Origin of the sequence: Mangrovibacterium diazotrophicum (genome assembly GCF_003610535.1) — a bacterium.
In the GTDB taxonomy this organism is placed as follows: domain Bacteria; phylum Bacteroidota; class Bacteroidia; order Bacteroidales; family Prolixibacteraceae; genus Mangrovibacterium; species Mangrovibacterium diazotrophicum.
On the sequence record NZ_RAPN01000001.1, the window covers coordinates 2,249,185 to 2,306,855 of the forward strand.

Annotated in this window: 51 protein-coding genes and 2 tRNA genes (1 of these 53 running past the window's edge); 24 read left to right on the forward strand and 29 right to left on the reverse strand. The window is 45.8% G+C overall.

The features are described from left to right. On the reverse strand, positions 1–1,184 hold the 5' portion of the coding sequence (locus BC643_RS08845; protein ID WP_120272743.1) for a lipopolysaccharide biosynthesis protein. The gene continues 118 nt to the left of window position 1, outside the view; 1,184 of the gene's 1,302 nt are visible here — the first part of the coding sequence; its start codon is at positions 1,182–1,184; its stop codon lies beyond the left edge, outside the window. A gap of 319 nt (positions 1,185–1,503) precedes the next feature. On the opposite strand from BC643_RS08845, the gene BC643_RS08850 reads away from it, so the two are divergent. Next, complete coding sequence (locus BC643_RS08850) at positions 1,504–2,658, forward strand: BamA/TamA family outer membrane protein (RefSeq protein WP_120272744.1); 1,155 nt, start codon at positions 1,504–1,506, stop codon at positions 2,656–2,658. 103 nt (positions 2,659–2,761) lie between these two features. Here BC643_RS08850 and BC643_RS08855 read toward each other — a convergent pair whose 3' ends face one another. Both BC643_RS08855 and BC643_RS08860 read right to left on the reverse strand, forming a co-directional pair. Then, the gene (locus BC643_RS08855; protein ID WP_120272745.1) at positions 2,762–3,784 is read right to left on the reverse strand and encodes a DUF481 domain-containing protein; all 1,023 of its coding nucleotides are present in this window, start codon (positions 3,782–3,784) and stop codon (positions 2,762–2,764) included. A 286-nt stretch (positions 3,785–4,070) separates the two neighbouring features. After that, positions 4,071–4,439, reverse strand: coding sequence for a DMT family protein (locus BC643_RS08860; RefSeq protein WP_120272746.1), 369 nt, complete (start codon positions 4,437–4,439; stop codon positions 4,071–4,073). Positions 4,440–4,631: 192 nt separating this feature from the next. On the opposite strand from BC643_RS08860, the gene BC643_RS08865 reads away from it, so the two are divergent. Further along, positions 4,632–4,703: transfer RNA gene (locus BC643_RS08865), tRNA-Glu, on the forward strand. Positions 4,704–4,850: 147 nt separating this feature from the next. Here BC643_RS08865 and BC643_RS08870 read toward each other — a convergent pair. After that, the gene (locus tag BC643_RS08870) at positions 4,851–6,140 is read right to left on the reverse strand and encodes an LVIVD repeat-containing protein (protein WP_120272747.1); all 1,290 of its coding nucleotides are present in this window, start codon (positions 6,138–6,140) and stop codon (positions 4,851–4,853) included. A 12-nt stretch (positions 6,141–6,152) separates the two neighbouring features. Next, entirely contained in the window at positions 6,153–6,896 is a 744-nt protein-coding gene (locus BC643_RS08875) for a hypothetical protein (protein WP_147377177.1), read from the reverse strand. 206 nt (positions 6,897–7,102) lie between these two features. Between BC643_RS08875 and BC643_RS08880 the strand changes: the two genes are divergently transcribed. Beyond that, the gene (locus tag BC643_RS08880; RefSeq protein ID WP_120272749.1) at positions 7,103–7,570 is read left to right on the forward strand and encodes a DUF6428 family protein; all 468 of its coding nucleotides are present in this window, start codon (positions 7,103–7,105) and stop codon (positions 7,568–7,570) included. A 123-nt stretch (positions 7,571–7,693) separates the two neighbouring features. Here BC643_RS08880 and BC643_RS08885 read toward each other — a convergent pair whose 3' ends face one another. From BC643_RS08885 to BC643_RS08915, 7 genes are all read right to left on the reverse strand, one after another. Then, positions 7,694–8,332: a rhodanese-like domain-containing protein gene (locus BC643_RS08885; protein ID WP_120272750.1), complete on the reverse strand. Its 639-nt coding sequence runs from the start codon at positions 8,330–8,332 to the stop codon at positions 7,694–7,696. Between the two features lie 25 nt (positions 8,333–8,357). Next, positions 8,358–8,969, reverse strand: coding sequence for a rhodanese-like domain-containing protein (locus tag BC643_RS08890; RefSeq protein WP_120272751.1), 612 nt, complete (start codon positions 8,967–8,969; stop codon positions 8,358–8,360). A gap of 3 nt (positions 8,970–8,972) precedes the next feature. Beyond that, on the reverse strand, positions 8,973–9,575 hold the full coding sequence (locus tag BC643_RS08895; protein ID WP_120272752.1) for a YeeE/YedE thiosulfate transporter family protein: 603 nt from the start codon (positions 9,573–9,575) through the stop codon (positions 8,973–8,975). Positions 9,576–9,671: 96 nt separating this feature from the next. Beyond that, entirely contained in the window at positions 9,672–10,208 is a 537-nt protein-coding gene (locus BC643_RS08900) for a YeeE/YedE thiosulfate transporter family protein (RefSeq protein WP_120272753.1), read from the reverse strand. 21 nt (positions 10,209–10,229) lie between these two features. Beyond that, the gene (gene nrfD / locus BC643_RS08905; RefSeq protein WP_120272754.1) at positions 10,230–11,171 is read right to left on the reverse strand and encodes an NrfD/PsrC family molybdoenzyme membrane anchor subunit; all 942 of its coding nucleotides are present in this window, start codon (positions 11,169–11,171) and stop codon (positions 10,230–10,232) included. Between the two features lie 19 nt (positions 11,172–11,190). Continuing rightward, the gene (locus BC643_RS08910) at positions 11,191–11,724 is read right to left on the reverse strand and encodes a 4Fe-4S dicluster domain-containing protein (protein ID WP_120272755.1); all 534 of its coding nucleotides are present in this window, start codon (positions 11,722–11,724) and stop codon (positions 11,191–11,193) included. Continuing rightward, the gene (locus BC643_RS08915) at positions 11,721–13,976 is read right to left on the reverse strand and encodes a molybdopterin-containing oxidoreductase family protein (protein ID WP_120272756.1); all 2,256 of its coding nucleotides are present in this window, start codon (positions 13,974–13,976) and stop codon (positions 11,721–11,723) included. The genes BC643_RS08910 and BC643_RS08915 overlap by 4 nt, the downstream gene beginning before the upstream one ends. Positions 13,977–14,531: 555 nt before the next feature. Between BC643_RS08915 and BC643_RS08920 the strand changes: the two genes are divergently transcribed. Beyond that, positions 14,532–14,885: a QcrA and Rieske domain-containing protein gene (locus BC643_RS08920; protein WP_170154504.1), complete on the forward strand. Its 354-nt coding sequence runs from the start codon at positions 14,532–14,534 to the stop codon at positions 14,883–14,885. Between the two features lies 1 nt (position 14,886). Further along, complete coding sequence (locus BC643_RS08925; protein WP_170154505.1) at positions 14,887–17,592, forward strand: cytochrome b N-terminal domain-containing protein; 2,706 nt, start codon at positions 14,887–14,889, stop codon at positions 17,590–17,592. Here BC643_RS08925 and BC643_RS08930 read toward each other — a convergent pair. The 5 genes from BC643_RS08930 to BC643_RS08950 all read right to left on the reverse strand — a co-directional run bounded on the left by BC643_RS08930 (position 17,589) and on the right by BC643_RS08950 (position 21,773). Beyond that, positions 17,589–18,155: a molybdenum cofactor guanylyltransferase gene (locus BC643_RS08930; RefSeq protein ID WP_147377178.1), complete on the reverse strand. Its 567-nt coding sequence runs from the start codon at positions 18,153–18,155 to the stop codon at positions 17,589–17,591. The two genes, BC643_RS08925 and BC643_RS08930, sit on opposite strands and share 4 nt — an antisense overlap. Positions 18,156–18,438: 283 nt before the next feature. Continuing rightward, the gene (locus tag BC643_RS08935; RefSeq protein ID WP_120272760.1) at positions 18,439–19,236 is read right to left on the reverse strand and encodes a hypothetical protein; all 798 of its coding nucleotides are present in this window, start codon (positions 19,234–19,236) and stop codon (positions 18,439–18,441) included. Position 19,237: 1 nt separating this feature from the next. Continuing rightward, the gene (locus BC643_RS08940) at positions 19,238–19,966 is read right to left on the reverse strand and encodes a L,D-transpeptidase (RefSeq protein WP_211338019.1); all 729 of its coding nucleotides are present in this window, start codon (positions 19,964–19,966) and stop codon (positions 19,238–19,240) included. A 15-nt stretch (positions 19,967–19,981) separates the two neighbouring features. Continuing rightward, a complete protein-coding gene (locus BC643_RS08945) occupies positions 19,982–21,091 on the reverse strand; it encodes a L,D-transpeptidase family protein (RefSeq protein ID WP_120272761.1) in 1,110 nt (369 codons plus the stop codon). Positions 21,092–21,170: 79 nt separating this feature from the next. Further along, complete coding sequence (locus BC643_RS08950) at positions 21,171–21,773, reverse strand: hypothetical protein (protein WP_120272762.1); 603 nt, start codon at positions 21,771–21,773, stop codon at positions 21,171–21,173. Positions 21,774–21,937: 164 nt separating this feature from the next. Here BC643_RS08950 and BC643_RS08955 point away from each other — a divergent pair, with 164 nt between their 5' ends. From BC643_RS08955 to BC643_RS08965, 3 genes are all read left to right on the forward strand, one after another. Then, a complete protein-coding gene (locus tag BC643_RS08955; protein ID WP_120272763.1) occupies positions 21,938–22,507 on the forward strand; it encodes an RNA polymerase sigma factor in 570 nt (189 codons plus the stop codon). A gap of 64 nt (positions 22,508–22,571) precedes the next feature. Beyond that, positions 22,572–22,979 (forward strand): hypothetical protein, encoded by a 408-nt coding sequence (locus BC643_RS08960; protein ID WP_120272764.1) that lies wholly within the window; start codon positions 22,572–22,574, stop codon positions 22,977–22,979. Between the two features lie 91 nt (positions 22,980–23,070). Next, positions 23,071–23,147: transfer RNA gene (locus tag BC643_RS08965), tRNA-His, on the forward strand. A 212-nt stretch (positions 23,148–23,359) separates the two neighbouring features. On the opposite strand, the gene BC643_RS23300 is transcribed toward BC643_RS08965, so the two are convergent. The 10 genes from BC643_RS23300 to BC643_RS09015 form a co-directional block, all read right to left on the reverse strand. Then, the gene (locus BC643_RS23300) at positions 23,360–25,123 is read right to left on the reverse strand and encodes a hypothetical protein (RefSeq protein ID WP_147377179.1); all 1,764 of its coding nucleotides are present in this window, start codon (positions 25,121–25,123) and stop codon (positions 23,360–23,362) included. 5 nt (positions 25,124–25,128) lie between these two features. Then, positions 25,129–25,587: a hypothetical protein gene (locus BC643_RS08975; protein ID WP_120272766.1), complete on the reverse strand. Its 459-nt coding sequence runs from the start codon at positions 25,585–25,587 to the stop codon at positions 25,129–25,131. 85 nt (positions 25,588–25,672) lie between these two features. Beyond that, positions 25,673–26,677 (reverse strand): carboxypeptidase-like regulatory domain-containing protein, encoded by a 1,005-nt coding sequence (locus BC643_RS08980; RefSeq protein WP_120272767.1) that lies wholly within the window; start codon positions 26,675–26,677, stop codon positions 25,673–25,675. 41 nt (positions 26,678–26,718) lie between these two features. Continuing rightward, positions 26,719–27,696, reverse strand: coding sequence for a nuclear transport factor 2 family protein (locus BC643_RS08985; protein WP_120272768.1), 978 nt, complete (start codon positions 27,694–27,696; stop codon positions 26,719–26,721). 29 nt (positions 27,697–27,725) lie between these two features. Then, positions 27,726–28,664, reverse strand: a complete 939-nt coding sequence (locus BC643_RS08990) for a hypothetical protein (RefSeq protein WP_147377180.1) — start codon at positions 28,662–28,664, stop codon at positions 27,726–27,728. Positions 28,665–28,666: 2 nt separating this feature from the next. Further along, positions 28,667–29,833 (reverse strand): hypothetical protein, encoded by a 1,167-nt coding sequence (locus BC643_RS08995; protein ID WP_120272770.1) that lies wholly within the window; start codon positions 29,831–29,833, stop codon positions 28,667–28,669. 6 nt (positions 29,834–29,839) lie between these two features. After that, positions 29,840–30,466, reverse strand: a complete 627-nt coding sequence (locus BC643_RS09000; RefSeq protein WP_147377181.1) for a hypothetical protein — start codon at positions 30,464–30,466, stop codon at positions 29,840–29,842. 11 nt (positions 30,467–30,477) lie between these two features. After that, positions 30,478–33,591 carry a tubulin-like doman-containing protein gene (locus BC643_RS09005; RefSeq protein WP_120272772.1) on the reverse strand — a complete coding sequence of 1,038 codons (3,114 nt, stop codon included), beginning with the start codon at positions 33,589–33,591 and terminating at the stop codon, positions 30,478–30,480. Then, on the reverse strand, positions 33,588–34,133 hold the full coding sequence (locus BC643_RS09010) for a hypothetical protein (RefSeq protein ID WP_120272773.1): 546 nt from the start codon (positions 34,131–34,133) through the stop codon (positions 33,588–33,590). The genes BC643_RS09005 and BC643_RS09010 overlap by 4 nt, the downstream gene beginning before the upstream one ends. Before the next feature lie 221 nt (positions 34,134–34,354). Continuing rightward, entirely contained in the window at positions 34,355–35,020 is a 666-nt protein-coding gene (locus BC643_RS09015; RefSeq protein WP_147377182.1) for a hypothetical protein, read from the reverse strand. A gap of 365 nt (positions 35,021–35,385) precedes the next feature. Between BC643_RS09015 and BC643_RS09020 the strand changes: the two genes are divergently transcribed. From BC643_RS09020 to BC643_RS09095, 16 genes are all read left to right on the forward strand, one after another. Continuing rightward, complete coding sequence (locus BC643_RS09020) at positions 35,386–36,312, forward strand: DMT family transporter (protein WP_147377183.1); 927 nt, start codon at positions 35,386–35,388, stop codon at positions 36,310–36,312. Between the two features lie 76 nt (positions 36,313–36,388). Beyond that, positions 36,389–36,718 carry a hypothetical protein gene (locus BC643_RS09025; protein WP_120272776.1) on the forward strand — a complete coding sequence of 110 codons (330 nt, stop codon included), beginning with the start codon at positions 36,389–36,391 and terminating at the stop codon, positions 36,716–36,718. A 224-nt stretch (positions 36,719–36,942) separates the two neighbouring features. Then, positions 36,943–39,342: a TonB-dependent receptor gene (locus tag BC643_RS09030; protein ID WP_120274215.1), complete on the forward strand. Its 2,400-nt coding sequence runs from the start codon at positions 36,943–36,945 to the stop codon at positions 39,340–39,342. Positions 39,343–39,454: 112 nt separating this feature from the next. Further along, complete coding sequence (locus tag BC643_RS09035) at positions 39,455–39,958, forward strand: YkgJ family cysteine cluster protein (protein WP_245994897.1); 504 nt, start codon at positions 39,455–39,457, stop codon at positions 39,956–39,958. Positions 39,959–40,050: 92 nt separating this feature from the next. Next, positions 40,051–41,073 carry a type IX secretion system protein PorQ gene (gene porQ, locus BC643_RS09040; protein WP_120272777.1) on the forward strand — a complete coding sequence of 341 codons (1,023 nt, stop codon included), beginning with the start codon at positions 40,051–40,053 and terminating at the stop codon, positions 41,071–41,073. After that, positions 41,070–41,873, forward strand: coding sequence for a (d)CMP kinase (gene cmk, locus BC643_RS09045; protein WP_262697249.1), 804 nt, complete (start codon positions 41,070–41,072; stop codon positions 41,871–41,873). Before porQ ends, cmk begins: the two co-directional genes overlap by 4 nt. 50 nt (positions 41,874–41,923) lie before the next feature. Then, positions 41,924–42,775: a 4-hydroxy-3-methylbut-2-enyl diphosphate reductase gene (locus BC643_RS09050; protein ID WP_120272778.1), complete on the forward strand. Its 852-nt coding sequence runs from the start codon at positions 41,924–41,926 to the stop codon at positions 42,773–42,775. Positions 42,776–43,042: 267 nt separating this feature from the next. After that, positions 43,043–44,032 (forward strand): 6-phosphofructokinase, encoded by a 990-nt coding sequence (gene pfkA, locus BC643_RS09055; RefSeq protein ID WP_120274218.1) that lies wholly within the window; start codon positions 43,043–43,045, stop codon positions 44,030–44,032. Between the two features lie 119 nt (positions 44,033–44,151). After that, positions 44,152–46,623 (forward strand): replication restart helicase PriA, encoded by a 2,472-nt coding sequence (gene priA / locus BC643_RS09060; protein ID WP_120272779.1) that lies wholly within the window; start codon positions 44,152–44,154, stop codon positions 46,621–46,623. 213 nt (positions 46,624–46,836) lie between these two features. After that, positions 46,837–47,637: a ParA family protein gene (locus tag BC643_RS09065; RefSeq protein WP_120272780.1), complete on the forward strand. Its 801-nt coding sequence runs from the start codon at positions 46,837–46,839 to the stop codon at positions 47,635–47,637. A gap of 23 nt (positions 47,638–47,660) precedes the next feature. Beyond that, positions 47,661–48,548 carry a ParB/RepB/Spo0J family partition protein gene (locus tag BC643_RS09070; RefSeq protein ID WP_120272781.1) on the forward strand — a complete coding sequence of 296 codons (888 nt, stop codon included), beginning with the start codon at positions 47,661–47,663 and terminating at the stop codon, positions 48,546–48,548. Between the two features lie 22 nt (positions 48,549–48,570). Further along, positions 48,571–49,173 carry a DUF5683 domain-containing protein gene (locus tag BC643_RS09075; RefSeq protein ID WP_147377184.1) on the forward strand — a complete coding sequence of 201 codons (603 nt, stop codon included), beginning with the start codon at positions 48,571–48,573 and terminating at the stop codon, positions 49,171–49,173. A 9-nt stretch (positions 49,174–49,182) separates the two neighbouring features. Then, positions 49,183–50,757 carry a lytic transglycosylase domain-containing protein gene (locus tag BC643_RS09080; RefSeq protein ID WP_211338020.1) on the forward strand — a complete coding sequence of 525 codons (1,575 nt, stop codon included), beginning with the start codon at positions 49,183–49,185 and terminating at the stop codon, positions 50,755–50,757. 74 nt (positions 50,758–50,831) lie between these two features. Then, entirely contained in the window at positions 50,832–52,229 is a 1,398-nt protein-coding gene (locus BC643_RS09085) for a GDSL-type esterase/lipase family protein (RefSeq protein ID WP_120272783.1), read from the forward strand. Next, a complete protein-coding gene (locus tag BC643_RS09090) occupies positions 52,214–53,740 on the forward strand; it encodes an MBOAT family O-acyltransferase (RefSeq protein WP_211338021.1) in 1,527 nt (508 codons plus the stop codon). Before BC643_RS09085 ends, BC643_RS09090 begins: the two co-directional genes overlap by 16 nt. Positions 53,741–54,052: 312 nt before the next feature. After that, a complete protein-coding gene (locus BC643_RS09095) occupies positions 54,053–54,625 on the forward strand; it encodes a YkgJ family cysteine cluster protein (RefSeq protein WP_120272784.1) in 573 nt (190 codons plus the stop codon). Between the two features lie 64 nt (positions 54,626–54,689). On the opposite strand, the gene BC643_RS09100 is transcribed toward BC643_RS09095, so the two are convergent. Both BC643_RS09100 and BC643_RS09105 read right to left on the reverse strand, forming a co-directional pair. Then, a complete protein-coding gene (locus tag BC643_RS09100; RefSeq protein WP_120272785.1) occupies positions 54,690–56,240 on the reverse strand; it encodes an alpha-L-fucosidase in 1,551 nt (516 codons plus the stop codon). Positions 56,241–56,349: 109 nt separating this feature from the next. Continuing rightward, positions 56,350–57,591 (reverse strand): MFS transporter, encoded by a 1,242-nt coding sequence (locus BC643_RS09105; protein WP_120272786.1) that lies wholly within the window; start codon positions 57,589–57,591, stop codon positions 56,350–56,352. Between the last annotated feature and the right edge of the window lie 80 nt (positions 57,592–57,671).

Consider the following 57,671-nt stretch of genomic DNA (forward strand, 5'->3'; position numbering starts at 1 on the left):
ATGGCCAGCAATCCCTTTTCGAAAAGATAGGCCAACACGGTCGCAAACGCAACGCCCTGAATTCCGGCAAACTGCACAAACCAAACGCTCAACGTGACATTCACCAAAAGTTCGCCAATGGAAGCCCAGGCAATCAGCGATGTTCGTTTCAAACCAATGAGGATGGTTTGCGGAAACAACATGCGGCTTGTTATCAGCAACAGATAAATATTGAAGACGCTTGCACTTTCGGCAAAGTTCTGGTTAAAAAGAAGTGGGAACAGCATATGGCTCGTCACCAAAAGCAAACCGGACAATGGGAACAAGTAGTGGCTCAAGCGCGTCGATTCCTTTTTTATTTTCTCCAAAACAGTCTCCAAACTGTCAGTCGACGCAAAAGTGGGCAACATGGCATTACTGAACGCATTAGCCAGCAAAAGCACAATCGGGAACTCGCGGGCACCAAAGCGGAAAATTGCGAAAACCGATTCGTCGTATTGCGAGCGCACAATGAAACCATCGACATACTGCGCCGAACCGCTCACCAAGGCCGACAAAATCAAAGGCACCGACACTCCAATGTGTTCTCGCTGGTACGCAGCCGAAAACTTAAGCCGAACATAGCGCAGCAAAATAAACCAAAGGACCAGGTAGCGAAAAATCGCCCAAACAACCAATCCTTTCAAACAGGAACCAATGCCCCAGCCCAACACCGCCGGAGTTAGCACAAGCCCCAACATCAACACGTAGCTCACTGCTCCGTATACCACAATGCGGGCCGACTTCTTTTTCAGCAGGAAATAATACTCCGTCAACCCGGCCGGGACAGTACAAAAAAGATAAATCGCCAGCATCCAGCGAACGGAGAATCCATCGCCAACCGCCTGTTGCGGAAACCACATCTCGGCCAAAAAGAAAATAACCAGCGAACTCAGCAAGGTAAGCACACTGATCAGCAGGAAGGCATTGAAAAAGCGAACATCATCGCTGTCGGTTTCACGGTAGAGCGGCAAAAGACCGCGAATCAGGCCGGTGAGCCAAAAGAAACTGACGCTGCCCGCCAGGAACATAAATTGTTCGTAAGCGCCAATCGCTTCCATACCAAGAGAGCTTTTGGCCATAAAAACACCAATCAAAATCATGGTGGCATATCGCATCAGCTGAAAAGCCTGCAGCGAATACACAGTCGTCAACTTCAGTTTCATAAATCAAAACTACGCTTTCGGTAGATTCCCTCCAACGGGATTCTGCCCGGCACTCTTGCATTTAACTTTAAAAGCCGAAAGCTCCTGCTTCCGACCTACGAATAAAATTCTTCGCGATTGGAACGATTCACCCCTGCATGATGTTCATTTGTTCTGCAAATGATTCGATATGCATCTACTAAAACCTTTAATTTTAAGCGACAGTGAAGCCCCAAAAGTCCGGTATTATCGTTCTCGTGTACCGCGATTCTTGAAATTTCGTCGGGTTTAACGCCGGAGATTATTGTAAATTTGTTAGAAACACAAACGAAATTTCATTTTGACTAGCTACAAAATACTACTGACTTCGACGCTGGTTTTGCTGATTAGCACAACGCTGCCAGCACAAAGTAAATTATCCACCTTTTTCGCTAAACGGGAAGCGCAAAAGCAACAAGCGTTCGACGAAGGCAAGCCCTGGCTGTCACCGATTATTGCTCCGGCATACACTGCCGATGCGGGTTTTCTGGTTTCGGGCGGGATGCTCTATTCCTTCAGGCTAAACAAAAACGACAGTATTTCGCAACGTTCTAGTTTGCCGGCAACCATCTTTTACAGCTCGAAAGGAAATTTTGGCATTCGGGCTTTTTTGAAGACATTTTGGCTGGAAGATAAATTGCGGATCAATACCGAACTGACCATTCGCGACAAAGACAACAACTACTACGGTAAAGGCTTCGACCAGATTGATAACAACTACCAGTCGGACAGCACGACATTATACCACGAAACGAACTCGAGCGTGCACATCGAGCTAATTTATAAAATCAAACCTTCCGTTTTTGTAGGGTTACTCATCAACCCCGCTTACGTGAACACCAAAAATTTCGCACCGCTGATTGAAAGCGATCCCTATAAATCGCAGTTCGACGACAGCTACTTCCTGAGCGGGATTGGCGCACAATTAACCTACGACAGCCGCGACCTGGTTGTGAACGCCTGGCGTGGCATGTATTTCAACCTGGCAACCTCCTTTTATGATGGGCTTTGGGGCAGCGAGTACGAGTTCCGCGAACTTCAATTCGACTCGCGTTATTACCGAACCATCAGCCGACCGGGCAATGTGCTGGCTTTTCGATTCTACACGCGCGCCACTTACGGCGATGTTCCAATCACGGAGCTATCCGATTTCTCGGGAGGCAAGAACCTTCGCGGATACCTGATGGGCCACTATCGCGATAAAACAACAGCATTTATGGTTACCGAATGGCGCCGGATGTTTCTAAAAAGCAACGGAAAACTCAGTAAAAGCGGGATGGTTCTCTGGCTAGGCTCCGGCAGTATTGGGGACAATGTCGCCGACTTAACCAAGTGGGTTCCCAATGGCGGTGTTGGTTACCGGTTCGAACTACAACCGCGCATGAACGTGTGTATCGACTTCGGAATGGGAAAAGACTCGCAAGGAGTTTACTTCAACTTTAACGAAGCTTTCTAGGGGGTTCCTGAAAAAGAAAGATCCGATGTGAATGATTTTCGTTCAGAATAACCTCAATAAAACTCACACACATCGGACTTCCCGCAATTAACTGTGTTATATCTTAATCCCATTCCCAGCCGATGCTGGTCTGGAACACGTAATCACCTTTATCGACATTATCAACTTGCGGCTTTGAATCGAAGTTGTGCACAAAGCTGGCTTTAATGTAAAAATCGAGCGGCAAATCCCACTTGGCCGAAACATCTGTATTGATCCGCCAGCGCCCTTTGTTTGAAAAGCTCGGATAAGCGGTTGACTTCAAGCGAAACGAGAAGTCCCCTGTATCATAAGCATCAAACTCAAAGCCCATTAAGCCTTCAAAGCTATTCTTCGAAATATTATCCGGCGATCCGTATTGTTCGTGGGCATTGGCCAAACCCAAACCACCTTGCAAATACATACCGTTCTCGCGAATAAAATAGTAACCAACCCCCAATTTAGAGGTAGTCCGGAGGTCGAGGTTTTGCTCACTACTCGACAGAAATTCCATACCGGCAAAAGCATAGGCATTACCATAAATATCGCGGTTAAAATCGATGTTCGCTTCGTCACGCTTGGTTGTTCCAACCTCGTCCTGCCTTGTTGCAACATTGTTGAAGCCCGCCGAAAGTTTCCAATTATCCTCCGTGTATTTCACCTGCCCGGTCATCGAGAACTGAGACAAATTATTTGCCTTGGTGTATGAATAACCCGCGTCTAGCGAAATATACACCTTATCCCAAAACTTATCATTCGTGGTGTTAATCTTGACCACATCATGCAAATCCACCGACATATCGATGTCATCGCCCGTGATTTTCACTTTCTGGTCACTGGCATCATACCTCATCCGCCCGGTGTATTTTTTACCTCCGGTAACATAAATCACCAACGGTTCGGCCGAAACCAAACCTTTCACTTCATTCCAATCAACCTGGAATTCCGAGTCTGCATAATCAGTATCAAACGACAGTACATTCCTGGAGAGTGACTTAATTTCCCCGATAATGACATCACCTGTCGACGAGATTAATGTGTCCTGCTGTGCCGACACAAAAATGGTTGAGCAACCGAATAAAAAAAGAAAGATAATTTTTTTCACCATCGCAATTTTCTTTAAAGTCCTATAAATATGATTGTCTGCTTGGACAGTTTCGGCATTTGCGAAGAAATGCGAGGGATGAGCTGCCAAGTCTAAAATAGTAGCGAACGCGCGAGGGGTTTGTGACTTAAACCGTTCGACATGCTACAAAATGAATCGCAATACAAATTACAACCTTAAAAATTTATAGTCAACAAGAAAACGAATGGTTAACAAATAAATAGGATGAATTCTCCCTATTTTATCCATCCAGCGGTAGTATCCCGAATGGTTTTGATACGGAGAAATCCTATTTTTTAAAAATGAAGTAGACTGCCAGCACCAGGAAAACAAAACCAACAAGGTGATTCCAGCGGAAACTTTCGGTGCGAAACAGCAGCAAGGTGAAAATTGAGAAAACAATCAGGGTGATGACTTCCTGCAACACCTTTAATTCGATCAGCGAAAACGGGCCGCCGTGCTCCTTGAAGCCAATTCGGTTGGCCGGAACCTGGAAGAAGTACTCAAACAATGCAATTCCCCAACTGATCAACACGATGGAAACCAGTCCCATCTTGTTGAACCATTTCAATTCGACAAACTTCAGGTGCCCGTACCAGGCAAAGGTCATGAAGGTATTCGACAACACCAGCAACCCCACAGTCATTAAAGCTTTCATCTTCGATAAAATTAGCAGGCGAAATTATCGAATTTCTTCATCCGCGAATTCGCCATGACTAACTTATTTTGAACAATTTAAAACGCTACCAAAAACGTCAATCAAAAAAATTTCAGATTTTTTTGCCTCGAAATGCGAAATAATTAAAAAAGCTATTATTTTTGCCGCTCCTAATTCAAGGGAAATAATGCTGGCCCGTTCGTCTAGCGGTTAGGACGCCAGGTTTTCATCCTGGTAGCAGGGGTTCGATTCCCCTACGGGCTACAAAAAAAGAAGGATCAATTTGATTCTTCTTTTTTGTTTCTAGGCGCTCCCATCCTGACAAACAGCAATCACCTCAACACAAAATAAAAGTCCGGCCAACTAAATGACCGGACTCTCGGGTATTGGGAAGAAGAACCAGATCGAAATCTAATCCTCAGAATTTACAACTGGAATTTGCGACAGTAACTGAATATTTTGCACATCGCTGTAATCGTACAGGTAAAAGCCACCGTCGCCAATCGCAAACAAGTAGTTACCAACCGGAATCACATCTACCGCCTGGATATCGCTGAAATGAGCCAACTGGTTGCTACTAATCGTTAGCGGATCAGCCGCGTTATATACTTTCAGCCCATCGTCGCCATCGCAGATAAACAACAGCTCATCATCGATTCCAAGCCCATGCGGGTTGTACATCGGGTAGCTGGCTAACGAGGTGAGGCTGCTGTAATCCGAACTCATTTGGATCACATCCAGCCGATTCACTGTTCGACCACAATCGTTTCCATCGCGCAAAGTCACATAAGCCAAATCATCCTGCACAACCACCGGATCGCAACTTCGAATGTGCGTGTACTGATTTAGATACGATGGCCGAGAAGGGACTTCCAGACTAAAAACCAACATGCCGCTCGTTGTTCCCAGAAACAGGTGAGCATCATAAATAAACATCGTTTCAATGCCCCAACCAGCTTGCTGTTCGTCCATTTTCGCCGGGTTCTCCAGATCATCAATTTTAAAGGTGTAAAGCGTGTAGTCGTTCACGGTGTACAGGTAGTTGTCGTAAAGGCCAAAGCGCGCCATTGATCCGCCAACCCCAAAAGTACTACCGCTGCTTCCACCCACTCCCTGGCTTACGCCGGCATCAGCATTTGAATACTCCATAACGACGTCGTAGTAATAGATGGGATAATCGACCTGTTCAATGCGCTCGCGCATTTCCTTCAACTCGTAACCGACCACAACACCTTTTTCCTCATCAATGTCGGCCAACCGGTATTCGGTATCATATTCCGGAATCGTGTATGGAAAAATATCTTCAACACGACCAACCTCCTGCATGTTATTGAGGTCGGAAACATCGATAGCTACCAAGTCCACGTAACTGTCCGCATACAATACATTCTCCTTGATGGCGATATCTACATTTCCGGGAATGCTGATAAAAGCCACCTCTGATGGACTCGAGGGGTTGCTCACGTCAATCACATGAACACCGTCCATCAATTCGTTGATGAAAATATAATTGTCTTTGAAATAGATTTTTCCGGGATGGACAATATCCCGGGCACTTTCGGTAGTTACCGCCGAACGCAAATCCTCGTAACTCATGTACACCGGCGAGTTGGCCGTGTAAGTTTCATAAATTTTATCCTCGCAGCTGTTTAGCGCAAACAAGCCAAACAAAACAAAAATAGCTGTATATGCAGTTTTCATTGTTTTCCGATTTTAATTAAACAGAATGCCCAGTTTGATTGAAAGGCGATTGTAATTTGTTTCGAGCTCGTAGTTATCATCGCCCTTAAACGTTACCTGGCTGTACCGGTAACCGAAAGCGAGCGAGAACCCCAAATGCTCGTTTACAAAGCTGATGATCCCAATAGACGGGTTCAGCATAAGACCGCCCTTGTTTTCGAGCGTTTGCGTATAATATGGATAATAGTCCCAGTAATAAATCCCGCCCTGTTGCCTGTTCTCGTGGCCATCGAGCGGCACCATGTAACCCGCTTTCATGCAGAGAAACGGGGTAACTCCAGAATTCCGGAAATGATATTCCAGGTTGCCGAATACTGGCAGGTAGGATTCTTCCAACAAATCGACACCGACTCCGGCACCGGCATACAAGTCGTTTACCAGTTTGAAATTTGCCGAGAAATCAGCGGAAAAAGGCGATTGTTTCACATTATCGGAATTTCCCACCAGAACGCCCATTGAACAGTGCGCAAACCAATTGGGTGAGTATTCCGAATTAGCGATCGGCAAAGGCTTTGTTGCAATTGTATCGATATCCGAACGATTGAAAACCCAGGTACTTCGGGACGTTTGCACCAACATTTTTTCATCGTCGACCTCAACCAAGCGGCCTTTGATTACCGAACCGTTTTTGAGGTACACCACATCCTTTTTAACTTTCTGCGCGGATGAAATCCCAACAAAAAGCAGGGCGACCATTAACAAGGTTAGTCTTTTCATAGTATGTAAAAGTTTCGGGGGTTATGTTTACGAATAAGATGGACGTACCTGTTCATGGTTGCGTGGAAAATACACTTTTTATGAAAAGAAAATTCAAAATGTCGCAGATCTGCGAACGACAAATAGCAGAATCGAACCCGCTCGAGTCTGCCGTGCCAAACAATTGAACAGGGAAACTGTTAAAAGCAGTATTGAAAATTATCAGCATGAAACTATCGGAAGTAAAAGCAGCATTACAACAAATCAAGACGATTGCCTTTCAATTGCCTAATGGCGAATATGTGCCCGGCCACTTTCACGTGACCGAAGTTGGGCAAATTACCAAACGCTTTATTGATTGTGGCGGAACGGTGCGCAACGAGCAAGTAGTCAACTTCCAGCTCTGGAATGCCAATGATTATGATCACCGGTTACATCCGGAAAAGCTTTTGAAAATTATTGAATTGTCAGAAAAGACATTAAATATTGAGGACTCGGAGATCGAAGTTGAATACCAGGGACAAACAATTCAAAAATTCGGTTTGGAGTTCGATGGAACCAACTTTTTGCTGAGCTCGAAACAGACCGATTGCCTGGCCAAAGATAAATGCGGCATCCCGGCTGCTGAGTCGCAGGTCGGTTTTACCTATGCACCACTCAATTCGCGCTGTACGCCGGGTAGCAGTTGTTGTTAACACATTTCACCGGGTGATTTACTTATCCCCGGTGAAGAAACGGACACTGCAAAAAAAAGGCCATCCAACGAACTGGACAGCCTGTAAAACTATTTGGTCTTTTTCCCCTTGAAAAATCGAAAACTAACATCCACCGGCTGCAGCGGCAGTCTTTTTACGACGAACCACCTCAACCGCTTTCTTTTCGTTCGATGTATTGACGACTGCTCCATCCTGCGGCGCAGCCATTTCAGCATAGTTAAACTGAGCAACTCCTTTTAGGAGCGTTGAATCATTTTGGGTTGCAAGCAAATCATTTTTATGCGCTTTGTAATATTGATAGCCGCCTACTAATACTTTCACATTATCGAAGCCAACCTGGCGGAACAACATAACCGGGCCATTGGCCTGTAATTGATCTTCGCCATAAAGTACCACCGTTGCTCCCATCCCTTTCAGTGTTTCAAGACGCTCAATACTTTCCTCGCGAGCCAGGTTCTGTGCCGACAGGTTTTCTGCACCGGGGATATGTCCCTGGCCAAACACAAAGTTGTCGCGAATATCAAACAACACCACACCACTGCTTTCCTTCGACAGTACAGCATTCAACTGCCAGGGATAAAAGCAGCAACCGTCCGATTGAGTCTCGGCAACACTTTGTTTCATGTCCAGCTGGTATGTCAGCAAAGGCTTTCGCATAGTGACAAAACCAATGATGATGATGACGACAAACAACGTTAAAACGATGCTGGTACGCCATGGATTTAATTCGTGTATATGCATGATTTTGGTTTTATTCGATTAAACATTAGCAACCTCCGGCGGCAACGGAAGTCTTTTTACGACGTTGCACCTCAACTTTAACCTTGGCTCCCTCGGGCGCTTCTGCTTGCGCTCCTGTAAAGTATTGCTGCGCTCCTTTGCGGAAGGTGTAGGTCTCGAAAGCCAGGCTCGGTTCGTTTTCACCCGGCTCCTGCGGATCAATAATCGTTTGCATCCAACAATTCAACCCACCCCGCATCACATAAGTACTTTTATAGCCCAGTCGTTTAGTCAGCACCCAAGCCTGGTCAGCAGCGATATCGTCGTTCGACACGAACACAACCCGTGTTCCGGGAATACCGAAATAGCTGAGGTTCGAAGGATTGATCAAACTATCGAGTGGAATATTGACTGCTTTGGGTAAAGCAAACTTTTCAAATTCGGCTGCTGACCGCACATCTACGATTTCCAGCGACGGGTCACCGTGAATCATCATTTCGGCCACTTGGTCTGTCGTTACGTAGCGGGTTGGCTGAACCATTTCAACCAACAATTGCTGCGGTTCAATTTGTTTCAACTTAGGTTCGTTGTTGACCAAAACCGTTCCGACGGCCAGCACCAACATCAGTATGGTGAGATAGATATAATTTCGGTTCATGTGCTAAAATTTATATTCGGACCTATTTTTGCGAACACGCTTTTCAATCAAACTCGTTCCCCAGAACGCAGCCAGCGCCACCACCGTGAAAGCCATAGCTACCCACGATGCAGGAATACCAAATGCATCCGTGATGGTCACGTTTCCCAAGTCGCCACTATTGTAAAAATCACCAAACAACGGGTAAGCTTCCGTGAAGACAAAAATACCCAGGTAAAGGCCGATGGTGAATACAATACCGTCGAGCTTACCAATAGCCACTGCGGTGAAACTGGTTCCCGGACAGAAACCGCCCATAATGAAACCAATTCCCATGATGACACCACCGACAATCATCGGTATCAGGTAAGTTGGGAGGATGAATATTTTGGAGAGGTCGAGCCAACCGAAATAACTGAAGTACAGCAAACCAACCATGGCGACGATCAGCGCAGTGAAGAACACACGCAAAACCACAAAGTTGTAGCCATAAAAAACGCCGACGATGTTTCGTGAGGAAGAGAAACCGGAAGCTTCGAGAATAAAGCCGAAGGCGATCCCCAAAATCAGGGCAATGACGAAGTCCCAGCCAGTTCCGATTATACCGTTAGGAATTAATGGACACATATTTTAATTTTTTAATGATTAATGTTGAATGATTATTGACTGTCTGCATTTGACCAGTTCGTTCAATAACGATTAATCAATAATCAATAATAATTTTCAAATCCACAGTTTGCGGAAGAAATAAGCAGCTGCATAGCCGGTGCCGAAAATGGCAAACATAACAACCGCTCCCCCCAGAGCGAATGTTGCCGTACCACTCAGGGCAGCACCACTGGTGCACCCCCGGCCAAACTGGCTGCCAATTCCAAACAGCATACCTCCGATCAATGCGAAAATCAGACGGGTTTTGCTCGTAATTTTCGGACTGTGCTCTGTGCGCAATTTCTTTACGCGGCCAAATACAATTCCGGAAAGCAAACCACCCAGGAAAATCCCCAGCGTTTCGAATACCAGCCAAGTGTACATCGGCGAGTGATCGTCGCTGATAAACTTATTCATGTAAGCATTCGACTTGGCCTGCTCCGGCGTAAAAACATGCGCCGTTGTTACAACAGTACTTTTGATTGCGCCACTGGCCCCCAGTCCACGCCCCGTTATCAGAACTGTAACCAGCACCAGCAGTCCCAGCAATACACCGCCCAGGTAGGGATTGATGTATTTGGGTTCGCTATTTTTTGAATGATGTTTATTCATAGTCGGTCTTCTTTTGAATGGTTAGTATAAATAGCGGGTGATTTGTCCGGCCTCAACCATAATGAAACGGAACATTAAACCACCGAACAGGATGAGCACAGCCGGCAACCACTTCGGAACATGGAAACCCAATAACTCCAGGGTTTCGAGAACCGCCGGAAAAACAAGCCCCAGCATTACCACAAACACCCAGAAAGTAACGGTAAATGGTCCGCCCAGGAATAGGTGAGCTGCTTCAATCGCTGTTTGCGATCCGGCCAGGAATCCCATAAACAGGTGTACGATCAGGAACAGCTCGATCACAATAAAAATGAGGTCGATCTGACTCAGACGTTTCCGCTCCTTCGGATCCTTGCTCAGCAAAATGGTCGCCGCCAAGCCGGTTGAGAAACCGGAAACCAGGAACAGCGGCCCGAGAATCGAAGTATTCCACAGCGGACGAGCGTTGAATGCGGATAACAGAATACCGGTGTAAACCCCAAGGATGACCGCATAAACCATCATCACCCAGGCAATCCCAACCCGATTTTTAATCACCCATGCTTCAGCTTTGTTCAGGAAATCAAATTTCCAATCCCACCAGGGGAACATTTCTTTCATGTAACTGGCCACCCAAATCAGGGATATCGGTGTAATAATCATCAACGTCCAGGCACCCCACGACATCGGAGAATCTAAACGAACAGTGGTGTACAATTGCCAGAAAAAGAGTTTGTGTTTCAGATCCCAGAACAAAGCGCCAAGGCCAAGAACCAATGCGATTGGAGCTAAAAGAGGAGCCCATTTCACAGTAGCCTGCATTTTATCAGCTTTGCCACGCACTGTATAAAAACCGGCAAAGAACAAAATCCCCGCAGCCAAACCGCCCAAGAAAAGATAAAGCGGAATTTGCCAATGCCATATATTCAGGTACGGATCAATATTGGGAATATCGCGTCCGCTGACAAATAATTCTTCTTTCATAGGTATTTCGTTTTAGCTGTTAGGTTAGAAAATACAATTGAGGTTTTGTTCCGGCTTCGGGCGCCAGTACTTTCCACTTGCGGTCCTTCAAAGCCAGCGAAACATCACTGTTCGGATCGTCGAGATCGCCGAAGTACAAACAATGCGTTGGACACACGTCAACACATGCCGGGTTCTGTCCCTTTTCCACACGGTGAATGCAGAACGTACATTTATCCACATAGCCTTCCGGATGCGGGTAACGTGCATCATACGGACACGACTGAATACAGGCACCACAACCGATACATTTATGATGCGTTACCAACACGATTCCACCTTCTGCTTTGTGGCTGGCCCCGGTTGGGCAGCAGCGCACACAAGGTGAATTATCGCAATGGTTGCAGCGTTCCGACCGGAACTCGAGGCTGAGGCTCGGATAGGTTCCGTCAACGCTCTCCACAATCCAGTCGCGGCAGTAGCCGTGCGGTACATTATTTTCAGTTTGACAGGCTACGACACAATCGCCGCAGCCGACACACTTCTTGGTGTCTATCGCCATCGCATATCTCATGCTTTATCCTCCTTTACTTCAGTTGCAGGATTGTCTTTCAGGAATGTTATAAAGTTTCCGCGCATACCGGTTCCTCCCATAATGGGGTCAACGGCAATGTTGGTAATCAACTCTTCATCACTGGCTCCACGACCATATGCGCGCGACAGTTTTTTATCGGAATGCCCGAAACCATGCACCATGTAAACCGAATCCCAACGGATTCGTTCCGTCACCCGGACTTTCACCGGGAAACTGGTAACGGCACCATCCTGATTTTTCAACCAAACTTCCTGGTCCTTTTTCAAGGCCCACAGGTCGGCGACTTTCGGGTTCACCCAAACTGCATTTTCACTCATCAAATCCCACAGGTTGGGGTTGTTAGAGGTACGGCTAAAGGTGTGCATCGGCGCACGTCCATAAATCAGGCGGTAGAAATTTTGCGGTGGTTCCGGATGCGCTTTGTAAACCGGCATGGCCTCAAATCCTTCATCGGCAAAATCAACCGAGTACAATTCGACCTTACCGGTACTTGTATTGAATTTGAATTCTTCACCGTCGCCCAGGTACAAGGGGCCACTTTTGCGCGGATATTCCTTCACGCCTATTTTCTTCATTTCTTCGAGCGAGGTGCCCAGCTGTTTCAACTGCCAGTCGACCACTTCCGAGAAATCATCGTAGTTGAAATAGTCATGCAAGCCCAGGCGTTCGCCAATTTGCTTGGCAATCCACCAACCCGGTTTCGAATCGTATTTAGGCTCTGCAGCCGGTACGTGCACCGCAATATTCGGCACGCGGTTCGGTGACGAGCGAATAAAATCGTAGCGTTCCAGATAAGTCGCTTCCGGAAGAATCACATCAGCATAACCGGTAATTTCCATCGGCATCGTATCCATTACAGCAATGAATTCAACGGCCTCTGCAGCTTCCTTGAACAGTTTTTTGTCCGGCATCGCCAACGGCAGGTTTGTTCCACCCACGAACCAGGCTTTTACCTGGTGTTTATAATTCAAACGGGGCACCGACGCTTTCAGCAGCTCGGTTGTAATTCCCATTGTTGCCAACGGGTATTTGCCTTCGTTGATATCTTTCCATGTCCATTCGGGTTCAGGGTAATGTGGCTGCGGGTATTTCGGAACACTCACTCCTTCAGGGATGTATAAACCGCCGCGTTTCCCCCAGGCACCAAGCAGCGCCGTCAAAATAGCCATGGCACGTTCGCGCTGGGTGTCGTCGCCATACCAAACCACATGGCGTCCCGGGTGGATCACAACTGCCGGGGCAGCACCTGCCATCGCACGCGCTGTTTTCCGGATCACATCCGGTTTAATATCCGTAATTCCGTAGGCCCACTCAGGCGTCATGTTTTTCACATGTTCCTTCAGGTGATCCAAACCGAATGTGTATTGATCGACAAATGCTTTGTTGTATAGATTTTCGTAAATCAGCACATGAATCCAGGCCATCAGCAAGGCAATGTCCGTTGCCGGCTTGATGGGCAACCAATGCGTTGAGTGTGCAGCAGCTGTCGAGAAACGTGGATCAACGGTAATGATCGTCGCTCCGTTATCGATGGCTTGCGACATTTCCTGAACCTGCGAGTTATGCATGTTTTCTCCCAGGTGAGAGCCAATCAGCACCAAACACCCGGTGTCGCGAATATCGGTACACTCGGGAGAGCCGATGTAAGCACCAAAAGTGGCAAAATAGGCTGAAGAACGAGGGCCGCGACAATTGGCAAAGGCCGGTTCAGCATTTGATTCAGAACCATAAGCCCGCATAAGGTGTTCGAGGTGCCCACCGGGGTTTCCATGATTAAACAAGCCGAAAGCTTCCGGACCATATTTCTCTTTCACTTCCTTCATTTTGGAAGCAACCAAATCCAGTGCTTCTTCCCAAGAAGCTTCCCTGAATTCCTGCGAACCATCGGCTTTCTTTTCCCGGATCAGCGGTGTTTTCAACCGGTCCTCATCGTAATACATACCTACACCGCCAGTTCCCCGGGGGCAAAGGCGTCCGTTACAATGCGGATCATTTTGGTTACCAACGATTTTTCGGATCCGGCCCTGCTTGTCAACATAAGCCCAGGCGCCACATTTCCAAAAACAAACTTCGCAGTAAGTCGCATAGGGGGTCAGATCTTCATCACTGACAGGTCCTTCTATTTTGGGTTCGAACCATTTGAACTTTTTGGCCCCGAAGGCACTCAATCCCAAAACTGTTGCTCCGGTACCGACTGCTGAAATCTTGATAAAATCCCTTCTGGTTTTCATGCGCGATTAATTTCAATCAGTTTAGTTAATTATTGATTTGCAAAGCTGCAGTTGGAATCGATAATAGTCATTATACTTTATCCAAAAGTTAGGCTATACAAATATTTATACGTTTAGATATGATGACAAATATAGAAGTAAAATTGGAACAGCCTACGACTAAAATCTAATTTGAAAACATTAAAAATAACAACCGGAAACCTTCGGATTTTAAGGTATTTTTATCCAATTAACCAAGAGGACTACATGCATATAAACTACTCTATTACTACATATTAGATTAACACAAACAAGAATAATCTGTAAAAATCTGCTCCAATATCCATCTGCTAATATTTCGGATACTCAAATCCTATTTAAAGTAATTCCAAATAAACTTTTGGTCATATGCAAATTAACAAAACAATGCTTCTTTTTCAATGTGTTATAGAATAGCCTCCAACCGGGAACCATTACATCTAACATTACAGATATTTTCATTTATCATTTTACTACTTTTGAATCTCAAAATGAAGGATGATGAGAGTGAACCGACGAACATTTCTAAACCAGGGCATGACGATCACGATCGGACTGTTTGTTGCACTGTGGAATAAAATCACCCTCAACCAGATCAAGCTCGGAAAACAGCGCAAGCACATTTTTCCTTTCGATAAAAACAAGTCCATCACTTTCATCGATGATTTTATCATTATTAATCGCGATAATCAAACTCAGGTTTTTCGGGCGCACTGCACCCATCTGGGGTGTAAAATCAACCAGGCAACGACTGACAAACTGGTCTGTCCCTGCCATGGGTCGGAATACGATTTGAACGGTCAGGTGCTGAAGGGACCTGCCTATAAGAATCTGAATATCATGAAATCGAGCATTTCTGAAGATGGCTCACAAATTGAAATTGAAGCGTAGGATGGCCGGTAAAAAACATAAAACAACCTTTGGAACAGTCGCTTTGAGCCTGTTTTGGCTTATCCTGCTCTCAGGCGTTTTACTGGCTGTCCCGTTCGATGTGGACTCGCCCTATTTAAGCGTGAGCGGAATGATGGTTGGCAATCCATGGGCTTCCTTCATCCGGAACCTGCATTACTGGAGCTCACAGTTCTTTCTTATTTGCAGTTTGCTTCATATGTACGATCATTTTCACAACAAAGAACGAATTGGCTTGAAGCCAGGCATGGCATTGCGGCTGAGCGTCGGCGTACTCATCATTTTCCTGGCCATGCTGACCGGTTTTTTGCTGAAAGGTGATGCAGATAGCCTGCAGGCCCGACAGATTCTGGAAACACTTGCTCAACGCATCCCCATTATCGGCGAATCGCTGGCCTTTTCGCTACTGGGCAAACCGGATAGTTTCCAATTAATTTATGTCCATCATATTGCCACTTTTACGATTTTCATCGCCATCATTATGGTGGAACACAGCCGTCGATTTTGGCCATCAGCATTGGAATTTCTCATGACTTCTGTCGGAACACTTCTGGCGAGCTACCTTTTCAGCGCCCCCTTGCACGACAACCTGAATCCAACCGTGAAAGGGCCTTGGTACTTTGTCGGGTTCCAGGAAATCCTGCACTGGTTCAGTCGTCCGGAGTGGACTTTATTGATTCTTTTGGCACTGCTGGCGTTGGTCTACTTTGTCAATACTTACAACGGGAAACTTGTACTGGTTAGTAAACGAAGTTTGCTTGTTTTTACGACGTTCTACTTCGTGCTTACCATCATTGGCCTTTTCTTCCGCGGCGAGCATTGGAGCTGGACTTATCCAGGCGCTCCAAGCTACAACTATAGTGTGTTGCACAATTTCAAGTCGCCAATGGTGAAGTTTTCGCCTGAATTCGGAGCGGATGCAGCCAACAACTCGCCAACTGTTTTGGGGCGAAAAGAAAGTTGCCTGGCCTGCCACAACCAGCCACACGGTTTTGTTGATGCGCATAAACCCGACGTTATCGGCTGTTTTTCATGCCACGGAGGCGATCCGTTTGCAACCGGCAAGCAGCAGTCGCACCGCAACATGATTTTGATTCCCGGAAATCTTGCCACAGCATCGCAGTCCTGCGGCACCATGCAGTGCCACCCCAATATTGTTGAACGCGTTCCGACCGGTTTGATGTCGACCCTCAGCGGAATGATCAGCGTTGATCGATTCGTTTTTAATGAGCAGGACAATCCAGATCAACTGACCGATGTGCATCAACTGGGCAATTCCGCTGCCGACGAGCATCTAAAAAACCTGTGCGTCCGATGTCATCTTGGAAATCCCAAAACCGAGATTGGTCCAATTACAGAAATGAGCCGCGGCGGAGGATGTCTGGCCTGTCACCTTAATTACAGCCAAGAAGCCAAGGATGAAATAGCAGATAGTTCCCTTGAAGTCCGAAAGTTTCACCCGGCAGTGAGTTTGCAGGTAACGAACAACCATTGTTTTGGATGCCACAGCCGCTCAGGTCGAATTTCGACCAATTACGAAGGATGGCACGAGACCACACTGGAAGCCAGCCAAATGACGAACGATTCCAACTACCGATTGGTGGAGGAAAGCCGCGTCTTTACGAAAGAGCCCGAAGATGTCCACCACAAAGCCGGTATGGAATGTATCGATTGTCATCATTCGTACGAGCTGATGGGCGACGGTAAACATTATGCCCACGAGGAAGATCAGCAAGATGTGCAATGCAGCGATTGTCATTTTTCGGGAAAAGCCAACACGCTTGCAGCAACCGATCTGGATAACGAATCAGCACTCATAGCCGCTCTGCGCTTCGGGAATATCAATAACCGGATGATCTTAAAAACTGCCAAACACCAGCATGCACTGATCAACACTTCTGTAGAAAACGACTCTGTGTTCCTATACGGAAAGAACACAGGCAAAAAAATGCCGGTGAAAGCGCCGGCGGCGGTTTGTACCCGAAACAACGCCCACCAAAACCTGGCCTGCTCCAGCTGCCACAGCTCGTGGGCACCAAGCTGTGTTGGCTGCCACAACAGCTACGATCCGAACGAACCGGGCTACGACATGACGCGCAACGAAGAAAAACGAGGTAGCTGGGTTGAATACATTGGAACCTACACCGCCAAAGAACCAGCTTTGGGCGTTCGCGTTTCGGATGAAAAAACAGAAGTTATTCCGGTAACACCCGGCATGGTGCTCACCATAGACAAGAAATCGTACCCGAACTCAAAAGGCGACTCCGTAATTTTTCACCGACTGTTTGCTCCCACCGCACCGCATACAACTTCTGCAAAAGGGAGAGATTGCAAAAGCTGCCACAATAACCCGGTTGCCCTGGGATTTGGCGAGGGCGAATTAACCTACAAAATAGAAAACGGAAAAGGCCAGTGGGTATTCAATGCTACTTATGAAGATGATCCGAACGACGGGCTTCCGGCAGACGCGTGGACCGGATTTCTGCAAACCCGGGAAGGAACGGTTTCAACCCGAACAAACGTCAAACCGTTCAATGTAAAACAACAGCAAGAGATACTGATCGTGGGTGCTTGCCTCAATTGTCATGATGAAAATTCGGGAGTGATGAAAAGAAGTCTGGAAAATTTCGAGGAATTACTGCAACAACGGAGCAGTCAATGTATCCTTCCGAATTGGCCCCAACCTTAGAACTTGTTCAGTTCTTCCATGCTATTCATATTATCGAAAAGGCGTGGATATTTTGCCACCAAATGGTCAACTTCCAGCAAATTCAATTTCGAAGAATGAATAACCTGCTGCAGTTTATAATTCCGCTCAATCAACTGCGTTTCAAAAAATGAAGCCATTTCTTTCCTGTAGACAGCAATCAGCGGCTCGACTCCACATTTATGAGTGGGAACAACGGCGTTGAAACCGCTTGTATTGGCCAGCAACAACTCGATCAACTCGGGCTGCACAAACGGAACATCGCAACTGATAACAATATTGTGATCGAAATTGGTCTCCGCAAGCGCAGCGTGCAAACCGCCAATCGGCCCACATTTTTGATACACATCAGCAACCGTGCGCAATCCCAGTTTTTCATGTGCGCGAATATTGGTGCTGATAATTATTTCGGAGCAAAAAGGTTTCAATAAATCGATCGCATAATCAATGAGGCGTTTCCCTTCAAAAGTCACGAGCGCTTTATCGGTTCCCATGCGAGAACTCATACCACCGGCCATAATTATCCCGCCAATTTCTTCCTTCATCAGATTGCTGATTTTTGTTTTACCCGAAGTTCGGAAAATTCGACCAAACACGAAAAGAAAAATTTCCGTTTGCAGCCCGTTACCTCTAATCCATTCTCCGTCTAAATAGAAAAGAAATTAATTATGAAAGCGGGTAATTCGAAAAGTCAGGGGAACTTGATCGCGTTTTCAATTGGATTGGCGCTGATTGTGATTCTGGTCATCATATATCTGACATAAGCGCAACCCAAAGAGGGAAAGGGAACACCGGGACACACAGAGATCCCGGTGTTTTATATTTTTGTCAATACCGAATACAAACCAACGGATGGACGGGTAAAGCCCGGTAAATTGCTTTGGCATCCGCTTCGGAAATCACCATACCAATTTGCGGCACATATTCCGGAACTTTAAAGGCAAGCGTTTGCTCCATATCTTTCTTCAACCCTGCAAAATCCTGCTGCCACCAAAAACGTTGCCCCATCCACCAATCCGATTTCGAATCGGCATCCGAACCTTCAATCTTCACAACAATTCCATTATCGAGTTTTAGCAACCAGTGGACTGCTTCGGCTTTCACGCTGTCGGCAATATGTGTTTGGTTCGCAAACTCAATCGTATCTTTCGGCGCTTTCTTGATTTTTAATGGTTCTTTTTCGATCGTCGACAAGGCACTCTCGCCCACTGCCTGCACGCCGAAATAATGGTAGTAGGCACCGGTGTTCAGGTACTTAAAAAATGGATCGTAGCGAAACTCCTGAATTTTGACACTTTTCAAAACAACACCTTTCAACTCGAGCTGCAACAGGCTGTCCTTCAAATCCACGCTCAAACTAATGGAGTCGGTTTTTGAAATCTGAAACCGGGTTTCGAGCCAAATCTTTTCTTTATATAGTTTGAAATAAGTAGAATCCACATCGTGCCCAACTGAAAGCAGTTGAACATCCTCTAGTTCATACAAAGCTTTCAGATGTTTGCGAACGGCGATCACCGACAAAACGGCATACTGAACTGCCACAAACAACAGGATGAGCGGCACCACCACCGCAAAAAATTTCCGGACCGGATGAGACGGTTTCCGGCTATGCTTTTGAATATTCATATCAGTAAATAAATACTTTGGCCCCTGTTGGCAGGGTTTTGTAAACTGCTTCCAAATCATCGTCGTTCATCCGGATACAACCATGCGTAACAGGCTGCCCTAAAAAACGTTTATACAGCGTACCGTGAATCAGGTATCCATCGCCCAGGCTCAGCGCATAATCGCCCAACACGCCGTACTCGTAACGCGAAGGATCGTTAGCCGGCGGAATGGGCAAGCCTTCTTCAACAAATGCCCAGTCGGGTCTGCGCCAAACCGGGTTGGTAATTTTTCCCTTGATGGTAAATACGCCTTTGGGCGTCTCGAATACCCAGTTTTTTTCATTCTCCGCCTCCAGCTTTGTGTAGCTTCCGGTCGAGCAGAGTCCTTCACGAATCAGCTGTTTATTTTGATACAAAAAGAAGGTATTATCTGTTGTGTTGACAATCAGGTAGACACCACCAGGGGTAAGGCGTTCAATCTTTTTTTGCAGCCGACCGATATCAGCCATCACATCTTTCTCGGAAGGCAACTCTGCCAAAGCAGTTTCTGTGCTATCTTGCTTAATCGCGTAGAACAAGCTCCGTCCCTTCAACCAAGGGGTAGTCGAAAACAAGATCAGCAGAGCCACAACCACAGAAGCAATCAGGATCGCAATGAACCCAATCCATCCCCATACAGGCATGCAAGCTTTCACGATCTCCTGCTCTTTTTTCGAATTGATCGTTTCCTCATTTATTTCATTCTCCATCGAAGAAATCAGTTATTAGTTTCCCAAAATTTCACTCAGGGGCTTTAGCGAGCCCACAATAACAACCGGAGTCCCTACGGCAACCATCCGGTACAACGAGTCCATGTCATCGTTTTTCAGCGCCACGCAACCATCGGTCCAGTCCACCCCTTTGCCGCCCAGCCCGTGCAGTTCAATCAAACCACCAATATCCGCTTTTGCGGGAAGGCTGCCATTTCGTTTGGCCGCTGCAAACCGGCTACGGTCATCGTCATTCGGATAATTAATCAGCAAAGCTTTATAGAATGTGGTACGTGAACCGTCTTTTTTCTGCGTAATCTGGTAAATCCCTTCGGGCGTGGCCTTGTCTCCTTTTCGCTGCTTATCGCCCATCCAGTTCATACCAAGTTCAATTTCGTAAGTGCGAAGAACTTTTCCGCTTTGATAAACCATGCAACGGTGCGCCAGCTTATCTACCAGAATGACTTTCTTGCCACCCTTCGACATTTTTACGGCCTTTTCGGCCTGTTTCTGCCATTGGCCATGCCCACCAAACCAATTTCGCACAAGCTTTTCTGCCTTATCATTAGAACTCTCAATCAGTTCTTTGGCTTGCACAAAATGCTTATCGGCTTCGGTAAACCGCTTGTTCTGCCAGGCAAACTTAGCTTCCGAAAGTTTCAGCACGCCTTTATTATGCGCTTTGGTAACACTGCCCGGCAAAGGCATTCGCTTGTAATAGCGATTGTAAAGCGAAACTTGCTTTTCCAGCTCAGTCACCCCTTTTTTCACGCGGGTGTCGGCCGATTTGGAACGATTTCCGGAAAGCTGCTGTGCTTCTGTGGCTTTGTCGATCGCTTCCGCAATCCAGCCATCCAGCCGCGAATAATTGCGAAACAAAAAGAACCGTTCGTTTTCCTGCGCCCAGCACTGCATAGCTGAGTCGTAAGCCTGGCTGGCCTGCCGATAAACCTCTTCGGCGTAAACTTCAGCCTCCGACTTTTGCGCCAGGTGCAAGGCTTCCCGCGCCATTCTCATGGCAGCAACCGGCGGCTTCGGAGTTCGATAGACGACATATCCTGCGCAACACCCCAAGACCACAAAAATCCAAAATCCCCAAACAACTCCCCTTTTCAGTTTACGCATAGAACCAATTCTTAAAAAAATCCCCGGGAGAAAAATCCCGGGGAAAATTCTTGGTAATTACCGTTAAAAAATACGGTTCTTATCTTTTTTTGTTTTTGGCATATTTTGCGATCACTTCGCTCAGCTCGGTGTTGATAGCCACTGCTTTTTCTTTTGATGCTTTTGATTTTTCCAATGCACCCATCAAGTTATCAGCAGCAACCAGATCAGTTACTTCAGTTTGTGAAGCTTCGATCAGGGCGATGTCGCCTTTGATAGCTTCCAAAGCAGCAGCACCTTCTTTACCTTTAGGAGCCTGAGCTACCAGCTCGTTGTTTTGAGCAACCAGGTCAGCGATTTCAGTTTGAAGTGCAGCAACTTCTTGTTTCACTTCTTCTTTGCGAACTTCAGTTTTTGTTTTGGTATCAGCAGCCAACTGTGTTACAACAACCAATTGTTCTTTTACCTTGTCGAAGTTCTTGAAAAGCTTACCATTTTGAGCTTCTACATTTTCGTTTACAGCGCGCATCGAATCTTGCAAAGCAGCAAAATCTTCAGCTACGTAAACATCTGCACCGGCAGTTTTTGCAGCTTCAATTGCAACGTTAGCTGCATCAATTTCAGCTTGAGGAATTTTACCACAGCTACTAAACAAGACAGCGATACTTACTGCTGTCAACGCGATCATCAACTTTTTTTTCATCGTAAATAAGTAAAATTTATTTTTTCAAGTGAATTCCAAACCCAATGCTTATTTTCGTTTTAGTTTATCCCAATCAGGATTGAAATCTCCATTTAGACGGAGGTAAATTCTGAAGTAACGCAACGGATGAAAAAAATTTTAAAATTCTATTTTGAACCTGGTTTATGACCAAAGCTCAATACAAAGATCTGCCTGACGAAGAGCTTGTTCGACTGATTGCTCAGGAAAATAAAACCGAGCTTTTCGAACTTCTTTATAAAAGGTATTTTCTGAAAGTTGTCGACAAATGCTACAGTTTTATCAAAAACCGAAGCATGGCGGAGGATTTTGCCAACGATATTTTCTCGAAAGCCTTCGAAAAACTTCCCGGCTTTAAGGGTAACGCTCATTTTTCGTCGTGGCTGTACGCCATTACCTATAATTACTCGATTGACTACCTGCGACTGAAAAAGAAGCTGCACTACCCGAACTGGAACACGGAAAACGAGATCCAGGACATCCCGGACGAATCGGAAGCCGATCTGCAGGATTTGAGCTACGACAACCTGCTGCAGATTCTGGAAATGATTCACCCCGAGGAAAAAGCCTTGTTACTGATGAAATACCAGGACAACCTGCCGGGAAAAAGCATTGCCCAAACGCTGCGCATTAGTGAAGACGCGGTGAAAATGCGATTGAAACGAGCGAGGACTCGGGTCATTTACCTGTACCAAACCAAATTCGAAAAAGATTAATCGGACTAACCAACGTTACTTTCAGAAAAAAGAACGTCAAAAGCTAAGCAGAAAACAGACAAACATGGATGTAAAAAATTTCTTTCAAAAAATACTTTCCGGCAACAAATCCATACAGGTTCCGGCAGCAGTGAAAACCAGCTTTACCAAACAATTTGCTGATCCGTTGAATCTGGAGTGGCACAAAGCCGCCGAGCAATTCGAGGCCGTCTTTTATAAAGAAGACCTGGAACACATTGCCCGTTACAAAGTCGATGGCGAGATCACCTGCCTTAAAGTTAATCTACCACTGGACGGACTTCCGGAAGCAGTCAGCACAGCGGCGCAGTCTCATGGTGAATTGATGAATGCCATCTCAATTTTGTGCGATGAAACGCAGAAATACGAGGTTATTGTTCGCGACGCGGAGCTAAATCGCTATTTCCTGCTGATTAGCCCAAACGGCGAAGTATCTGAAAAAGAAAAACTTTAAGAACGAACAAAAAAAAATTCTGTTACAAGTACAGAAAACGCTTGCAGGGATCAGAAATAAAATACTATATTTGCACCCGCAAGCAAAAATGGTGGTTGTAGCTCAGTTGGTTAGAGCGTCGGATTGTGGTTCCGAAGGTCGCCGGTTCGAGACCGGTCTCCCACCCCAAACAAAAGGATGTCAGAAACGACATCCTTTTTGTTTTATGACTCTCACTGCGGCCTTGCACTTCTTTTTCACACAGACAGAAAACGATACCGATCACACGCCGGCAAAGTTCATGATATGAAATCAAAACATGAAAGAATTAGCCAGCTAGGCTCATCTACAAGGAAAGAGAAAGAGAGGAAATTGTTGCAACTCCCTCTCCTCTATTCTATCTAAAATATCAAGTTCCAAACCCACGAGACTACGTTCCAGGCTAACACAACTATGATCAGGATTACCATGATAATTTTCCAAACAATCCACACAAATAGGGTAGCCAGAAAAGTGACTCCGATTGCGTTTGCAATCCACCAGATCCCCAAAAACAATCCTGTAAATAGCACTGCAGAAATCAGCCCAACCATAAAACGCGGAATATGCCCCGGAATTCGCCAACGAAATCCAGTTCCGACTGCGGCACCTGATGCGTAGCCCAAAAATACGGGAACAACAGCCAACAACATTTGCGTACCCGTATGGTAATCGTGAAACCAATTCGAAGTTCGATTGATAAAACTCATATAACTGAATACGTGATTGTAATTGTTGCAATAAGAATAAACCGCAAACAAAGCAATAACGCCAAAAACAAGACTTCCGGTTAAAGCTCCAGTATGATAAGCAGCTTGCAACTTCTCATCAACATCATTTTTTAGTTTTTCAACGTTATCTCTCAACTCATACGTATCAATTTTCGCTACCCGATCACAAATTCTTCCTGCTGCGGTGTAGTTTCCATTGTCGTATTTACCCCAAGCACTGTCAATCAAATCGCTAGAATAATCAAAAATCGGACTCTTCCCTGGAATCACCTCCAAGTCATCTCCATGAAAAAGCATACGGTATTTCTTACCGTTAAATGTATATTCAAGTTCCCAAGTATCAATTCGCTGAATTTTCAATTCCTGGAAAAGCACCCGCCTGATAGAATTCTCTTCGCTTTTCGATTTACGAATGATATCGCCGACTGATTTGTAAAGATCATGAGTTGCCTCGACTGGATTTCGCATAATTCCGTTGGATGAAAAACCAAAAATCGGCTTCCCTTCTATTTCCGACCAGTTTTCAGCAAACTCCTGAAAATCGTCTTCAAAATTTTCGTTGATATAGATAATCGAATGCGTATCGTTGCTCAATTCCTGATCGATTGCCAGATAGTGATACAGGCGTTTTCTACCCTCGCAGGTAGGACAAACAATTTCACCATGCCCGTGACAACGCGAACAGGTTACTTTCCCCGTCCCTCCACAATTCGAACAAGATGTCTGTCCCGTCCCCCTACATCTGGTGCATCGTTCCGTAACATACCTATAACCAGTAGCATTACAAGCATCGCAAACATTGTGAATCGGCGTTGAGATGTGTCTCTGCAAATCACTATTCCACCGGTCCTCATAGGTCGTCCATCTTCCCCGCCCTCCGCAATTACTACAAGATCTAGAATTACTGACGTTTCCTTTTCCGTTGCAAGAAGAACATTGCTGTTTACCAGCCCCTTTACAACTGGAACAAGTTACCTGACCTTCGCCCGAACAACTAGGACATGTTATCTTACCATGTCCTGAGCAATGATGACAAGTTTTGACAAACTGAGAACCAGGCACAATAAAACTTTTAGTCTGCTCGATAAACTTCTTGGGAAGCGGTAAATCCGGATCCCAAATATTGAGTTGAGACAGGCTGAAATAGATCCGATCGGGCACAGATTGATTCGTGTAAGGCCGATTGTCCTCTTTCTTTTTACGCTGCTCAAGCTGACTTCTCAAATATGCGGGATACTCTGGCTTATACGTAATTTTACCAAACTCAATTTTATTGGCCAAATATTTAAACTCGTCTATTTTATAAGTTGCCGCCCATTGATTGATCTGGCGCTTCATCCGCAGAATCAAATCCTTATCTCCGCGAATGGTTTCGTCTAAAAAATATCCTTCCATAGCGTTCAATCTTCGCGGATTACAAATAATTTAATCAATGAGTAGGCGGAATAGACCAAAGTCAACAAAAGAACAAGAGGCGCCAAAAAAGAGGCCCACACGTTACTGTCAGCTTCATCTTCAACCAGAGCAAGCGCCTTGTATTTTGCCTTATTTCCCCAACTTGCCTGCACCGAATCCTTTACCATCAACTCCATACTGACAGAATCCACTAAAAGATAATTCCGTTTCAGTCGCCCCGGCAAAACCGCCTCCGATTTGTTAATAAGCTCCGTTGCGAATGCCTCCAAAACAGAGACACTATCTTCTACCATTGCTTTTGAATTCAACTGATACCACTTCTTCGAGCCTACCTTTCCGGCAGACACCGTTGTTTTATTCTCATCGGATTGAGCAAAAGCGAAACTAACAGCCACTATAAAAACAGTTAGCAACACAGCCGATTTATATCGAATTCCATTCATCTCTTTTTTTTTTTGTCTAAGTAGAGAAAGCATTGTTTACAGCGATCCCCAAGATTCATAAACCAAATAACAACTGGCTGTTTCGTCACTCCAGTGTTTCTAATAGCTTCAAGCCTACCCCGAGACCAATCGCTCCTTTGCTTAATTTCAGCGCAACGTTTAACTCAACAATTGAATCGTTTGAAACATGATGATAAACCGGCCGATAAGTTAATTTTGAGAATTCAAGAACCTCATTCTCCTGCCGAACCAGTAATTCATACCTACCATTATCGTCGGTATATCCGAGCGACTTTTCGCCCTCATATTTATTCTTTTTAACCTCGACAGCACTTTTTATTTCAGCGTGAGCTATAGGATCTCCGTCATCATCGGTGACACGACCGTAGACTTTCCGACAGATATTACCATACGCTTCTTCGCAGTCGTCAATGCGCCCCTGACAATAGGCATCATTAGCATTAATAGCCAGCACTTCCTTGTAGAACTCCTCTGCCTGTTGGTATTTTGATTCTCCAAATGCCCGATCAGCCTTACGTCTCAGGAAAATACACATATCAATATCTTCAAGGCGTTTTTCGAGGTCGCTATCCGCCGGTTTATCGGAACACTCCAATGCCAGCGCATACTTTTCTTTGGCTTCCGAATACATTGATTTCGTCAACAATTCGTTTCCTTCATTTCTATTTTGGAAATAACAGCCTACCCCAACACTTCCATCCGGGTCGTAGACATAAAAACTCAGAACTTCTTTTGCATTTAAAGGAATCGGAATCACTGTTTTGTCGTAACCATCAACTTTAACTTCCAACTTTCGGCCGCGATAAAGATTTCCGACAACAAACTTCAGGAAGTAGTAATTAAAGCTGCTTTCCTGAACGGTATTGTACACTTCAACGGTTTTATCCATTGTTGATTCAAAACTGAGGCTGTTGATATCCGGCGTACAGATAATTACAACTGCTTCATCGTTTTCAACCCGGGGAATTGCAAGGCCAACATCTTTTGCCTCATAGTTCATACTTTTTTGAGCGAGAACAGCCTGACTCGAAAGACACAAAAACAGGCTTATTAATTTCAGAAATTTCATTGCGGTAAATTTTACAAGGGTTTGGTTAGTTTTTTTTCTTTTTAGTTGACTATCTCGAATGCCCCCAAATCAAAGCGCTCTTCCTTGGGCATCACCTTTCCATTGTATTTTTCAGGCTGCCAAGTACGTACATGGATAATCGGGTTGGCTTCGTCTTTAAAATCGATCATCAGAAACACATACCCGGAATCGCTGTAGCGCGAGGTATTCCAGTCCTGTTTGAAGGCCACACCGTATATTTCGTCCCACTTGGGATGCTGGGAAATCTCAATTTCATCAAAAAGAATATTGACATATTCGTTATTGGCAAACACCTGGCTCAGTTTGGTCAGATATTCCTGCTTGGTCTGTGTTTGATAGATTACTTTTTCTTCGCCCAAACTCTTCAATACCTGGTCGGAACCAGTTTGCTGCTTCACGACTTTACCGGTTATAATCAGTGCATCATCGCTATAAACCTGGCGTAAAAAGTCGATATCTTTCCGGTTATAGGCTGTCCGGAAATTTTCAACAAAATCAAGGATTACCTGTCGACGACGTAAATCAGTCACTGAGATATTAGCATCGATAACCGACATGTATTGCTGTACTTCCAAAGCAACATGCACGTCGTTAATCACACCGGAAGCATCCAGCCCGATAACCAGGTCGAGTTGATCATTGGCCTCTTTCATGAAGACTGGAATATTACGAACCTGGTAACCGGTTGCCGAGTTCAGGCACTTTTCCATCATCCAGGATTCGACGCAGTAAAAGCGACTGGTTTCCCACATCGCAAGCACAGATGTTCGTGCATCTTTACTGATGTAATTCCCATGCAGTTGCGGCACTTTTTCTTCGACATAAGCCGTATTCAAGTCAGTCAGCAACGCTGACACATTTTCTTCGATTGCTTTTTGCAACAAAGCATTATCCAATTTATTCTCCAATTCCAAGCTCGTATTGTGCTGGGCAAAAGAATCAATCCCAATGGCACAGAGCAGGAATAAAATCGCAATTAACCGATATTGTATTTTCATGATTTTTAGGTTTTAGTTGAAATAGTGACTTAATCCATTAGTTGAAACCACACGAAAGGATACTCACTGTAGTTTTCGCGACTTTCTAACGCCCCATTCCGAAGGTTCTTTCGCATAGCCGCTCCTTTGTCTAAAACACACAAAACTTCACCTTCGCGGGTATAATAAACGAGGTAGCACTTGTCGGCAAAGGACAAACTTTTGGAGCCTCCGTAAATGAGCATCCCTTTTCGTTTTTGTTCATCGAATATCTTCTGAAGACTGCCCGCTTGGTCAACTGTAATGATGTAGTCAAGCAGTTCCCGACTCGATGTAAAGACATGTTGAATGCTAATTTCTTCGGATTTTGCAGGTTTCTCTGACTCCACTGTTCCCTCCGCTTCTGGATCTGTTTTCGGAATTTCCGAAGACTCAACTACAGCAGTGGTTGCAATTGCTTCTCGCCCAATAGAAGACATTTTGGGTTCTTCAGCGACTGTAGAAACATCTGGATCAGCTGCCACTCCCAACATTTCCATTTCGCTAGCTGCAGCTTCTGTTGCAACTTCTTCTTGCGATTGTAGCGTTTCAGCTTTGACCTCTGAAATTTCAGAAACAGATTCCTCCACGGAAACGTCTGAGGTTGAAGCAAGCTCAACTTTTACCATCGACTCAATCTCCGACTTCAGCGCAAACACAATTGTCCTGAATTTAATCCCACGCGGCATTGTAATGTACTGACTGCTGTTCGCCAACATTGCCTCGACCGGCTCGCTTCGATTAATCAGGGCTGGCTCAAAATCGTAGATTTGCGACAGAAGGATCTTTTTGGCCGTGGATGTCGCCTCTGTTTCAGAATCGGCAGTGGCCTCACCATACAAATACAAATCTGTTGTTTTGATACTGCGCTCCTTCTCATGCTTATCCTGTGCTACTGAGACCACGCAGACCTGAAGAAAGACTATAATTAAAAGGACATATTTTTTCATTATTAGTAGTTTACAGTTACATAGGCGCCAGCTCCCTGGCGTTCCCCAAACAGGTTTTTGATGTTGTGTTCCGGTATAAATGAGCGCAGTTCGGCTTCAATCTCATGCTGCTCAAACAAATCGGTTTCTGAAGCCTTTATTGATAATAAATGCAGATAATTTCCCATTGAATTATAGAAGAAAACAACTGCATTCAACTCCCCTTCAGGGCTTTTCTCGAAACCCACAAAGGTCTGAAAGTTTTTCTGCCAGGTAGCCAAAATTGAAGCCAGCGGGAGGGTATAGGTTGAAATTTCTTTGCCGTATTTACGATGAGTCATTTTCACCTGAAGTTGCTTGGACGAGTCTGGTAGATAGTAAAACAAATTCGCTAAACTCTCCTGCGGAAAGCGACTATCATAAAGCCAAACTAATTGTTCGTTTGCCGATTTGCGGAAATAGCGCGAGTTGCCAACTGCAGGAATCATAAAACTTTGCGGAGACGAAAGCCACAAGCCAGTCTCTTTTTCAGTCACGCTAATTCGCTGTATGTCTTCAAACTGAACTCCACTACCGTCGTAACTTTTAAGCTTCATCTCCAGCTGATCATCCAACTCCTTCTTATCTCGTCCCGAAATCAAATCGTATTGAGCCGGAAAAAGAATCTCAAAACTTTGATGCCCCCCATTTTCCCAAACCGCAGAATAATTCAGCGAGTCCTTAGTTAGTCGAAAAACAGCAGAATTGTCTGCAACCAGCAGCGCGTCTTCCAGTTTTTGGAATAGCAGCCCTCCCAGAGGCACTTGGTTTAAATACAAAGCAATTTTATACTCCTTTAATTTAGAACCCAGTTTCCCTTGTTGATCTTCCAAACACAATTCCAAGCTTAGCCGCTCCAGAAATTCTGAAATCTCGGGATCAATTTGTTGCTTTACTCCGTCCGGAAACATTTTCAACCCCAAGTGAGCAATCTGCCCTTCTGAATTGAAGTTTACAAGCAAGCTCTTTCCATACAGCTGCCGGCTATTTCTCAACTCAGCAGCACCTGACCAACCGTACAATTGTTCGATTAGCCGCCCCAAAGACTCCAATTTTCGTGTTGCATAAATTGGCGATGGAGCTACCATTCCGAAGAATGAAATAGCTCCTATAAATACCAATAACACAAAAATACCACCAAAGCGCTTCATAGATCCTTAATGTGGTCGCCCCAAGATGAGCGTTTGCTTCTGAACATTTTCGCTATCGAATAGCTTCCCCTGAACCAGTTCGCCACCATAAAACTCCCCGACAATGTAATCGCCGGCTTCGGCGTAACGTTCCTGCCTGTCGCGTTTGGAAATCAAATGGCGCTCGCTGTAGTACATCGTTCCCATTCCATTTGCTTTTCCGTCTTTCAACTCTCCTTTGTAAGTTCCAAATCCAAGATCGAGGCTGGAATTGTTGACAGGAGCCGATGGGGCAACCTGCTTCGAAGCTTCGGGTACCGGGGCAGACTCTTCTGCAACTGCCACCGGCGGCGTTTCCTCTACTTGCTGCACTTGCTCTGTTGATGCCAATGCGGCTAAATCTTCAAATTCATCAGTCTCATCACCTGAAAGAGCATAGATTAGCCCACCGCCGGCCAACACAAGCACCAACGCAACTCCCCCAATGATGAGCGGCATTTTCTTTTTGCCGCCCTTCGATTTTCCAACCATTTCGGTTAGCTCACTGTCGCACTCCGGGCAAACAAAATCTTCGGTCACACCCAGTTCGATTGTCTCTTTTAAATCTGCTTTTGAGCAGTTGCCAAAATTGATGCAACTGCCTTTTCTCGTCATGTCCATATCGTTTAGTTATTTAGGATGGTTATTGCTTCGCGGGTTGCTGCCAGAAACTTCACGTATTTCGCGTCGGCTGGATTATTGGCACATTCCTTCAGCACTACTGTTTTAATGTCATTCGAAATTGATTCCTGCAACTCTTTGCGTTTCTCCATGTGCAGGTATTCGCTGGCCAGCTTAATCTGAACTTCTTTCGAGACCTTTTCCGCCACCTCTTCGTCAATCGATTCGGTTATTTCAGTCAATTTATCTGCCAGCACAACGGGTGGAAGCGGGACATTCATCACTTCATCCATTTCCATGATGCAATAGGCATTTTTGCCGGTACCGTCCATGCGATCCTGGTAGCTGATATAGCCGAGTGCTTTTGCGATGAGTAATTTGGGCAGCGTTGTTTGAACCAACCGGGCCTGACCTTCTTCCAGCTCGGCACGAGTCGGCATGAAAATACGTGGATATTGTGAACCATCACCTTCTAGGTGGAGTACCAGTTTTGCAACATCAGGATTGGCTCCCCGCAACATCAAATCATACTTTTGCTTCAGCACCCGCAAATCATTCACCATGCGGAGCGAGAAACAAGAAGTCAGGTTTATAACTGTAATTTCATTCATTCGACTACTCTTGGTGTCCACCACAAAAGTTCGGCTACCATCTGAATTACGCTTAAAAGCATCAACCAGCTTATCTACAAAATCCTTGTTCTCCGGCGAGTCGGGAATACTGATCAATGTACTGTTAAGCATCGTGATGATCCCCGGACGAGACGGTCCGTTATTATTCAACTGACGAGAGATTTCGCTCTTATCGAAGGAAAGAAATACACCACTCGACTCCACGACCTTGCGAGCAAATTCATCCAGCTCAGCTTGTTTGTCGGACGTTCCGTACTGCTCCTTCAACTTTTCGATGATATTTATTCCAATCAGTTTCTGTTTTTTACTGGTAATGATCTCGTTGTGGGCGTTTACTGCACTACTCTTCGCCTTCGAAGCGAAAATATCCAACAGAATATCTTCAGTCATGTGCTGGTTGATGCGCGTGAAGGTCTTTTCAGTCCCTGCCAATTCCACAATCGCATTTCGAATCGACGAGCTTTGTTGCGATTGTATTTGCTGATCACGGGTGACACGCGATGTGAAGTTCTTCACATCATCCGCATCGTAATACTTCACAACCGTATTTTTGTAGGTTTCAGGTGAAAGTTTATCTTCAACGCAACGCGAACCAATTTCTTTTTCGGCTTGATTTAACGAGTTTGTTAAACGATCGGAGAATCGCTTAATTTCCTCATTCAGCATCTGCATTTCGTTCAACACTTCTGCCAGCAGACGCTTTCCAAAAATCAACCCGGCCATCTCTGTTTTCTTAATGTAGAGGTATTGCAAGACCGTTGTCTGAGCCTGGAACAAATTCTTCTTTTTACCAAGTAAATCAGTTAGAAACCCAGATGCGGACCACGCCTGTTCATTTCTGGCTTTTTCTGCAAATAGCTTGTCCAACTCTTCGTTTTTGCTGATGATTCGGGCGTCGAATCCTTTTAGGCGGTTCTCCGTTTGGGTAATCAAAGTATCCATCAAGCGCCCCAACTCATAAACTGATTTTTGCCCTGTGCTCCATTGACTGAATAAGTCAATTTCGATGGTATCACAAATCTCGCGAGCCAAGTCTTTTCTGGACTGATCCTTGATTGCAAAGAACTCCGGTACACCAACCTTCCGGAAGTTTTTATCATAGCGTTCTTCACAGAATTTTGCCAGTTCATTGATTGCGCGCGACTCATCCTTGGCCCAGGCAACATTCGCGAGATTTGGAATATTGGCATTCCAATCTTCCTGGAAGGTTTTCCATTTCTGTTCTTTTTCGCTTGGAAGAACCGGTAACGATAGCGCTAAATGTGCATCGGAAAGCATCCACCGATTCAAGTTTGCTTTATCCGTTACAAAGCTGTTGTAGTCTTCGTTTTTAGGTTGATCTCGGTACCCCAGATCATCAGACCAGTTATTATACTTAAACTGCAACAAAGCCTGTTTGGCAAAACTGTAGGTAAAATATTCAACTATCTCTTCTTCAGGGCTCACAATTCGCTTAATACCGAAAGCATTAAACCGCCGTGTGCGAACCGGCTTGGCTGCATTGGCCAACTCCGGCGTTTTAGCCGATTCGTCATTTTCTTTCTCCCCGTCTGCAACATTCTCCAAGCTGTAAGCATCGTCAAACGCACGTGTTTCGTCATTATGAGGAATAAACAAATAGTGATAAATTAAATCAGAAACGATCTCTGGCAAATCCTTCTTCGTATCGACGGTAATTCCGTTCTCATTGGAATTGGTAAACAGAAAACAACTGTTGAAGATCTTATCAACTCCTTCAAAAGGAACAAATTCATATTCGCCACTCACATCATGCGGAATAAACCGTTTTACCTGCAAGGCATTTAGTTCCTGTAAAGCGGCGTAACCATTGGCATGGTAGAAACCTTTGTCCCAGCCAGGAAGCGGAGAGTGCTCCGGAACCAGACAGTACACCATGATCTTATAAGACATCCCCGATCCGATATTGGCTTGAAAATGCTTCCGGGTTTGCGCAATGACATCGACAACTGATCCGCTCCCTGTTCCGCCCGCTAACCCGGCAATTATGTGAAAAGTCACATCTGTTTTACCGCTTTTGGCTTTGACTGATTTTACCTGATTTTTCAGGATACTTTCATATTCTGACACAGAACACGAAAACAGGAATCGACCAAGCCTGCGACGCTGAGCTGCAGCTCCATCATCACCGACCGAACCAACCAGGTTGTCCCAAATTTTACGGTCGCCGATCCAGCTTTTTATACCCGGGTAACTGTCTACATTCTCCAGCTGACTTCCGAGAGAGGCACCGCGAACAAACAAAAAGCTATCTTTTCCCAGCTGCGTACTCTCGCCCATTACTTTCCAACTCGGATCATTTGGACGCATGTACTCCATACTCGAATCGACATAGACAAATCCTAACGGAATATTCCGTCGTTGCTCTTCCGTTTTTACTTCCTGGAAGAGCCGTTTTCTAATTACCTTTAGAATATTGCCACCAGTCCCTCCGATGCCAATAATAATGTGGTTTGTTTCAAGGTTCATGTTAATTGGTATTTATTTAGTTTTAAATCTTGGTAAGCGCAATAGCCAATTACTCCCAACGGGATTAATTGGAATAAACAGAAGATAAATACGATTGACAAGCGGGCAATCCGAAGCACACGAGGCAACTGTAAAACCATTTCTTTGAGAATCTGTCCTGCAGCTAATCGAACGGCTCTATTCATCGGATACAAATCTGCTTCCTTCTCAAAAAATTGTGTCATATCCGACTGGATTAACGCAGAAGAAACAGATGGCTTTGCCGATAATATTCGGGATAGGAAGGCATGTTTGTATTCGAAGTTCCGACAGGCTTCATCTGCATAAACCTGTGCTGCAAGCACCATGCTTTCAGCATCCGAGAAAGGCAAATAGCTGTTCTCCTCCTTTGGGTCGGGCACATCAGCGAAATTCTCTCGCCCCGATTGTTTCAGCGTGTAATAGGCTTTTTCAAAAACAAAATCATTCCAGCGTTGACTTTCCTGCAAACCTTCTGCCCACTGTACTATCAACTTCGCAGAAACGGGCTTCAATCTTTTCATCCCAACAAAAGTCAGGATCAATAAAAGAGTAAGAGCAGAGGAGATTGCGCAGAGGAGATGATGTGCAATGGTCGATCGATAGCGTTTGTTCCATAGCCGGGTATAATTAACACACCCCCACCAACACACTGCAGCAAAAACCAAAGCAGAGGTAATTACAAATACAAACTTTGTCACCGAGAGCATCCCAAGTCCTTCAAACACGATATGGTAAAAATCTCTCACCATTCGGAAGACTCGCTAAACTGATAATTCGACGTAAAAGCTTGCGACTTGTAAGCCCTCCTCAACACAACAAAATTTTGCAACAGCTGGAACAGCAAGAAAATAATAATAGAAATCCAACAGGTCTTCACCAAGGGCCTTTTCAGTTGATGAACAATTGATTTCGAAAAAAAACGAACAAGCACAGTCGCGTTGACATTTTCTCTTCCCTTCACAACCTTTCTCAGTTGAGACGCTAAATAGCTATCTTCGGATAACGTCTCGGCATCAATAAACCGGCCGAGGATCGGGTATTGCTCTTGCAAATCCGTGCACAGTGAAACCAACATTTGACTCGTGTATAGCTCATCCTGAGTTTCGCCGTGAAACGCAACTTCTGTTAACTGATTGAGATATGATTCATTCGAAGTAACCAGCGACTCGACGATCTGCTCAGACTGATTCAAATACTTGATTCCTTTCTGACTAAAAAAGAACACTTGTAAACAAACAAAGCTGATGACAGCAACCCCAAAACAAAGTAAATGATGAACAGGCCGAGGACTAAAACAGGAAGAAATTGCTTTTGATAAAAGAATGGTACATACCCATCCCCCAAAAGCAATCAATAACGCAAACATTATAGCCAATAGAGCTCCTAAAATAAATAGAATCGCTAACATCACACTTTTAGAATATAGTTAAACCGCAGATAGAGACTATAAAATTATGGAATGTTAAAATACGTCAGAATATGTTATTCACCATTTAATCAAAATGATATCAAACACTTACAAAAAACCAGGAATTAAAAAATATGAACATTAACTCAAAAAGTCAATAGGCAGATATTACATTTATGTTATAAATATACATAATAATTCTTTTGAGATCTTTTTCTCTTATTTGTATTTATGACAATTTGGTCAAACATTGACGACTATTTCACTTGATTATACATGAAGTATCAAGAAGCCGAATCGCTAACAAATTGCATGTTTGAGAATCAATTTTATATCTACTTTTGTCGATTGAATCAATCCTGAAAATGCAAAACAACAACCTGAAATACTTTGGAGCAGCCCTTTTAGCCATGTTCTTTTGGAGCTTCTCGTTTGTGTGGTTCAAAGTGGCTTACAGAGCGTACGATCCGATGACCGTTGTGCTGATCCGGCTCAGTCTCGCCACAGCCATCATGTTTGTCATTGCCAAAATCATCGGTAAACTGCAATCCATTCAATCGGGCGACTTAAAATGGATGTTCCTGCTTTCCTTCTTCGAACCTTTCCTTTATTTCATGGGCGAAAGCTTCGGGTTGAAGTATGTGTCGCCAACGGTTGCCGCAGTGATTGTGGCCACCATTCCGCTTTTCACGCCATTGGCCGCCTGGTATTTTCACAAGGAAAAAATGAGCTGGGCAAATTTCGTCGGCCTGAGCATCTCTTTTGTCGGCGTTTCGCTGGTCGTGCTCGACAATTCGTTTAAATTCTCGGCTTCTCCGCTGGGTGTGACACTTGAATTTTTAGCCGTTCTTTCGACCATCGGCTATGCCATCATCCTGAAAAAACTGACGCACAATTACAACGGATACACCATCATCAGTTATCAGAACCTGTTTGGCGCATTCATGTTTCTGCCCTTTTGGGCAATCTTCGAAGCCAACAAAACATTCCAAACACCATTCAACCAGGAAGCGTTCATGGCGATCGTCAAACTAGCGATCTTCGCATCGATCCTGGGATTCATCTTTTTCACCTACAGCATTCGTCACCTCGGGATCAACAAATCGAACATGTTTATTAATGTGATGCCGGTATTTGTGGTCATCTTTTCGTTTTTCATCCTAGGCGAAGAAATCAACGCCCAGAAAGTAGTAGGAATTGTGATTGTTATCAGCGGCCTTTTCCTCGCCCAACTAAAACGCAAAAAGCTGAGGGCAACCAAACCTGTCGAGATATCGAATATCGAAATTTAATGCCGGTTAAATAAATTTTGAATATTTTTGTCGCCTCAAGAACACTTAGACCCGTTCGGTGTTTCTTAGAACTGAAATGAGAAAACTGAAGCAAATAAATTTAATTCTGCTGGTCGCAAGCCACTTGCTTTTGTTCGTCTACCCAATGGCGAGCAAAACTTTCCACGTGCACGAGGCGCCGACCCATGAACACTGCTGCAGCTGCGACACCAATGGCCCCGCTATCGATCAGCCCGAACCGGACTGTCCGATTTGCGACTATGTGCTGGTCAGCTTCATCAGTGAACCTACATTTTCGCCTTCGGTTTACCGCTTTGCCTACCCGGTCGAAATTGCTCCGTTACCGGAAAAAGTCCACACCGAAGAAATCCGACATTTTTCGCTCCGGGGTCCCCCGACAGCCTGATTTTCTGCAAATTATTTTCGAACAGACAAAGTTTTCCCTTTAACCGATTAAAGGAAAAGACTTAACTTGTTATGTCATGCTTTGTTATGACCTAACAATCATATTTATTCATTTTAACAGGCAACCAGAAAACAGCAAGCTGCCAAGAAAAAGGTGTCGCAACATTCGAAACGTACGCAAAGGCGATGGTGCTGCGACCGCTATACACGAGATATAAAACACATATGAAAACACAGATAATTTCAATTATAAGCCTCTTTTTATTATTTGTTCAAACGGCAATGGCACTGCCCAGCGACAGTAGCTCGAAAACAGAACTCAGCGGTAAAATAACCGACGCAAAAACCCAAGAAGCGCTTCCGGCAGTTACCATTTACTTTCCCGAAATCCGGGTGGGTGCGCTTAGCGACGACCAGGGAAATTTCAGCATTAAAAACCTACCAGCTTCAAAATTAACCGTTCAAATTAGCTTAATTGGCTACGAGTCGATCACTAAAGTGATAGACCTCAGACACATCTCCAATATGGACTTTGAGCTGAGTGAATCGGTTACCGAAATTTCAGAGGTAGTCATCACCGGGCAACCCGGTTTAACAGAGCAAAAACGCACGCCCGCACCAATTGCGGTTGTTCCGAAAACCGAATTACTTCAAAACACATCGACCAACATTATTGACGCACTGGCCAAACAACCGGGCGTTTCGCAGATTACAACCGGGGCCGGCATCTCAAAACCTGTTATTCGCGGGCTGGGATACAATCGTGTGATTGTTGTCGTCGATGGAATCCGACAGGAAGGGCAGCAATGGGGTGATGAGCATGGTGTTGAAATTGACGAATACGGTGTTAACCATGTTGAAATTCTAAAAGGGCCTGCGAGTTTAGCTTTTGGCTCCGATGCCATGGCCGGGGTAATCAACATGATTTCTGCTCCGACTTTACCAACAGGTACCATCAAAGGAAATGTGATCACCAACTACCAAAGCAACAACGGCCTGTTTGGGTACTCGGCAAACCTATCGGGTAACCAAAACGGTTTTATCTGGGATGCTCGCGTCAGCGGCAAACGTGCCCACGATTATCAAAACGACATTGATGGTTGGGTTGGCAATTCAGCCTTTCGCGAAAATGCAGCGAGTGCCTTAGTCGGGCTGAACCGCGCATGGGGTTTTTCTCATCTGAAGTTGAGTCTATACAACCTAAAACCAGGGATTGTTGAAGCAGAGGAAGATGAAGATGGCGGAGCAGAAGAAGCAGTTGAGCGCGATCCGAAATCCTATCAACCGGGAGCTCCATATCAGGAAATAAACCACTACAAAGCCGTTTGGGACAATAAGTTTTACCTGGGACAGGGCAACCTCGTTGCTTTGGTGGGTTTTCAGCAAAACAACCGCAAGGAGTTTGAATCGGCTGATGAATATGGTTTGTATTTAAAACTGAACACGCTGAGCTACGACCTGAAATACAGCTTATCGACCGACAATAACTGGTCCTTAACCGGCGGTGTTGGCGGCATGTGGCAACAGTCTAAAAATGAAGGTACCGAGTTTTTGGTTCCGGCTTACCAGCTTTTCGATCTTGGTGTTTATGCCATCGCGCACAAACAAATCGGTGATTTCGATTTTAGCGGAGGGCTCCGTTTCGACCGACGCCACCTGGATAGCGATGCACTTTACCTGAACAGCGACGAAGAAGTCACAACGTCAACCGATGCTGATGCGACAGAACGTTTCGCTGACTTCAATGATTCGTTCACCGGCGTATCCGGAAGTTTGGGTGTTACTTACCAGATCAGCAAAACAGCCTACACCAAGTTAAACCTGTCACGTGGCTTCCGTGCTCCGAACATCGCAGAACTGGGCTCGAACGGCGTTCACGAAGGAACTTTCAGCTACGAAATCGGGAACACGGATCTTAAACCGGAAAACAGCTTCCAGATCGACTGGGGAATCGGACTCGACACCAAACACGTATCGGCAGAGCTGAACCTGTTCAACAACCAGGTCGACAACTACATTTACAGCCACAAACTGAATACGACAGCCGGAGCCGATTCGCTGATCGACGATGTTCCGGTGTTTAAATACACAGGCGGCAAAGCTCACCTGTATGGTGGCGAGCTGTTTGTTGACATCCACCCACACCCGCTCGATTTCCTGCACTTCCAGAATACCTTATCGTATACCCGCGGAACACTGTCAAACCAGCCCGACTCTGCTAAATATTTGCCCATGATTCCACCAATGCGCTGGCGATCTGAAATCAAGCTGGACATTAAAAAAATCAACAACTGGATGCAAAATGCATGGGTGAGCTTCGGCATCGACCACAACTGGAAACAGGATAAATACTTTGCTGCTTACGACACCGAAACAGCAACGCCTGCCTACACATTGCTCGATGCAGGAATCGGAACCGATTTCACCAGCAACAAACGCACAATCGCCTCGCTATACATTAGCTGCAACAACCTGACCGACAAAGCGTATCAAAGCCATTTGAGCCGACTAAAATACGCCGGTCTCAATCCGGAAACCGGACGCGAAGGTTATTACAACATGGGACGCAACATCAGTGTAAAACTGATTATTCCTATCGGAATTAGTAGTCCGAAGAGTTTATAAAATTTAGCAATCACCATAAAAGGGTGCTGCAGCCTCATCATGGCACAGCACCCTTTTCTTTTTTATGCTTCAGTAATCGGTTTATCTTTGCAGCAAATAATAAACGGCAACAGTGGACAAAATCCTTTACCATACACCGGAACAACTGAAAGAAATGACGGCCAACAACCGGCAGGAATTCTCGGTTTTGTTTCAGAAACTGAAAAAGAAAAAGCCCAAGAACCTGGATTCGATAGTTCAGCAATTACACGAGGAGGCTTTCGACCAGTTCGATTGTTTGGATTGTGCGAACTGCTGCTCAAGTATCAGCCCGATTGTTATTGACAAAGATGTGGAACGCCTGGCCAAAAGCCAACGCATGAAACCGGCCGACTTTATTGCCAGCTACCTTTATAAGGACGAGGACAATGACTACGTTTTTCAGCAAACGCCTTGCCCGTTTCTCATGGGTGACAACTACTGCTGCGTTTACGAAAACCGTCCGCGTGCCTGCCGCGAATACCCACATACCGATCGCAGCCGCTTCTACCAGATCCTCAATCTGACTAAGAAGAATTGTGAAGTTTGCCCGGTTGTCTTCGCCATCGTAAAAGATCTCTCCAAACGTGAGTGGTAGCAATATTGCCCGATTCTTTTCGTTCGGTAACTGTTGAATTTTTTCATCACGAATAAACAAATATCTTTGAGCGAACGAACAGGCAACACCGCATGAAACTCAGAAAACTCGTCATACTTCCGTTCCTTTTTCTCACAGTGCAGCTATTTGCACAAATTGGCGGCGAGTCCACTTATGAGTTCCTGAACCTGACCAATTCGGCACGCATGGCGGCACTCGGCGGCAACCAGATTGCGCTGAACGATCCGCTCGACCTCAACGTTGCGTACAACAATCCGGCGCTGCTCAATGCGGAAATGGCCGGAACGATTTTGGCGAATTACGTCAACTACATTGCCGACGTCAATTATGGCTACGCTGCTTATGCCCTCAATACCGAAAAAATAGGTCCTCTCAGTTTTGGCATTCACTACATTAATTACGGTGAATTTATTAAGGCCGATGAAAATGGAACGCAGGACGGCACCTTTCACGCTGCTGAGTATGCCCTTCTGGCGAGTTGGTCACATTTAGCAGGCCCTGTAAAATTAGGGTTTACAGTGAAACCAATCCTCTCGTCCTTTGAATCGTACCAGTCGATTGGTATCGCTTTTGACCTTGGAGCGGCATACACCAGTCAAAATGAATTGAACACAATCGGGCTGGTAATCCGAAACGTTGGAACGCAAATCACCACCTACTACGAAAACGGCGACCGCGAAAGCATTCCGCTCGATATCCAGTTCGGTATTTCAAAACGCCTCGCGCACGCTCCCTTTCGCCTGTCGGCAACCCTGCAACACATGCAACGTTGGAAACTGGCGCAGGCCGAAGAGGTGGACAATGGCTATGAGACGACCATCGAGGAAGACAACTTCACAAAAGCTTTCATGCGCCATATGGTACTTGGTGTCGAGCTCCTCCCCTCGCCCAACTTCAACATACGCGCAGGCTACAACTTTCAGCGCCGCCAGGAATTGATGTTTAATGATAAAAAATCCACCGTCGGATTCTCCTGGGGTTTCGGCTTCCAAATCAAACGCTTCCGTATCGACTACGGCTCAGCGCGCTATCACCTTTCTTCATCCAGCAATCATTTTTCTATCGCGTTCAGGCTGAACAACAACCTGCGTTGAGACACAATTTCCTGACACCCTCTGCCCATTACCAACCTCGTCCTGTGAATAATTTTCTGGCTGCGCTTCCGGTCAAAAAGTCTATCTTTGCTCGCATGGAAAAAGCGACTCAACCCAAAATTATCATTGCCATCGACGGGCATTCGTCTTGCGGAAAAAGCACGGTAGCCAAGCAAATCGCCAAAGAGCTGGGCTACATCTACATCGACAGTGGCGCTATGTACCGGGCGGTTACTTTGTTCGCCTTGCGCAACAAGCTCGCTGTCGACGGAGAAGTCAATGAGCAAGGACTGATTGACCGTTTGGATGAGATCAAAATTGAGTTTCGCTTCAACCCGGAAAACCGCCGCAACGAGACCTACCTGAACGGCGAGAATGTAGAGGAAGAAATCCGTCAATTACCGGTTTCGCAACACGTGAGCCCGGTGGCAACCATCCGAGAGGTGCGCGAAGCCATGGTTGAGTTACAACAGGAAATGGGTAAAAACAAAGGCATCGTGATGGACGGCCGCGATATTGGTACCGTGGTTTTCCCTTCCGCAGAGTTGAAAATCTTTATGACTGCACGTCCCGAAGTTCGGGCACAACGCCGCTACGACGAGTTGACCGCTAAAGGACAGGAAGTGAGTTTCGACGAGATTTTGGCGAATGTGATCGAACGCGACCGCATCGACTCGAGCCGCGAAGTCAGTCCGCTGAAACAAGCCGACGATGCCTTAACGCTGGACAATAGCGACATTACCCGTGAAGAACAGCTGGACTGGCTCCTGCAAAAAGTACAACAATTAACCACAGCTTAAAGGGCCTGAAATCTGACTTTGGAATTTGGACCTTGGAATTTGTAATCTGTATGAGAGTAGTGATTGACGATAAATCCGGTTTTTGCTTCGGCGTAGTTAACGCCATCGAGAAAGCAGAAGGGCTACTGCAGCAAGGTGAAAAAATCTATTGCCTTGGCGATATCGTTCACAACCAACAAGAGGTTGCCCGACTCGAGGCGCTAGGGATGGTCACCATCAATCACGACAAATATTTCCAACTCAGCAACTGCAAAGTTTTACTGCGCGCACACGGCGAGCCGCCGGCAACTTATGCCTACGCCCGCAAAAACAACATTGAATTGATCGATGGCACCTGCCCGGTAGTACTAAAACTGCAGCAGCGGGTTCGCAAAGGTTACGAAGACATCAAAGCCCAAGGAGGACAATTGGTCCTGCTCGGCAAAAAAGGCCATGCCGAAATCAACGGGCTAAACGGGCAAACCGGTAACCTGGCGATTATCGTCGAAACCGAAGCCGACATTGCCGAAATCAATGCTGACAAACCAACTCTGGTGTTCTCACAAACCACCAAATCACTCGATGATTTTCACCGCCTGGGGCAAAAGATCAAAGAGCTGGTAAATGCTGAAACCGATATTAAAGACACCATTTGCAGGCAAGTTGCCCACCGCGCTCCCCACATGATAGAATTTGCCGCCCAACACGAGGTCATCCTTTTTGTGAGCGGGAAAAAGAGCTCGAACGGCAAGGCGCTGTTCGAAATCTGCAAATCAGTGAACCCAAACAGCTACTTTATTTCCGACGTTGACGAGCTGCAAAGTGAGTGGATCAAGGGCAAACATTCTGTCGGCATAACAGGAGCAACATCCACCCCAAGATGGATTATGGAAAAAATTTCCAACAAATTGACAAAAGATTAAGTCAACATTAAGCTTATTAACTTTTTCCACCACAGATACATTAGCTATCCCTTAAAGCAATTTACTTTGCGCCCTCTAAATATATTGTAGAGCATAAAATGAAGGTTATTTCTTCGGAAGTATTAAATTTGCGCAATCGATTGCTCAACTCAACTTACTACGACCTGAATAAGGCCTGAATTGATGCTATTTGGAGAATATTGGCTGACTCTAAATGGATAAGAAATGCGGGATGATAATTGTGGAACCAAGAGTAAAAGCTGTAATATGAAACGCAAAAAGCTTGAAAAAATAGGCGTGCTCACCTCAGGTGGCGACGCTCCCGGCATGAATGCCGCTATCCGTGCCGTAACACGTGCGGCCATTTCAAACAAATTAAAAGTAGTAGGTATCCGTCATGGCTACCAGGGAATGATTGATGGTGATTTTGTACCATTGCGTACCCGTGATGTGAGTGGTATTCTACACCGTGGCGGCACTGTTCTGAAAACCGCCCGAAGTATGGAATTCCGCACCGAAGCCGGCCGTGAAAAAGCCTATCAAAACCTCAAAAAAGAAGGCATCGATGCCTGTGTGGTTATTGGTGGTGACGGTTCGTTTACCGGAGCACTGATCTTTTCGCAGGAGTATGATATTCCTTTTGTAGGTATTCCCGGAACCATCGACAACGACATGTACGGAACGGATTACACCATTGGCTACGACACGGCCCTGAATACCGTTGTTGAAGCTGTGGATAAAATCCGCCACACCGCTGCATCGCACGACCGACTTTTCTTCATCGAAGTAATGGGACGTGAAGCAGGCTTGTTGGCTCTGAGTGCAGGCATTGCAGTAGGCGCTGAAGCCATCCTGATTCCGGAAGCCAAGATTTTGGAGAAAGAACTGGATCAGTTCCTGAAAAAGGGGTACAAAGAAAAAGACCGAAGTGGCATTGTGATTGTCGCCGAAGGTGGCGAAACCGGACGCGTTATTAAAATAGCCAAGGCCGTTGAAGACAACTACCCCAACCTGGACGTTCGAGTTTCCATTCTAGGACACATTCAACGCGGTGGAAAACCATCGGCACGCGACCGGATTGCCGCAACAAAAATGGGTGTTGCTGCTGTTGAAGCTCTGCTCGACGATCAGAAGAGCATCATGATCGGGTTAGTGAAAAACTTCATTGTTGATCACGTTCCGTTCAACAAAGCCGTCAAGCTGAACCACAGCATCGACGAAGATCTGATACACATTCAAAGCATTATCAATATTTAAACACAATCCCCGCTTAGCCAGCGGGGATTTTTGTTATCCGCATTTCCGAGGCAGAAGTTATCAACAGTTCGCAGCGTAACCAAGCTTAACTGAATAAATTTTGCGAAGTTTGTAACACCATGACGGAACAACTTTTTGCCGATGTCATATTGCCCCTCCCCCTGGGTGACATGTTCACCTACCGGATTCCCGCCGATTTTCAAGCCAACATCAAAGTAGGTGTTCGGGTAATTGTACAATTCGGCGCCCGCAAATTTTTCTCCGCACTCGTTTATAAGTTGCACAACAACATGCCGGTCGGCTCCTTCGACATCAAGGATATTGATGCCATTCTGGATCCGGAGCCCATCATCACCCCCGCCCAGATTATTTTATGGGAATGGATGGTCGACTACTATTGCTGCACCATGGGCGAAGTGTACAAAGCGGCACTTCCGTCGGCGCTGAAGCTGGAGAGCCAGACTAAGGTGAGCTTCAACCCCAACTTCAATATGCCTGTTGACATGCCAGGCGAGGAAGAAGCACTGCTGCTGATGTTACAGGGACACGGGCAGGCTAATATTCAAAGCATCAATAAATTCCTCGGGAAAAAATCGGCACTGTCAACGCTGAAAATATTACTGGAAAAGAATGCGGTTTTAATTGAAGAAAAGCTCGCGGATTCCTATTCAGCCAAAGTGCAGCCCTTCATTTTTTTGCACCCAAAACTGGCCAATGATAACGCGATTCGGGAAGCACTTGAAAGCCTGAAAAAAGCGAAAAAACAACAGCAACTGCTCGAATTCTTCCTGGCGGAAACCTTGTACCATGAAGAAAAAAGGCCCAACATCGCCAAGAAAGAACTGTTGGAGCAAAGTGGGATTAGCGACACCGTGTTGCGAACGCTGCTGGAAAAGGAATTCCTGCATTTGCAGGAAATTGAAGTCGGCCGACTGGATTTCAGCAGTGATGGAGAGCAAAAGATATTCGACCTGAACGAGGCGCAAAACAAAGCCTTTTCAGAAATCAAACAATACCAACCAACCGGCAAACCGGTCTTACTGCATGGCGTTACCGCCAGCGGGAAAACCGAAGTGTACATCAAACTGATTGAGGAACAACTGGCACTGGGAAAACAAGTGCTCTACCTGGTTCCGGAGATTGGGTTGACCACACAGCTCATCAACCGGCTGAAACGCGCTTTTGGCGACAAAGCCGGCATTTACCATTCGCGCTTCAACGATTCGGAGCGTGTTGAAATTTGGCTGAACACCCTGCACGAGCGCGAAAAATCGTTCGAAATCATCATTGGCGCACGATCGGCAGCATTGTTGCCCTTCCGCAACCTGGGGCTGATCATCGTTGACGAGGAACACGAAAACAGCTACAAACAGTTCGATCCATCGCCACGCTACAATGCAAGGGACGTGGCCGTTGTGTTGGCCCAGATTCATCGGGCACAGGTGATTTTGGGGACCGCAACCCCTTCGTTCGAGAGCTACTTCAACGTCAAAACCAACAAATACGCTTTGGTTGAGATGAAGGAGCGCTTCCAAAACATAAGCTTGCCAGAAATGGTGATTGCCGATGTTCGGGAAGCTACCAAGCGCAAGCAAATGAAATCGCTGCTCACCCCGGATCTGTACGATTCGATAGAAACAGCATTGAAAAACGAAGAGCAGGTTATTCTTTTTCAAAACCGACGGGGTTTCGCCCCCTACCTGCAATGCGGCACTTGTGGCTGGATTCCGAAATGCAAAAACTGCGACGTCAGCCTCACCTATCATAAGCACCTTTCAGCGCTGGTTTGCCACTACTGCGGTCACACGCAATCGTTACCTGACGGATGCGGCGAGTGCCATTCCGAAGACATAAAGACACGCGGCTTTGGGACGGAGAAAATTGAAGAAGAACTTTCGCTCATCTTCCCAGAGGCGCGCATTGCCCGCATGGATATGGACAGTACCCGGGCCAAAAAAGCCTATGAGCGCCTGATTTACCAGTTCGAAAGCAAACAAATCGACATCCTTGTGGGAACCCAAATGGTAACCAAAGGGCTCGATTTCGATCACGTGAGCGTGGTGGGTATTCTGAATGCTGATCAGTTGCTGAACTACCCCGACTTCCGGTCGTTCGAGCGTTCGTACCAATTGATCGCCCAAGTGAGCGGCCGCGCCGGACGCAAAAACAAACAAGGAAAAGTGATCATCCAGACCACGCAACCGAAGCACCCTGTTTTACTGGAGGTCGCCGAGCACAATTTCATCCAGCTTTTCAACCGCCAAATGTCCGAACGGCAGCTTTTCAAGTACCCGCCCTACTTCAGGTTGGTGAAGGTTGTTTTGAAACACAAAAATCGCGACCGCCTCAACCTGGCAGCCAATCAAATGGCAGCCAAACTCCGGAAACTTTTCGGCTTCAATATTTTGGGACCCGAATACCCATTGGTCGGCCGAATTCAAAGCTGGTACCAGAAAGAAATCTGGGTAAAATTGGAGCGCGACCAAAAACTCATGTCGTCGAAGAAAAAAATACTCGAAGAAATAAAATCGATCAAAACCCAGCCCAACAATGCGGGTCTGGTGGCTTACGCCGATGTTGATCCCATGTAGCATAAACAAAAGGTTGGTTAAAAATTGTAAATCCGGCACGGCGATCCAAAAAATATTATTTTTGCACTCAACGAAAAAGCCAGAAAACTTCCGACCATCATAGCGGAAATCCGTCCGGCTCTTTCCGGTTTTAATTGATTAATTTTTCAAGTTAAGAAGCATTTTCACATAAAATATTAACTTTGAAACTCAGCAAAAAGAGGAAAGAAACCTATGGGAAAAGTAATCGCTTTAGCAAATCAAAAAGGGGGCGTCGGAAAGACAACGACAGCCATCAACCTGGCTGCCAGCTTGGCTGTTCTAGAGAAAAAAGTATTGATTATTGACGCTGACCCTCAAGCTAATGCCACTTCCGGAATTGGCTTCGATGTGAAGAATGTCAAAACAAGTATTTACGAGTGTATTGTTGAAGAAATTGACCCGCGAAAAATCATTCTGAAATCAGAGATTAACGGACTCGATTTGATCCCTTCACACATCGATTTGGTAGGTGCCGAGATTGAAATGCTGAACCTGCCGAACCGCGAAAAAGTGTTGGAAACTGTGATCAACCAAATTCGGGACGATTACGATTTTATCCTGATCGACTGTTCACCTTCGCTTGGACTAATCACCGTAAATGCGTTGACCGCTGCCGACTCCATCATTATTCCGGTGCAATGCGAGTACTTTGCCTTGGAAGGGTTAGGAAAATTGTTGAACACCATCAAAATCATCCAAACCCGGTTGAATCCGGACCTTGAAATTGAAGGATTCCTGCTGACCATGTATGACTCTCGCCTGAACCTGGCCAACCAGGTTTTGGAGGAAGTACGGACCCACTTTGGTGATATGGTTTTTGAAACGCTCATCAACCGTAACATCAAGTTAAGCGAGGCCCCAAGTTTTGGTATTCCGGCTGTTTTGTACGATGCCGCTTCGAAAGGAGCTACCAGCTATATGGATCTTGCCCGTGAGATTTTACAAAAGAATGATCTGACCAAGATCAAGAATTCGGAGAAAGTTATTGAATAAAAAGAAAAAGAGCACAGAACATTATGGCTAAAAGAACCGGATTGGGACGAGGTTTAGGCGCACTGATTGACGACGCAGACACAACAAGAGAAGTGCCGGTATCATCGTCGATTAACGAAGTCCCGATTGAAAATATTGAAGCAAACCCTTTTCAACCCCGAACCAAATTTGACGAAACGGCCCTTCAGGAATTGTCGGCCTCGATCAAGGAGATTGGTATTATTCAGCCAATCACGCTTCGCAAGGTTGATGACGATAAATACCAGATTATTGCCGGAGAACGTCGGTTCCGTGCATCGAAACTGGCCGGACTGAAAACAGTTCCTGCCTATGTTCGCACCGCCGAAGACGACGGCATGCTGGAAATGGCTTTGGTGGAAAACATCCAGCGCGAAGACTTGGATGCCATCGAGGTTGCCCTGTCATACCAGCGATTGATTGAAGAATGCAAGTTAACCCAGGAAGTGTTGAGTGAGCGCGTTGGTAAAAAACGCTCCACCATTTCAAACTACCTGCGCTTGCTGAAACTGCCAACGCTCATCCAAAAAGGAATTATCGACAAAACCATTTCGATGGGCCATGCCCGTGCGTTGGTTAATATCCCGAATCCGGAAGATCAGCTGTCAATTTATGAACTGATTCTGGATGAAGACCTGTCAGTTCGTAAAGTTGAAGAGATCGTTCGCAACCTGGGAGCGCAGCCAACAGAACAACCAAAAGAAGAAGCTGCTCCTCAAAAGGAAAAATATCCGCAGGAGTACGGAGAGCTTCAACAGCACCTGAGTCAATTTTTTAGCACAAAAGTTGACTTCTCTCTCAACAATAAAGGGAAGGGAAAAATCGTTATCCCATTCGGATCGACCAAAGACTTGGAGCGCATAATGGGTATTCTGGATAAACTGGGCCACTAAACGATTGCAAACAAACAGAAAATTGAGGCATTTAAGAATATCCGTTTTTATCATCCTGTTTTTGGCAACAGGATTTTGTTCATTTGCACAGGTAGAGTTTGAAGCCGATACAATTCCCGTTCAACAACCGGAAAAGGAGCACTCGCCGCGCAAGGCGACGATTTATTCGGCAGTATTGCCAGGCCTGGGGCAAATTTACAACAAGAAATACTGGAAGGTCCCGCTAATTTACGGAGGTTTTATCGGCTTCGGTTACGCGATCAACTGGAATAACAATTATTACGTGCTTTACAAGCAGGCTTATTCCGATATCGTTGACGACGACCCGAACACAAACTCCTTCAAAGATCTGGCAATTGAGGGAAGCTGGGACTGGGATAACTCCAGCCAAGTCTCTCAATTCACAACCCGGCTTAACAATGCGAAAAACTCAGCGAGACGTTACCGGGATTTGATGATTATCGCGTCGGCAGCTTTTTATGCGCTTAATATTATTGATGCAACTGTTGACGCCCACTTTTTCAATTTCGATATTGGGGATGACCTGACGTTTAATTGGACACCCGGTCCAATGTATTGTTCAGGGAAAGCTTTACCGGGTATTAATATTCAAATACGATTTTAAAGGGGAAGAATGAAGAAAGCGATTGTATTACTTTTATTGACCACGATTGGCAGCCTCGCAGTGATGGCTGAAAAAGCAGATAGAGCAAGTCTCAAACAAATTAAGCGTATTGAAGTATTGGCGTTGGATACCATCAACGGATACACTTCAATTTATGCTTATCCGGACGAAAACCTGAACGATCTGTTCGCACAGCAAATGGATAGCCTGTACCATTCGTGGTATATGCAAAACTCTTACGACACCAGTTTTTTCGAAGCTGAAAACGAAAGCTCAGATATGGCTTCATTGCCCGATTCTGTTTATGTGCAACGTTTGCAAAGCGTGGATTCTTTCGTAGATCTGTCTTTCAACAAAACAGTCAAAAACTTCATCGACCTATACACACAACGTCGTCCTCAATTGACGGAAGCGATTCTCGGACTTTCGAGCTTCTACTTCCCCATGATTGAAGAAAAACTCGACAAATACAACCTGCCACAGGAGTTGAAATACATGCCGATTATTGAATCGGCCCTGAACCCTACTGCTCGCTCGCGCGCCAACGCCGTTGGTTTGTGGCAGTTTATGTACGGAACAGGAAAAATGTACAAGCTCGAAATCAGCACTTTTGTAGATGATCGCCGCGATCCTGAAAAATCGTCGGAGGCAGCTGCCAAGTACCTGAACGATCTGTACCAGATTTATAAAAACTGGCACCTGGTGATTGCCGCCTACAACTGCGGACCAGGTAACGTAAACAAAGCGATCCGTCGTGCAGGTGGCACCAAGGATTACTGGGCCATCTATTATTACCTGCCTCGTGAAACCCGCGGCTATGTACCGGCATTCATCGCAGCAGCTTACGTGATGAACTTCTACCAGGAACACAATTTGCACCCGCGCTATCCGGATTTCCCGATCGTTACCGATACGATCCAGGTTCGCAACTATGTGCACTTTAAACAAATTGCGGAAACGCTGAACGTTCCGATGGAAGAACTGCAAAGTTTGAACCCGCAATACCGTCTGGACATCATTCCGGCAAAAGCGGAAAAACCATACACGCTGAGATTACCGTTGGAAAAGATTGCTGAATTTATCGATATGGAAGAGAATGTCTACGCACTTCGTCGTGATGAATTCTTCCCGAATAACGAGATTTTGGTTCCAAAAGAACGAGGCACTACTTACGTAGCCGATGTGAACGGCAAAGACCGCATCGTTTACACGGTGAAATCAGGCGATAACCTGGGCTACATTTCCAGTCGTTTCAACGTTCGCATCAACGACCTGCGCTATTGGAACAACATCCACCGCAACCTGATTCGCGTTGGGCAAAAGATTGTGGTTTATGTACCGGCCGGTAAAGGCGAACAGTATGCGCAATCGGGCAGCGTCCGCATGACCAGCCAGGCAAGCTCGTCGGCACAGGTTAGCACCGAAGGCGGATTTGTATATTACACGGTTCGCAGCGGAGATTCTTTATGGTCGATTGCACGCCGGTTCCCGGGAGTATCCAACCAGGATATTATGCGTCTGAACAACATGTCGGGGAATACCATTAAGCCCGGACAAAAGTTGAAGATTCAACCCAAAAGCTAAAAGCTTATTGTTAAAGATTTGATTTGCAAAGACCCGAATTTCGTGCTACATTTAGCGAAGACGAAATTGCACCTATGAAACCTTTACGGGCCTTTCTTTTCTTATCAAGTGTATTATTGCTGTTGTTCCTGGTTTCTTTTTATCAATCAAACAGAAGCCAGGAACAATTGCATACGCCTGTTGCTGAAGTAATCCCGGAAGACAGCATTTCGATCGAAGATGTGCTGAATGAGCCACTTGCCGCAACAGATTCCGTCGAGCTTGACGACCGCCTGTCAATCGCATCAGAACCAGAAATCTCCGATTCAATCTCTTCTTTCATCCCTTCATCCGGCGGATTTGTATTTGCCGATGGCGACTCGCTTCACTTTTCGGCTATTGCCGACAAACTGGGCAACCCGGCACCCGACAAACAGCAAATTCGTATTTTCTACATTGGCGATTCGCAAATTGAGAGCGACCACATCACATCTGCTTTGCGCAAGGGCCTGCAAAACCGCTACGGCGGACAAGGCCCCGGCCTGATTGCCCCGGACCAATATTACAATCCACCGCACCAACTCATCATGACAATGTCGGAAAACTGGCAAAACCAGTCGATGAAAGACATGCGCGGGAAAAACAAAAGTATCCTGTTTAAAAACTCGCTGGCTGTAAAGGGTGAAGAAGACAACGCCTGGTTCCGGATCAACCGGCTCCGCTTCCTGACCCCACAGGAAGACTTCAACCAAATCCGCTTGTTCCTGTATGCCACCGACACAAGTACAGTGGAAATACTGCGCTCCGGGCAATCGATCTTTCAGAATCAGATTACAGCGGCCAATGAACTACATGATTTGAGCATCCCGCTAAAAAATACACCCGATGATTTAAAACTCACTTTTGCGCCGAAGGACAGCCTTTACGTCACCGGCTTTTCGCTGGAAAGTGAATCGGGCATTTTTGTCGACAATATTGCCTTGCGCGGACTCTCCTACCCGCCGTTCAGCAGTTCCGACCGATCGGGCTTGAAAACGATGACGGACATGCTACAGCCTGATTTATTTGTTCTGCAGTTCGGTGTCAATGTTGTTCCCTATTTTTCGGAAAACTATACCATTTTCCGTTCTCAGTTTAATCGCCAAATCCGAATCATCCGGCAGCTGTGTCCCGGAGTGCCGATTTTGGTGATCGGCGTGTCTGACATGGCACACCGCGAGGACGGCGAGCTCGTTTCCTATGAAAACATTGAGCAAATCAAACAAATTCAGTTTGACATTGCCATGAGAAACCACTGCGCATTTTGGGATCTCGAAGCCTTTATGGGAGGAATCGGCAGCATGGCCAGTTGGGTAAATGCAGATCCACCGATGGGACGAAAAGACTTTGTGCATTTCACTGAAAAAGGAGCTGAAAAAATCGGCAGCGAGCTTGCCAACCTGTTTATTTCCGAATTTGAAACCAGTCGCCTCACTGCATGGAAAAGCAACTGACGAAAATACTGGAACAGCTGATTCACTACCAGGAACACAACCCGCTGTTCTATACCAAAGTTGCTTTTTGGATTGCATTCGCCATCACCCTTGCTTTTTACAGCCTATTTTACCGCAAAAGCATTCTGCGCAACAGCTACCTCCTGCTGATCAGTTGGTACATTTATTACCAGATGAACGGTGCATTCCTGTCGCTGCTCATCTTCTCGTGCCTGGCGAATTACGGTTTTGGCCGACTAATCGACCTACACCGAAAAAACCGCTTCTGGCTGATCTTTTCGGTGAGCTTCAACTTGCTGCTTTTAATCTACTTCAAATACACCTATTTTTTCACGGAGACCATTAACAACACCTTTCACACCGACTACCAGGTTTTCAACTGGCTTGGTTGGTTCCTGAATCAGATCACGGACGGGATGGCCGATGTGCACAGTATTGTACTTCCTATCGGTATTTCCTTTTACACATTCCAGGCCATTAGCTATTTGTCGGATGTTCGTACCCGAAAGGTTGAAGCCGTTCGAAATCCAATCGATTTCAGTTTTTACCTGAGCTTTTTCCCGCAGCTCGTTGCCGGACCAATTGTGCGGGCAGCAGCTTTCATACCGCAACTTTATCAGAAATACCGCCTGAGCAATACGGAATTGAGCCATGCTGCTTTCCTCATACTAAAGGGGCTCTTCAAAAAGATGGTCGTTGCCGACTTTCTGGCGCTGAACTTTGTCGACCGTATTTTTGACGCACCGGGTGCTTATTCGGGACTTGAAAACCTGCTCGGCGTTTACGGATACTCTATCCAGATTTATTGCGACTTCTCCGGCTATACCGACATTGCGATCGGACTGGCATTAATATTAGGCTACAAGATACCTGTGAACTTCAATGCGCCTTACACGGCCAACGGCCTTTCGGATTTCTGGCATCGCTGGCATATCTCGCTTTCGCTGTGGCTGCGCGACTACCTGTACATTCCGCTCGGAGGAAACCGAAAAGGCAAGTTCCGCACACACCTGAACCTGATTGTCACCATGCTGTTGGGTGGACTCTGGCACGGGGCCAGCTGGCGCTTCATCATTTGGGGAGGTATTCACGGCGTTGGCCTTTCCGTCGAGAAAATGATTCAGAAATTCCGGAAATCAAAGTCCGGGCCAAGCAGCAACAAATGGCTCCGGGTTGGCTCCATACTCCTGACTTTTCAGCTGGTGAGCCTGGCCTGGATTTTCTTTCGCGCACCCGACCAGGAAACCATCTACCGGATGTTTTACCAATTCCGGGAACACTTCATACCACAACTCACTTCGGAAGGTGTAATGACCTATTTGCCGACACTGGGAATGTTGCTGCTCGGCTTTCTGCTCATCTGGTTTCCGTTTGATGCCAAAGAAAAAATCCGTGGCTGGTTCATCCGCCAACACTTCGTTCTTCAGGTTTGCATTGCGGCGGCAGTTGTACTCGTCATTCAATACGTTTCAACCTCGGATATACAACCGTTCATCTATTTCAGGTTTTAACTCACGGGGGCGTCCTAAAACTGAAGATTGCAATCAATTTGCTTGACCTTTTCTCTCCTCGAAGATTCGAAAAAGGAAAGCCACTGGAGGCGGTGGAATGCTATTGAAAAGAGCACCTTCCATCAACGCCATTGCCTCCCACTCTTTCATCTGCCTGCAATCACCTATTCCCTGCAATTTATTTTTTCGCCGGCTAGCATAATGAATTCAACAATTTACTAGATTTGTGCACACTATCCAAGGATGCCCATCCCGATAGCCGAGTCCCCGAAATTATTTTATTAACTTAATTGTGTTTGTGCGTCAATTTCTATGTACCGGAAAGTTCAACGCGTGCAAAAAGTCCTGAAGAATGCTGCTTTGCACACCCAAAAGTTTGGCAAAAATAGTGGTATTACCTGTGTCTCCAAGTGTCACCTGTGCTGCCTGAAAAAAGACATCAGCGCCAGTCCGCTTGAGTTTTTACCACTGGCTTATTTTTTATACAAGGAAGGACGTGCCGACGAGGTTTACGATCGTCTGGAACAACTCCCGGAGAATGACTTGTGCATTCTTTTCTCAGCTTTGGGAACTGCCGCCGGCGGATGCAGCGAATATACTTATCGCGGGCTTATCTGTCGATTATTCGGATATGCTTCAAACCGCGACAAGATGGGACAGAACCGACTGGTTACCTGCAAGCCAATTAAAGAAAGTACGCCCTACGCGCAGCTAACTAGCAAACAGCTGGTGAAAGCGCCCGTCATGAGCGAATATTACATGCAGCTGGCAGCAATTGACTTTGGGCTGGCGAATGAGCAGCTCCAAATTAACCAGGCTATTAAACGGGCGCTGGAGCTGGTTATGACCTATTACATGTATCGTGGACGCGGTAAGCGAGCATGATATCAAAAAGTCAATAAACAAAGGGAACTGGCCGTTTGAAGTCCCCTTTGTTTACTTAGCTCTTCTATATAAACTCGACCTTGAGTACTGTTGCAATTTCATCCATCGCTTCAGCCTCAGGTGTTGTCACTTTTAATTTATCGTCGACGACTGACCATTTCAGATCGATACTACTTCCTACAACACGAACACCTTTAATGTTTTGTCCTGGGTTGGGTTCAAACACATGCTCCAGCTCCAGCTCCTGGTTGGCATCAGGCATACCCAACAAATACACATACAAGGTATTTCCATCCTTCGATTTGCTAAACCGAACATCATCCTTCGAGTATTTCATTGTGGCCGACTGACCACCAAAATGACCTTTTTCAAACTCAGCGATTCCATAACCAAACACAGAATGTGCCCGTGTGTTGTACACCGCTTCTTCATGTCGCTTAATCCAATCGCCTATCTCCAGAAGCACATCCCGTTGTTCTTGCGGAATGATGCCGTTCGCCATTGGTGATACATTTAACAAAACTACACCCTTCTTACTCCATACATCAATCATGTTACGGATAATCAGGTCAGCTTTCTTGTATTTTAATCCGTTCGTATAACACCAGCTACCATCGCTGATGGTAATGTCGGTCAACCAATATTTGTCTGAGATTTCGGTTTTACCACCCTGTTCAATGTCAATCAGCGCCACGCTGTCCGGCAAATCTTCCTGTTTGTAGAAAGCGATTGGCTCCTGGCCCCGACTCTCGCCAGCATTATAGTGGTGTGCCAGCATCTTTTCCCGATATTCTTCCGGGATTTTATCCAACCACGAATCGAACCAGATCATGTCCGGCGCGTATTGATCGACCACCTCGTTCACCTGTCCTAACCAACGATCATAAAACTCGTCAGCCGGAATGTTGCCATACAGGTACTTTAGTTTTTCGTCGGTCGTACTGGTTACCGCGTTGGGATCGTAGGCAAAATGACTGTCGTTTCCAACGTTACCACTATTCGCCCAGTGAGTGCTATCATTCGCATAGCGTTGCAAATTGCGGGCATGATGAAAAGTGGTAATCGTCTTTATGTCGCGCTTTTTTAGCTCAGCGAGCAACTCCCCCGTGATATCCTTGTGAGGTCCCATTTCTGCAGCGTTCCAGTGATTGATTTTACTGTCCCACATCGCGAATCCATCGTGATGTTGAGCCACCAACCCCGCAAAACGAGCCCCTGCTTTTTCAAACAAGCCAGCCCAATCTGCAGCATCAAAGTTCTCCGCTGTAAACTGAGGAATGAAATCATGGTAATCAAAATCGGCACCGTAAGTAGCTACATGGTGATCGTGAACAACTGCCCCCTTGTGGTCTTTGGGCAAGTTTGTATAATACATCCAGGCCGGGTACCACTCAGACTGAAAAGCGGGTACCGAATAAACTCCCCAATGGAAATAAATCCCCAACTTGGCATCTTTAAACCACTCGGGCTCAGAATTGTGTTTGGCCAGCGACTCCCATGTCGGCTCATAAATTGTTTCCACCGTTTTAGCCTGTTTCGGGCTACACGCAAACAGGACACTCCCTAACACCAGCAATGATCCTTTCCTCAATACATGTTCTAATTTCTTCTTCATCTTTAATAGTTTTTCCCAAAGTGATATCAATTTTATTCTTCCTTTTTAACGTTTTGTAGTTAGGATAGTCTTCAAACAAGACAGGTCGACAACCCTAATTCGCGCCAACTCAAACCTCCCGAACTGCGGCAGGTTTCATCCGGCTCAATACAAAAACCGAAATAAACAACGCCGCTCCCAGAACCGGCATCACGGCTTCGGCAATCAACAGTCCGGTTGAGCTCCACTTGCCATGTGCCCACTCATCAACGAATATCATGAAGTAGATCGGTATGTTCGAAAGTGCAGCAAAAACATTGTATTTGGTCGCCGCCCCCATTCTCCCGATTGCTTCCAAAACGAATGCGCTAAATCCGGCATAAGCAAAACCAACCGTCACTGCATAAATGGAAGTCCAGATGACAAACATGAGTTGTGTGCGCGGGCTAATGGCCATCATGATCGCCACCGCTCCCTCAAGCAAACCAAATAGAATGTAGGCTTTTTTGCGGTCCATCCGGTCGCAGATCCACCCGCCAACCAGGCAGCCAACCGCCGAAGCAACACCCCCCACAACGCCCACTGCCAATGCCACGGCATCCGGCGATGCGTTCCAATTGCCGGAAATGGACGACCACAGGCTGGAAGCTGCCCCTGAACCAATTGGCAAAAAACAGAGGACAAGAGCTAAAAATCCCGCCCGCGATTTGATCAATATCCAAATATCTTTGAGAAGTATGCCAACCGTTTTCAGGTAATTTTCTTCGCGTTTAAACGGCTCGGGTTCTTTCAGAAACAATAGGCCTAAACCGCACAACAACGAGATCAAAGCAATAATTGCTCCCGACATCCAGGGTGCTGAAAGTCGTTCGGCTAACCAGATTCCGGCACCGCCGCCAACACCAAAACCTCCTAAATTGCCCGCTTGCAACCAGCCACCGGCACGTCCTTTTTCCTCTTCCGGAACATCCTGCGCGATTAAGATCTCGGTCGTCATTGCAATATTGGTATTAGCAAGGGCAGTTAGGAGTACGACCGCCATCAGTACCGGCAAAAAGCTTGAATTCAAGGGAACCACACTCGTTGCCAGAATACCTGCTGCTGTACCAATATTGGCGATGTGATACCATTTCTTCACCGTCAGCGTTGTGTCGACCAAAGGTGCCCATAAGAACTTGAGAATGTTTGGCAGATACGGAAGTGCCACAATGGAAGCGACCCCGGACAACGGAACTCCTGCTTTCGTCAGCAAAAATCCCAAGGTCACGCTGGTGTAGCCATTGAAAATTCCGAACGGCAGGTACAAGAACATAAACGTGATGGGATGCACCGCCTTTGTCGATTCTCCCCGAAACATTTTCTTCAAGCTCATAGTCGAATCCTGTTATTTTGAATAGTTAAAACCGAACAGCTTTCACGAAAACAATTCGCAAAATCTGTTTCTGCTATAAA

Coding starts and splice junctions, on each gene's coding strand:
- BC643_RS08855 (WP_120272745.1), bottom strand. CDS start 3,784: ATGGTGAAAAAAATTATCTTTCTTTTTTTATTCGGTTGCTCAACCATT.
- BC643_RS08860 (WP_120272746.1), bottom strand. CDS start 4,439: ATGAAAGCTTTAATGACTGTGGGGTTGCTGGTGTTGTCGAATACCTTC.
- BC643_RS08870 (WP_120272747.1), bottom strand. CDS start 6,140: ATGAAAACTGCATATACAGCTATTTTTGTTTTGTTTGGCTTGTTTGCG.
- BC643_RS08875 (WP_147377177.1), bottom strand. CDS start 6,896: ATGAAAAGACTAACCTTGTTAATGGTCGCCCTGCTTTTTGTTGGGATT.
- BC643_RS08880 (WP_120272749.1), top strand. CDS start 7,103: ATGAAACTATCGGAAGTAAAAGCAGCATTACAACAAATCAAGACGATT.
- BC643_RS08885 (WP_120272750.1), bottom strand. CDS start 8,332: ATGCATATACACGAATTAAATCCATGGCGTACCAGCATCGTTTTAACG.
- BC643_RS08890 (WP_120272751.1), bottom strand. CDS start 8,969: ATGAACCGAAATTATATCTATCTCACCATACTGATGTTGGTGCTGGCC.
- BC643_RS08895 (WP_120272752.1), bottom strand. CDS start 9,575: ATGTGTCCATTAATTCCTAACGGTATAATCGGAACTGGCTGGGACTTC.
- BC643_RS08900 (WP_120272753.1), bottom strand. CDS start 10,208: ATGAATAAACATCATTCAAAAAATAGCGAACCCAAATACATCAATCCC.
- nrfD (WP_120272754.1), bottom strand. CDS start 11,171: ATGAAAGAAGAATTATTTGTCAGCGGACGCGATATTCCCAATATTGAT.
- BC643_RS08910 (WP_120272755.1), bottom strand. CDS start 11,724: ATGAGATATGCGATGGCGATAGACACCAAGAAGTGTGTCGGCTGCGGC.
- BC643_RS08915 (WP_120272756.1), bottom strand. CDS start 13,976: ATGAAAACCAGAAGGGATTTTATCAAGATTTCAGCAGTCGGTACCGGA.
- BC643_RS08920 (WP_170154504.1), top strand. CDS start 14,532: ATGACGATCACGATCGGACTGTTTGTTGCACTGTGGAATAAAATCACC.
- BC643_RS08925 (WP_170154505.1), top strand. CDS start 14,887: ATGGCCGGTAAAAAACATAAAACAACCTTTGGAACAGTCGCTTTGAGC.
- BC643_RS08930 (WP_147377178.1), bottom strand. CDS start 18,155: ATGAAGGAAGAAATTGGCGGGATAATTATGGCCGGTGGTATGAGTTCT.
- BC643_RS08935 (WP_120272760.1), bottom strand. CDS start 19,236: ATGAATATTCAAAAGCATAGCCGGAAACCGTCTCATCCGGTCCGGAAA.
- BC643_RS08940 (WP_211338019.1), bottom strand. CDS start 19,966: ATGGAGAATGAAATAAATGAGGAAACGATCAATTCGAAAAAAGAGCAG.
- BC643_RS08945 (WP_120272761.1), bottom strand. CDS start 21,091: ATGCGTAAACTGAAAAGGGGAGTTGTTTGGGGATTTTGGATTTTTGTG.
- BC643_RS08950 (WP_120272762.1), bottom strand. CDS start 21,773: ATGAAAAAAAAGTTGATGATCGCGTTGACAGCAGTAAGTATCGCTGTC.
- BC643_RS08955 (WP_120272763.1), top strand. CDS start 21,938: ATGACCAAAGCTCAATACAAAGATCTGCCTGACGAAGAGCTTGTTCGA.
- BC643_RS08960 (WP_120272764.1), top strand. CDS start 22,572: ATGGATGTAAAAAATTTCTTTCAAAAAATACTTTCCGGCAACAAATCC.
- BC643_RS23300 (WP_147377179.1), bottom strand. CDS start 25,123: ATGGAAGGATATTTTTTAGACGAAACCATTCGCGGAGATAAGGATTTG.
- BC643_RS08975 (WP_120272766.1), bottom strand. CDS start 25,587: ATGAATGGAATTCGATATAAATCGGCTGTGTTGCTAACTGTTTTTATA.
- BC643_RS08980 (WP_120272767.1), bottom strand. CDS start 26,677: ATGAAATTTCTGAAATTAATAAGCCTGTTTTTGTGTCTTTCGAGTCAG.
- BC643_RS08985 (WP_120272768.1), bottom strand. CDS start 27,696: ATGAAAATACAATATCGGTTAATTGCGATTTTATTCCTGCTCTGTGCC.
- BC643_RS08990 (WP_147377180.1), bottom strand. CDS start 28,664: ATGAAAAAATATGTCCTTTTAATTATAGTCTTTCTTCAGGTCTGCGTG.
- BC643_RS08995 (WP_120272770.1), bottom strand. CDS start 29,833: ATGAAGCGCTTTGGTGGTATTTTTGTGTTATTGGTATTTATAGGAGCT.
- BC643_RS09000 (WP_147377181.1), bottom strand. CDS start 30,466: ATGACGAGAAAAGGCAGTTGCATCAATTTTGGCAACTGCTCAAAAGCA.
- BC643_RS09005 (WP_120272772.1), bottom strand. CDS start 33,591: ATGAACCTTGAAACAAACCACATTATTATTGGCATCGGAGGGACTGGT.
- BC643_RS09010 (WP_120272773.1), bottom strand. CDS start 34,133: ATGAAAAGATTGAAGCCCGTTTCTGCGAAGTTGATAGTACAGTGGGCA.
- BC643_RS09015 (WP_147377182.1), bottom strand. CDS start 35,020: ATGTTAGCGATTCTATTTATTTTAGGAGCTCTATTGGCTATAATGTTT.
- BC643_RS09020 (WP_147377183.1), top strand. CDS start 35,386: ATGCAAAACAACAACCTGAAATACTTTGGAGCAGCCCTTTTAGCCATG.
- BC643_RS09025 (WP_120272776.1), top strand. CDS start 36,389: ATGAGAAAACTGAAGCAAATAAATTTAATTCTGCTGGTCGCAAGCCAC.
- BC643_RS09030 (WP_120274215.1), top strand. CDS start 36,943: ATGAAAACACAGATAATTTCAATTATAAGCCTCTTTTTATTATTTGTT.
- porQ (WP_120272777.1), top strand. CDS start 40,051: ATGAAACTCAGAAAACTCGTCATACTTCCGTTCCTTTTTCTCACAGTG.
- BC643_RS09050 (WP_120272778.1), top strand. CDS start 41,924: ATGAGAGTAGTGATTGACGATAAATCCGGTTTTTGCTTCGGCGTAGTT.
- pfkA (WP_120274218.1), top strand. CDS start 43,043: ATGAAACGCAAAAAGCTTGAAAAAATAGGCGTGCTCACCTCAGGTGGC.
- priA (WP_120272779.1), top strand. CDS start 44,152: ATGACGGAACAACTTTTTGCCGATGTCATATTGCCCCTCCCCCTGGGT.
- BC643_RS09065 (WP_120272780.1), top strand. CDS start 46,837: ATGGGAAAAGTAATCGCTTTAGCAAATCAAAAAGGGGGCGTCGGAAAG.
- BC643_RS09070 (WP_120272781.1), top strand. CDS start 47,661: ATGGCTAAAAGAACCGGATTGGGACGAGGTTTAGGCGCACTGATTGAC.
- BC643_RS09080 (WP_211338020.1), top strand. CDS start 49,183: ATGAAGAAAGCGATTGTATTACTTTTATTGACCACGATTGGCAGCCTC.
- BC643_RS09085 (WP_120272783.1), top strand. CDS start 50,832: ATGAAACCTTTACGGGCCTTTCTTTTCTTATCAAGTGTATTATTGCTG.
- BC643_RS09090 (WP_211338021.1), top strand. CDS start 52,214: ATGGAAAAGCAACTGACGAAAATACTGGAACAGCTGATTCACTACCAG.
- BC643_RS09095 (WP_120272784.1), top strand. CDS start 54,053: ATGTACCGGAAAGTTCAACGCGTGCAAAAAGTCCTGAAGAATGCTGCT.
- BC643_RS09100 (WP_120272785.1), bottom strand. CDS start 56,240: ATGAAGAAGAAATTAGAACATGTATTGAGGAAAGGATCATTGCTGGTG.
- BC643_RS09105 (WP_120272786.1), bottom strand. CDS start 57,591: ATGAGCTTGAAGAAAATGTTTCGGGGAGAATCGACAAAGGCGGTGCAT.